The organism is Kitasatospora sp. Root107 (assembly GCF_001424875.1).
Taxonomy (GTDB): Bacteria; Actinomycetota; Actinomycetes; order Streptomycetales; family Streptomycetaceae; genus Kitasatospora.
On the sequence record NZ_LMCT01000020.1, the window covers coordinates 82250 to 139920 of the forward strand.

Here is a 57671-nt window from a genome sequence, read left to right on the forward strand (position 1 = left end):
TACACGGGAGGCGACATCCTCTTCGGCCGGCAGCTGGTCCGGCATCTCCTCGCGGCCCGCTACCGACGGGGCGCCCGCTTCCTGCTGCAGTCCGGCTCCGTACCGGTCCCGCCGGACCACGACGTCCTCTTCGTCCTCGGCCCCGACGGCCGGCTGGAGCCGGTCACCGAGACGAGCCCGGCCACCCCGAGGCCGGACGACACCGCCGTACTGCTGGGCCCCGCGTGATGTCCTGGGCCGCCCGCTTCCGGCTGCGGCAGTACACCAAGGCGAGCCTGTGGATCGTCCCGCTGTTCGGGCTCGTACTCGGCGTCGCCCTCGCCGAGTTGGCCACCGCCGCGGATGGCGCGTCCTGGCTGCCGAGGACCTGGGACTACTCCGCGACGACCGCGAGCAGCGTCCTCAGCTCGGTGGTCGGCTCGATGGTCGCGCTGCTCGGGTTCGTCGTGACCATCGGTGTCCTGGTCATCCAGCAGGCCACCGGCACGCTCTCCCCGCGCTACATGCGGCTCTGGTACCGCGACAGGCTGCAGAAGGCCGTACTGGCCACCTTCACCGGCACCTTCGCGTTCGCCTACACGCTGCTGCGGAGCATCGAGACCGACTCCGTGCCCAACCTCGGCGTGACCCTGGCCGGTGTCGCCGTCTCCGTGAGCCTCCTGCTCCTGCTGATCTACCTCAACCGCTTCACCCACAACCTGCGGCCGGTGGCCATCGCCGACATCGTCGGACGCCTGGGCGAACACGTCCTCGGACAGGCGGCGGCGCACCTCCGAAGCACGGCGGCGCCCGACGGGGCTCCGCCGGCAGGCGGCCCGGTGACCTCGGTACGGTCCGAACGCGGTGGTGTGGTCCAGGCGTTGGACGCGCCCGGCCTGGTCCTGCTCGGGGCCCGGCACGACTGCGTGCTGGTGCTGGCCGCCTCCGTCGGCGATTTCGTGGAGCCCGGCGGCAGCCTGGTCGAGGTGCACGGCGGCGCGCCCGCACCTGACCCGCACCGGGTGGCCGACCTGCTCGCCCTCGGCGCCGAGCGGACCATCGAGCAGGACCCGGCCTTCGCCCTGCGCATCCTCGTGGACATCGCCATCCGGGCCCTGTCCCCTGCCGTCAACGACCCCACCACCGCCGTCCAGGTACTGAACCACATCGAGGCGTTCCTCCACACCGTCGGCCGCGTCGGACTGCGCAGCCACTACGTGCTCGCCGACGACCGCGGCCTACCGCGCCTCGTGCTGCCCGGCCGGGCCTGGGAGGAGTACCTCGAACTCGCCGTCACCGAGATTCGCGATTACGGCGCGAGCTCCGTCCAGGTCTGCCGGCGCCTGCGGGCCCTACTCGAAGGCCTCCTCGCGGCGCTGCCCGACTCCTGCCGGCCCGCTCTGCGGGCCGAACTGGTCCTCCTCGACGAGGCCGTCGAAAGGGAGTTCGGCGACGCCTCCCGCCGCGCCCGCGCACGGACGGCCGACCTCCAGGGCATCGGGGGACGCCATACCGGGGACGCGACCCCCGGCGATCCCGGCGTCGGTCACACCCGCATGCCCTTGGCGTGATGCGGCTCGGCCAGCAGTCCGTAGATCACCAGTACGGACATCAGCATGGTGAACAGCGACCAGTAGGGGAAGGCCGAGATAAACATCATCTGACCCACCAGGCACAGAGACGCCAGCACGATGCCGGTGATACGTGCCGCCCTGACCCCGAGCAGCACACCGAGGCTGGCCAGCACCTGCGTGATCCCTACGGCGACCCAGATCCAGCCCCAGGCTGTGTAGTTGAAGATGAGCAGGCGGTTGCCGTGATTGGCGGKCGTCTCGTAGTAGCCGTGGTCCAGGATCGCGACGAACCCGTTGATGATGTCGAACAGTCCGCTCAGCATCAGGAGGATTCCGGCGAAGGCCACCCAGTGCGAACGCTCCAGCGGTGGCACATTGGTTTTCGTAGTCGAGGGCGACGGCTGCATGGGATCCATCAGAGGCCGCTCGCCCAGCGACGTGCAAGCAGCGTGAGCCGTTGGTGTCACGCACCCGGGCCCCTGCGCCACCCCGTGGGTCGGCCACAGCTGCGCCCCGCCGTCGCCTCAGTCCCGCGCACGCTGCTTGTCGACGGCCTCGTCCAGCGTGGATGCCGCCATGATGAGCGACAGGTGCGTGAACGCCTGTGGGAAGTTGCCGAGTTGCTCGCCGCTCGGGCCGATCTCCTCGGCGAAGAGCCCGACGTGGTTGGCGTAGGTGTGCATCTTCTCGAAGGTGTAGCGCGCCGGCCGGATGCGCCCGGCGCGGGCCAGGGCGTCGACGTAGAGGTAGGTGCAGAGGCTGAACGTGCCCTCCGAGCCGCGCAGGCCGTCCGGCGACGCCGCCGGGTCGTAGCGGTAGACGAGGCTGTCCGAGACCAGCTTGCGCTCGATCGCGTCCAGCGTGGAGAGCCAGCCCGGGCTCTTCCCGGCGAGGAACCCCAGGCGCGGGATCAGCAGCAGGGAGGCGTCTAGGACGTCGCCACCATAGTGCTGCACAAGGGCCTGCTCGGACGAGCTCCAGCCCTTGTCCATCACCTGTTCGAGGATGCTGTCACGGGCGGCGCGCCAACGCGGGATGTCAGCGGGCCGGCTGAGCTCGGTCGCCATCCGCATGCCCCGGTCGAAGGCGACCCAGCACATCACCCGGCTGAAGGTGAAGTCCTTCCGGCCGCCACGCGTCTCCCACACGCCCTCGTCGGGCCGGTCCCAGTTGTCGGACAGCCAGTCCAAGGTCCGCGCGAGGCCCTTCCAGCCGTGGTAGCCGAGCTCCACGCCGACATCCATGCCCTCAGCCATCGCGTAGAGGGCCTCGCCGTAGATGTCGAGTTGCAGCTGGTCGGCGGCAGCGTTGCCCGCCCGCACCGGGCGCGATCCCCGGTAGCCCTCCAAGTGGTCGAGGATCTCCTCGGTCAGATGCGGTTCGCCGTCCACCCGGTACATGATCTGCAAGCGCTCACCGGGCAGGTCCGCGCGGTCGCGCATCCGGTCGCCCAGCCACTTGGTGAACGCCGACGCCTCCTCGGCGAACCCGAGGTCGAGCAGGGCCCGGACCGAGAGCGCGCCGTCCCTGACCCACGAATACCGGTAGTCCCAGTTACGTTCCCCGCCGACCTGCTCCGGCAGGCCCATGGTGGCGGCGGCGACCGGCGCACCCGTCGGATGGTACGTAAGGAGCTTGATCGTGATGGCGGAGCGATGCACCATCTCGGCCCACCGCCCCCGGTAGTGGGAGCTGTGCAGCCACTTCTGCCAGAAGTCCACCTCCTGCCACAGCCTCGCGGTGACGTCCTCGACCGCGAGGGGAGGGGGCGCCTCACCGGCGGCGGCGCACGTGGTGAACACGGCCGCGGCCGACTCACCGCTGGTGAGGACGACCGAGCCCCGCACGTCCCGGCCGTCCCGCTCAAGCGGGAAGCTGGTCTGCAGATGACCGGTGATCCCGGGCGCGCGGAAGACGGCCTCCTCGGTGCGCAGCTCCAGCTCGTGGTCGGCCCGGGCGTAGTCGAACCGCGGCCTGCACTCCAGGACGAACCGCACGGTGCCGCGCACGGCGCGGACGACCCGCATCAGACTGTGGCGGTCGGTCGGAGTGCGACTCGTGTTCGCCGGCATCCAGTCGACGACCTCACCGACCCCGTCCGGCGACATGAACCGCGTCACCAGCACACCGGTGTCCGGGTAGTAGAGCTGCTTGCACGACACGTCCGAGTGCTCCGGCGCCAGCCGGAAGTACCCGCCGCGGTCGTGGTCGAGCAGCGAAGCGAAGACGCTCGGCGAGTCGAACCTCGGTGAGCAGAACCAGTTCACCACGCCCTCCGAGGACACCAGGGCGGCGGTCTGCAGATCGCCCACCAGACCGTGGTCGGCGATCGGGGGGTAGCGGTCCATGAACGTCCAATCCCGGGAGTGCTACGGCGTGTCCACTATCCGGCACGTCACGTGAGGAGGTGCGGGCAACTCGCCGCAAACGGCGCAGATCGACGGGGCCACCTGCCGCTCCGCCGACGGCAGGACCGTCACCAACCTCCCGGGCACGGTCCTCCGTACGTAGCCGGACTGACGCTCCGTCAGCGGGTGCGCTGGGCGAAGAACCGCATGCCCGTTCGGGAGGTCTTCGCGTGCATCGGGTGGCGGCACTCGTCGCAGCTGATCGGGGCGAGCGGACGGGCCTTCCACACCTCCTCCCAGCCGTGGCTGCATCCGAGGTCGGGGAGGTGGGCGAAGACGGTTCCCCACTGCTGGTGTACGGCCCGGAACGCCATGCCGGCCCCCTGCTGATTGGCAAGGGGGCCAGCATGGCGTGGAGCCAGACGCGGATGACGCCGTAGTGGAGGTTGGTGTCGAAGAACGCTGAGGAGATGTAGACGCGGCCGTCCGGGAAGATCGCCAGGCGTTCCAGGTTGCGGGCGGTGCAGCCTCCGTACCCGGCCGCGCGGAGTTCGGGGAGCTGGCCAGAGATGGCGAAGGAGGCCGCTGCTGCGCACTGAGCGGGCCGGGGTTGTACTCGATCGGGTGAGGCGGCGGGTTCTCTCTGCTGGCGCGCCAGGGGAGGTGGGGTGCCGCTTCTGGTCAGCTGCCTGCGGTGGTGCGGAGGGTGGTGTCCCGTCCGTCGGTGAGCAGGTTGGTGGTGTTGGTGATGTGGGCGTGCCAGAGGGAAGCGAACCAGGCGCGCTGTTCGGGCTGGAGGTGCGGCAGCCACTGGTCGTAGGTGCGCCAGGCGTGGGCGTCGTGTTCGGAGCTGAGCTGTACGTGCTGGCCGTCGCGGACGGGTTCGGTGTCGAAGGCGAAGTCGATGACGGGGGGCCAGCCGTCGGCGGCCGAGCGGTAGTCGATGACGAGCGGGCGCAGGGTGCCGGCCGGGTTGATGCCAGTCTCTTCCGCGACTTCGCGCCGCGCGGTGCTCGCCGGCTCTTCGCCGAGGTCGCCGAGACCGCCGGGGATCTGCCACCAGGCGGGGTGACCGGGATAGGCGTGGGCCTGGTGGAGCATCAGGATGCGGCCTGAGTGGTCGGTGACCAGTACGGAGGCGGAGACGGCGTGCGGCGGGAGGGCGGCGGCGAAGTCTGCGGGGGCGATGGTCGGCGTCGGGCTGGTCAAGCGGCTCGCTCCTTCGGTGATCGGAGTGCGAGCCTATCGTGATCAACATGCTTGCACTGAAAGGAAGTTGATGGATCATCGGATCATTTCAATCGAAGTCGCGGGTTGGTCTGCAGTGCTGGGAAGTCCCTGAAGCCGCCGATGCCTTCGAGAACGGATCTGAGCTTGATCTTTAACTTCGCGCGGCGAGGTGGGCTTGGAGTGTGGGTTCGCGTTTGACGGTCTTGCCGACGTCGTGGTGGGGCGCCGGCCTGCGGTTCTTCGAGCCCGCCGGGCGTCCGGGGCCGGGCCGGGAGGGTTTCGGCACTCGGGCCGGGGTGAGGACCTTCGCGCGGATGTTGCGGAACCCGCGGCGGACCCGGGCTGGGGTCAACTTCGCTGTGGGCAGGGGGCGTTCCCAGGGGCGGCGTAGGTCGGCGGCCAGTGGTCGGGCCAGGCGGAGCTGGGTGTGGGCGACGATGATCAGCCAGGTCCACAGGTCGGCGGTGTCGGGTGCGCGGAATTGCGGCGCGGTCCAGCCCAGGGTGCCTTTGAGTAGGCGGAAGGTGTGTTCGAGGTCGAATCTGCGCAGGAAGGTGCGCCAGATGCGGTCCAGGTGCGCGGTGTTGATGCCGGTGGCCGAGGACCACAACCACAGCGGCTTCGCCTCGCGTTCGCCGGGCAGGTGCACGGTGAACCGCCGCCTCATCGACGCGGTCGCCGCCCATCTGCCACCGCTGCGCCGCTCGCCCCTGGCACCCCCGATCCCCGGCACGCCTGGTGGGACACCGAGCACGGCTACCTCCTGGACCACGCCGTCGAAAACCTCCTCGCCGCCGGTCGCACCAACGACGCCCACGCCCCGACCAGCGACCTGCGGTGGACCGAAACGCGACTGCACCAACGCGGACCCAACGCACCCATCACCGACCTTCTCCACGTCCCCGTCCCCGACGCCGCTGCGCGCGCCCGCGACCTGATCCAGGCCTCCCACCTCCTCCAGCGAACCGACCCCGGGTACGCCCGCACCAGCATCCTGCGCAGCCGTCTCCACGACCTGCCCCGCTGGCGCGACCAGACCACCGCCCGAACCGGACAGATCACGCACGCCGGCCTCAGCAACGCCTGGCCCCTGCCCGACCTCCCCCACCCCGCCCTCCTGCTCGCCCTCCCCAGCACAAGCCCGGTATCGGCGGTGGCGATCTCCCCCGACGGCACCTGGCTCGCCACCACCTCCGACGACGGGACCGTGCGCATCTGGCGCGTCGCCTTCCGGACCCCACTAAGGCCGTCGCAGGTCCCAACTACGTTTTCCGGTGGTCCTGCTGAGCGGCGATCAGGTCGCGGTACCAGGCGTAGGAGGCGCGAGGGGGGTGCGCTTCTGGCTCTCGAAATCAACGTGGACCAGTCCGAAGCGTTGGTGGTAGCCCTCGGCCCATCGAACACCCCGTCATCAAAGCCAGGGCTCGCAGATCAGTCCGGGACGATCCCCGAGTCGCCCTTCCAGCACGTCACGGTGCGGAACCGTGCTGTGGGACGTAGGGGTTGGCTGGCTGTGTGAGATATCCCTCTCCCGTCGTCGTGGCGCTGGTGGCCTGGGGAGGCTGACCATGAAGTGGTGACTTCCTCGCCCCGCCCGCCGCACGTTGGCGGCCGACCGGATCCGATTGACGGGACCACCGCGCTCGGTGGAGAGTCCGCTCCCGCCCGCGGGTACCTGCTGGACAACGCGCGCGCCGAGGCGGGCGAGCGATTCGTCTGGCTGGCCGAGCTGTTCGACGGTGTGACGCGCGGTCACTTCGATCGACTGGGAGTCAGGGCCGGCTCGCGCTGCTGGGAAGTGGGGGCCGGTGGCCCCAGTATCCCGGAGGCGCTCGCGGCAGCCGTCGGTCCGACCGGGCACGTGCTGGCCACGGACATCGACCCGTCGTGGCTGAAGACAAGCGACGGGTACGAGGTGCGCCAGCACGACGTCGCCGCTGACCCGCCCCCGGAGCCGGGGACGTTCGATCTGGTGCACGCCCGGCTCGTACTGGTCCATGTACCCGACCGGGCTCGGGCGTTGGCCACCATGGCGGCAGCGCTACGGCCCGGCGGCTGGCTGCTGGTCGAGGACGCCGACACCGCTCTGCAGCCACTGGCATGCCTGGACGACAGCGGCCCTGCGCAGCGGCGGGCCAACCGGCTGCGCGACGCGGTCCGGGAGCTGCTGACGCGCCGCGGCGCGGACCTGCGCTACGGCCGGACACTGCCGCGGGCATTGCGTGAGGCCGGCTTGGTAGATGTCGCCGCAGGGGGCTCTTTCCCGGTCGGCGGGCTGGCCTGCGACCGACTGGAGGCGGCGACCATCCGGCACGTGCGCGGCGAGCTGCTCGCGGCCGGCCTGGCCGACGACGCCGAGATCGACGCGCACCTGGCCGCCATCCACGCGGGCAAACTCGACCTGACACTCGCGCCGCTGATCTCGGCCTGGGGACGCCGTCCAGCCGAGCACCCTCCGGCACTCGGTTACTGACTTCGGCTTGCCCGGTGGGCTGCGATCAGGTCCCGGTACCAGGCGTACGACGCCTTCGGTGTGCGCCGCTGTGTCTCGAAGTCGACGAGGACCAGGCCGAATCGCTGGTGGTACCCCTCAGCCCGTTGAACAGGCTGTCATCATAGCCAGGCCGCGACCAGGGACTGCGGAGATCTTACAAGTAGGCATCCAGGCTGGTGAGTTAGACAATCGGCGGCGTCCTACGCCACGCCGGTCTCCGGTTGCGGCGACAGGGATCCCTCCGGCCCCGAACCGGCCCGGACCAGTAGGTGGGTGCCCGGGCCACGCGGCCAGGGATGCTGACCTCGAAGCCACCGTCAATACCTGCGGACCCCCGGCCGACCGGTCGGCGTGATCGTCCCCGCGAAACGCGTTCGGCGGGCCGGTGTCAGCGGCCGTGCCGACGGCGGCTACCGATGTGCCCACGCCTGCGCCGGATCCTGAGAGCAAGGAGGACGACACCGGCGGCGGCCGCCAGGGCCGCGCCGACCGCAACCAGCGTCTCCCAGACCGCACCGCCGGCCCGCGCCGCGGCCGTGTCGGCGGTGGATCCCGCCGAGGCCGAGTCGCTGGCTTGGCCGGCAGGCTCGTCCGTGGAGCTTGCCGACGGCGAGGCGGTCTCGGTGGCCGCCGTCACGGCCGTCAGCTCGATGCGACCCGCCGTGCGGGCGATCGAGAAGGACGCTCCTCCCATGCTGAGCGTGTCGCCGGAGAGCGCGGCGTCCTGGGAGCCCACGGTGAAGCTCTGGGCTGCGCCTGGCAGAATGATCTTCGCCCCCGTGACGACCTCCAGCTTGCGCAGCGACGTCGACGTCGACGCGCCGAGATCGAGGACTGCGGACGCATCGGTGAGGGCGACCCCGCTGGNCTTCGCCCCCGTGACGACCTCCAGCTTGCGCAGCGACGTCGACGTCGCCGCGCCGAGATCGAGGACTGCGGACGCATCGGTGAGGGCGACCCCGCTGGACGAGGAGAGCGACGCACCGGCCACCGCGAGCGTTCCCTTGGCCACGGTGGTGGCGCCGGTGTAGGAGGCGGCGGTCAGCGTCGTCGTCGCGGTGCCGTTCTGCGTGACCGATCCGGAGCCGGACACCGCCGGCAGGGTTACGGGCGTCCGGACGTTCTGAATGATCAGCGACCCGTTGTCGCTGATCGCGTCGAGAGTGCCCTTCGTGTAGAGACTGCCGTCCGCGCCTGCCGTCCCGGATCCGAGGCGCAGGGTGGCACCCCGCTGGATGGTCGTGGAACCGTCGTAGAACTGCGCCGCCGCGAAGGTAACATCGTTGCCGGATGTGCCGGCGATGACGATGTCGCCCGCCCCGGGAGCGGCGAGGGTGTCGTGGTACATCCCCCCGCCGATGGGCAGGCCGAGGGTGACCGGGCCGTTGTAGTTGAAGGTCAGCCGTGAGCGCTGCGACTTGGCGTGCAGGTTGATGTACGCCGTTTCGGCCGTGCCCGGCAGGAAGATCTGGTGGGTGGTGCCGTCTCCCCACTGCACGTCGGCACCCTCGATGTTGGTGCCGCGCTTGTTCAACCGGTGTGCGACCGTCACCCAGTTGAGGTTGCCGTTGCTCAGCGTCGGCGAGGCCGTGCCGGTGTTGTCGCTGTAGCTGTAGGTGCCCGCCAGGACCACCTTGCTGCCGGGCCGGGAGTGGACGTTGACGTCGTTGCCGTATTCACGGCTGTAGAAGTTCTGGCGTTGGACGACCGTCTGGTTCAGCGGGGTGTCGATGATCCATGAGCCGCGGTTGAGGACGGCCTTGGCGTTCGGCAGGTCGGCCGCGCAGGTGGTGCTGGCGTAATTGGCGCCGGTGCCGATGTCGAGTACCCCGGAGAAGGGGTTGCTTCCGCACAGTTGCAGTGTCCCCCACAGGTTGCGGGGTTGGACGATCGTCCCGGAACCGCTGATGGTGCCCAGATTGAACAGCCGGGTGAGCGACAGGTTCAGCGTGCCGTCCACCCGGATGTTGTCCTGGTTCTGCTGGTAGCCGGGCGAGTTGTAGGGGAAGGCGCCGATCAGGCCGGTGGTTCCGCCGTTGCCGTACTGCAGCGTGGCGCCGGCGTCGACGGTGATCGCCGGCCGGTCGGGGTTGCTGAGGACCACATAGGGGTGGTTCCCGCCGGGAATACTGACGGACTGGCCCTGCTGGGAGCCAGGCAGCGTGAAGGTGTTGTCCTTGGTGAGGATCAAGGTGCCCGTACCGGAGACCCGCAAGGACCCCTGGCCGCTGATCACCCCCGAGTAGGTGTGCGTCCCGGGCGGTACGTTCACGACGGCGTTTCCGCCGAGGATCACGTCCCTGTTGGCGAGGATCGACGAGGTGATGTCACCGTCGGCCGCGACGGCGCCGGTCGGCGCCAGGGCGACGGGCACGGTCGTCGCCGCCACGATCGCGGACGCCAGCAGCGCATGCCATGAGCTTTTCATCAGGTGTTTCCTGGGTGCGGGCAGAGAAAAAGGCGGTGCCGGCGCTCTCCTCGGAGGCGCCGGCACCCGGTCGGGTCAGCTGGTCACGCGGAAGGTGGCGTCACCGCGGGCCGTGGTGGTGGTGATCGGGTCGAGCCGCAACTCGTACGCGTAGTGCCGCATGTAGCGGTCCGGAAAGTTGTACGACTGGAACGACGACCAGGTCGGGTCGGCGAGCCCGGCGACCTGGCGGAAGGTCGCGTCCTCGGCGAACTGGGTGGTGCCGTCGTTGTAGGCGAGTTGGAAGTCGTAGTTGGAGTGCCGAAGGAAGTACCCGGGGAAGTTCACCGACTCGAAGGAGACGGTGCCGGAGCCTGCCAGGCCGGGCCGCAGCCGGAACCGGGAGTCGTCGAGCGGGCTGACGTTCGGGTCGATCCGCACGTCGAAGTTGGTCTGCCGGACGTACCGGTCCTGGAAGTTGAACGACTGGAGCCGCTGGGCCGGGGTGTTGGGCCAACCGGCGAGCACGCGGCTCTCCTCGGCGGCTGTCAGGTTCAGGATCCAGCCGTGGCGCTTCTTCGTGCCGCCCATGTTGTAGTCGCTCGACGTCAGCTTCTGGTAGGTGGCCGGGTTGGACGGGTCGGTCGTCAGGACGGGCATGTAGCCGCGGTTGGTGGCGTACTGGTCGAGGTAGAGGGCCCACTTGTTGGTGCCGTTGAACTTCATCCACATCGGGCCCTCGACCTGCGAGCCGGGGAGGCCGATGGCGGAGAGGTTGCCGAGGTCGGTCCACGTCCCGAAGATCGAGTTGCTGCCTTCGAGAGTGATCTGCCCGTCGCCGGAGGCCCGCACGTAGCGGTAGTTGCCAACGCCGGCCGGCATCTCGATGATCTGGGTGTCGATGATTTCCTGGGTGCCGGGGCGGTCGATGTACAGCTGCGGGGTGGTGATGGTACGGAAGTCGCTGGTGCGGGCGGCGTAGATGCGGTGCTTCGTTGCGCCGTTGAGGGGGGTGTTCGTCGCCCAGTACAGGACGTAGTCGTTGGTTTCGGGGCTCCAGATCGCCTCCGGCGCCCAGGCGTTGCGCCCGTCGGGGATCGCGCCGGCGACGTTGAGCAGCCACGGCTGCGACCAGGTGACCAGGTCCGTCGACTCCCACACCACCAGGTTGCGGCTGGCGTTGTTCACGGCCTGGTCCCAGTTCTGCCCGCAGCCGATGCACAGGTCGGTCGCGATGATCCAGTACCGGCTTCCATCGGGAGAGCGCACCAGTGCGGGGTCGCGGACTCCGCGCGTGCCCACCGTGGAGCGCAGGACCATCCCGCCGCCGTTGAGGTCGTTCCAGTGCAGCCCGTCCGTGCTGTGCGAGAGATACATCTGCTGACTGGTCGCCCCCTCCCCGGTGAAGTGCACCATCAGGTAACCGGGATCGGCGGCGGCGGCGCGCTGGGGTGCGGCCACCGCCAGGCCGGTGAAGAGGAGGCAGACGGCGAGCACCATCGCCGACAGCCGTGCGCGAAGCGCGGACATGGACATCTCCTGTCATTCTGCAGTGCCACCAGGTGGCGGGTCCGGGCAACGGTGGAACTGCGTCTGCACCGCATGTCGCCGGGGTGGCGGCGGCCCGGGCGCGGTCCGGCGGCACCACTCCCAGGCCATTCATGTGAACCGGAGGTGTCGCCGTTTCGTTCTTGGGGAGATTGTTAACGCTCACAACTCGGGCGACAAGAAGCTGGGTGGCAGTTACCCAATCTTGATCCGTCGCGCCTGGTCTGGTGAATCCGCGGGCAGGGCCCAGGTCGACCCCACCTCGACGGCCGATCGCGCTCAGGTCGCCGGGCCGGCGGCTCGGAGTTGTTGGGTCAGGAAGAGGGCCGCGCGATCGAGTGCCTGGTCCGCCTCGTCGAGGACGCCGGCGAACGACTGGAACACCTGGGGCGCGTCGGCGGTGATGTCGAGGACGACATCCACTCCGGCAGTTCTGGCGCGGGCGGCCGTGCGGGTGGAGTCGTCCAGCAGCACTTCGTTGGTGCCCGCCTGAAGGAGCATCGGCGGGAAGCCGGTTGGGTCGGCGAGGACGGCCGGGATTTCGAAGTGTCTGCTTGAGCAGCCGCTCGGGGGACCCCGGGGTGCGCGCAGCGGCGCCGGGGGTAACGCGAAGTCCCGCCGAATCTGCATCGAGCCGGACGGGGTGCCATCTCCGACCCAGAGCCCAGCTACCTTCCGTACCGCGCCCGGTGGGCGGCGATCAGGTCGCGGTACCAGGCGTACGAAGCCTTCGGGGTGCGCCGCTGCGTCTCGAAGTCGACGTGGATCAGGCCGAATCTCTGATGGAACCCTTCGGCCCGTCGAACACCCTGTCATCCTATTGGCCTGCCAGACCCAGGCCACCTAGTGCCGCAGGCCCCCAGACGAGTGCCCCCTTGGCTCCACGGCTCGTGGCCGAAGTTGCCCGGCGGCCACCGTGCGACCAGCAGCTGACGAGATGCCACGAGGATCCCCCGTCAGCGCGCCGGGTTCAGGAGTCATCACACCCGGGTCGAGGTCGCCCAGCTCCACCCGCGACTCCTGGCCCGTCGGCCTGCTCCCGTTCAGGAAACGTCAGTTGGCCCGGGAACCGACGGGCTCAGCGTCATGGGGCGGGCCTGGCGTTGCTCCGAGATGCGGGTGAGCGTCTCCAGCGGTCGGGAGAGCACCTCGGAGAACGCCAGTTCGGCGGCGCCGATCAGGACGGTGTCAGCGCCGAGTTCGCTGACCCGCAGCCGCAGGTTCTCCCGCACCGCGGCCAGGGCATTGGTGTTGATCTGGCTGCGCACCTGTGCGGCGGATCCGAGGAAGACGTCCCGGAGGGTGCCACCGAGGATGACCAGGTCCGGGTCGAAGAGGTTGGCGACGTTCGCGATGCCGATGCCGAGCCAGTCTCCGACGCGGTGCAGAGCATCCCGCGCGGTGACGTCTCCGCGGTCGGCGGCGGTGACGACCGACCGCACGGCGTCGGCCCCGGTGACGCGGCCGTCCCGGCCGGCGGCTTCCAGGAGGGCGCGCTCACCTGCCTCGGCTTCCAGGCAGCCTCGGGCGCCGCAGCCGCACTGCCGTCCCCGGTGCGGGTTGACGGTCATGTGGCCGACCTCGCCGGCGTATCCGCGCTGGCCGCGCAGGAGTTCACCGTCGATGATCACTCCGGCGCCGATGCCGATCTCGCCGTGGAGGTAGACGAGGTTCTGGCTTCCGCGGCCGATGCCGCGTCGGTGCTCGGCGAGCGCGCCGAGATTGGCTTCGTTCGCGACGAGGACCGGGACGTCCAGGCGGAGCCGGTCGGCGAATGCACCGGCGAAGTCGATGCCCTTCCAGCCCATGTTGGGGGTGAGACTGACCAGCCCGTCGGGGTGGCGGACGATTCCGCGTACCGCCACGGCGACTCCGACGCACGAGCTGTCGGCCGCTGCGCGGGCCAGCATCTCGTGGGCGAATTCCGCGAGGATGGCGGCCACGCGCGCGGGGTCATGCGGGTGCCCGTCGGGCCATGGGCACTCGCGCCGGTCCAGGAACACGCCGCCGAGTCCGATGAGGGCCGCCGCTAGGCGCTCCACGCCCAGGTCCACCGCCAGGACGTGCACGCGGGTGGACTCCGGCTTGACGACCAGCGAGGGCCGCCCGGCCCGGCCGGTTTCCTGCGGCAACTCCTCGCGGACCAGGCCTGCGGCCGTCAGATCGCCGACCAGGCCGAGGATGGTACTGCGGTTGAGGCAGAGCCGGGTCGCCAGGACGGCTCGCGAGGTGGGCCCGTCGAAGTGGACGTGGCGCAGCAGGGCACCCAGGTTGTGCTGGCGGACCTCTTCCTGGGAAGGACCGGCTTTCATGGCTGGCGACCCTCATCGTTGGGCTGAGCGGCGGCGGGACATGGCGTCCACGCCGGCGGCCACCAGCAGAACCGATCCCGTGACAGCGTACTTGACGCCCGAGGAGTAACCCATCAGGCCCATACCGTTCTGGATCACCGCGACGACCAGGCCGCCCAGCACCGCGTCGACGACGCGGCCGCGACCGCCGAACAGGCTCGTGCCGCCGATGACGGCGCTGCCGACGGCGAGCAGCAGGACGTTGCTCCCGCCGGTGTTGGGGTCCACGGAGTTGCCCCGGGAGGCGGCGATGATGCCGCCGACGGCTGCCAGGCAGGAGCAGATGACAAAGGCGGCGGTGCGGATGTAGGCGACGTTGATCCCGGCCCGGCGGGCGGCTTCGGCGCTGCCGCCCACGGCGTAGATGTGCAGGCCGAAGCCGGTCCGCTGCAGAGTGAACGTCCCGAGCAGGAGGAGGGCCCCGATCACGGGCACGACGATGGGCACGCCCTTGAGGGAGCTGACGATGACGTTGCGGCTGCGCTCCTGGTTGAGCAGGTACACGGCTGCGCCCCCGAGCACGACGACGGCACCGGTCCGGATGGCGAGGAGCGCCACCGGGGTTCCGGCCAGGCCCCGGCCGAGCCGGTCGCGGCTGCGGCGCAGTTGCAGGGCTGCGTAGCCGGCTGCGCAGCCGGCCAGCAGGACCCAGCCGAGGACGGGGCTGAGGTTGTCGTTCGCGATGGCCAGGATGGTCGGGTCCTTGACCGAGACGTTCGTGCCTTCCTTCAGCAGGATCAGTACGACGCCCTGGAAGCCGAGGAACGCGGCCAGCGTCACCACGAAGGAGGGGATGCCGACCTTGGCGACGAGTGTGCCGAGGAGCAGGCCGATGACCGCGCCGGTCAGCATGGCGGCGGCCACCGCGGTGTACCAGGGCCAGCCGTGGTTGGTCAGCAGGATGGCCAGCACCGCGGCGCAGACGCCGCTGGCGTATCCGGCCGACAGGTCGATCTCGCCGAGGAGCAGGACGAAGACCAGCCCCATGGCGATGGCGATGCTGCCCGCGCTCTGGGTGAGCAGGTTGGCGAAGTTCAGGTTGGACAGGAAGACCGGGCGCAGGAGGGAGAAGAACAGGCACAGGACGACCAGGCCGGCGACGGCGGGGAGGGCACCGAACTCGCCCGCGCGCACCTGCGCGAGGTAGCCGCGGCCGACGTCCGCCAGACCGGCGGCCGGGGGCCGGCCTTCCTCGGAGTCGGTGGGCCTGTTCGGCCGCTCGGGCTTCTGGGGGGCGAGGGCGGCGGTCATACGGCGGCTCCGTTGGGGGTGGTCTGCGGGCCGAGGTTGCCGCTGCGGCCCGAGGTGATCAGTTCGACGACCTGAGCGTGTGTCACATCGGAGGCCTTGACCTGGGCGGCCATCCGCCCGAGGTAGAGCGCGGCTATCCGGTCGGAGACCGCGAAGACGTCGTTCATGTTGTGTGAGATGAGCACGACGGCCAGGCCGTTGTCGGCCAGCCGGCGCACGAGTTCCAGGACCTGCGCGGTCTGGGCGACGCCCAGCGCCGCCGTGGGCTCGTCGAGGACGACGAGCTTGCTGTTCCACAGCACCGCCTTGGCGATGGCGACAGTCTGACGCTGGCCGCCGGAGAGGCTGGAGACCTTCTGGCGAAGGGACTTGACGGTGCGCACCGAGAGTCCCCTGAGCGTCGCGGCGGCCATCTCCTCCATGGTCGAGTCGTCGAGCACCATGCCGCGGCGCTTCTCGCGCCCCAGGAACATGTTCTGCACGATGTCGAGGTTGTCGCACAGTGCGAGGTCCTGGTAGACGATCTCCACACCGAGCGCGGCGGCGTCGCGCGGGCTGTGCACCTGGACCGGCCGGCCGTCGAAGAGGTAGTCCCCCGCGTCGACGGAGTGGATGCCGCCGATGCACTTGACGAGCGTCGACTTGCCCGCGCCGTTGTCGCCGACGAGTGCGGTGACCTCCCCCGCATAGGCGCTCAGCGCGATGTCGTGCAGGACCTGGACGGGGCCGAAGCTCTTGTCGATCCCGCGCAACTCGAGAGTCGGTGTCACTGTCATGGGTGGGGCTCCTGGGGATTGGCGGGGTGGGCCCCGCGCCACCGACGGCCGGGGCCCACTGGTACGGCCGAGCGCGTGCGCGCTACTTGATGCCGGCCTTCGTGCACAGCGCGTCGTAGTCACCGGTGCACAGCTGCGCCTTGGTGACGAAGCCGTCGGTGATGACGTCCTGGATGTTGTTCTTGAAGACGGACTGGGGGGTCAGCAGCGCCGCCGGGACGTCGCGGTTGCCGGTCGGGTCGTGGACGGTGGCGCTGGTCTGGCCCTTCTTGCCACCGGCCAGCTCGACCGCGAGGGCTGACACCGCGTCGGCCTCCTTCTTCACGGCCTTGTAGACCGTCATGCACTGATCGCCCGCCAGGATGTTCTGCAGGCCCTGGACCGTGGCGTCCTGACCGGTGATCGGCACCTGCCCGTTGCGGTGGTTCTTGCGCAGCACGGCGATGGCCGCGTTGGCCAGACCGTCGTTGGCCGCGAGCACCCCGCCGACGTTCGGCCGGCTGGTGTACATCTGCTCGAAGATGGTCTGCGCCTGGGCGCTGTCCCAGTCGGGCACCGACTGGTTGGGGCCCTTGGTCAACTCCCCGGAGGCGTACAGCGGGTCCAGCACGCCGTTGTAGCCGTTGGCGAACAGGGTGGCGTTGTTGTCCGTCGGGGAGCCGTTGAGTTCGGCGACGACGGGGTTCTTGGCGCCCATCTCGCCCAGACACTTCGTCAGGCCCTCTCCTTGGAGCTTGCCGACCTGGGTGTTGTCGAAGCTGACGTAGTACTGGGCGGAGCCGCCGAGGGTGAGCCGGTCGTAGTCGATGGTGGCCACGCCCTGGGTCTTGGCCTTGTCGAGGACGGCCTTGCCGGTGCCGCTGTCGAGATTGACGATGATCAGCACGTTCACGCCGTTGGTGATCATCTGGTCGGCGATCGTCTGGAACGCCTGCTTGTCGCCCTCGGCGTTCTGGATGTCGTAGTCCACACCGGCGGCCTTGAAGGCCGCCGCGAGGTACGGCCGGTCCGCGGTTTCCCAGCGAACGGACGATTTGCTGTCCGGCAGGATCACGCCGATCTTCGGCTTCTTGGCACCCGCCGAGTCGGCACCGGAGCCCGAGGAACCGCAGGCGGTGACCGTGGAGAGCAGGGCCGCTGACACGGCAGCGGTGGCGAACAGGAATCCCTTGCGCATGGCAGGGTCCTTTCGAGGCGTGTCCGACCTGTGCCGGACGTGCGTTGGCTGATGAAGGGTGGGGATGGGCATGAGCACGAAGCGGGGAAGCGACCGAGCCCCCGTTTGTTGCCTGCGACAACATATGGCCTGCGATGGGGCCCGCCAAGCCCTCGCACCGACCCGCGTGCGTAACGATCGAGTTACCGGAATTTGGCCAGGGCGTTGGCCGGGCCTGCCACGGGCCTTCGGTTCCGTGATCCTTGATCAGTCACGTTCCTCACGGGCTCGTCCGACCCATGTCAGGCGCCTGGTACCGGGCCACCAGCGGTGCCGCGCTGGCCTGGTGCCGACTGGCCCGCGGGTCGTGATCCTCGCCGGGACCGTCCACGGGGTGCTCACCGCGCTGGACTTCGTCCTGTCCTGGCTGCTGCCACCGACCGGGCGGCGGAACTGTGCGGGCCGGCCGACTCGTCCTCGTAAGTGCCGGAGTCTCTGATGGCCGGGTGCGCGGAGGTGAGCTCGGATGAAAACCTTCGAGCGTGCGCTGGGCCGGTGGATGTCCCTGCCTCTCGCCCGGCGGATCGCCGCCCTCGCGGTCAGCAGCGGCGCCCTGCTGCTCGCGGCGCTGCTGGCGATCGTGCTCACCATCGGCGACGGAGGCTCTCCGGCTCGTACGGGGGCCGGCCCGCCGCCCGCCCCGGCCGGTCCCGGCAGCACGGACACCGTGTCGCCGCTCACCGGGCTCCCGGGGGAGGCGGGCAGGATCATCGCCGTCAAGGTCGACAACGCCGCCGCTGCCCGGCCGCAGACGGGCGTGAACGCGGCCGACGTGGTCTACGCGATCGAGGTCGAGGGCGGCATCTCACGGTTCCTGGCGATCTACGACTCGAACCACCTTCCCGCCGGCGACCGGATCGGCCCGGTGCGCAGCGCTCGGGAGAGCGATCTGCCGATCCTGCAGCAGTACGGGCGCGTGGACTTCGCCTACTCCGGGGCGCAGACCCGGTTCCTGTCGGTGCTCGCCCAGGCCGATGTTTTCAACTGCTCGCCGCAGCAGGACAATTCGTTCTTCCGCGGGCAGTGGAACGTGCCGCCGTTCAACCAGTACGTGGTGCCGTCCGGGATTCTGCGCCACTTCCCGGACGCGGCGGCGGGCCGCGATGTCGGCTTCCGCTTCGGCGACGCGCCGACCGGGGGTGTGCCGAAGGCCTCGTTCACCGCGCGGATGCCCGCGGCCTCGTTCACATTCACCTGGTCCGCCGCGGAAGGAAGGTACCTGGTGGCGCTCGACGGCAGACCGGCCATGACGACGGACGCCGGGCAGATGGGTGCGCCGACGATCGTGGTGCAGAAGGTCGCCGAGACCACCTCGCCCCGCAGGCTCGTCGACTCCTCCGGTGAGCTCCTGCCCTTCGCGCCGACGGTCGGCAGCGGCGAGGCGGTGTTCCTGCGGGACGGCATGGCGTACCGGGGCAGCTGGTCGCGGCCCGGCGCCGCCGGCGGCACGGAGTTCAGCTACGCGGGGCAGCGGATGGCGTTCCACCCCGGGCAGGTCTGGGTCGTCCTCGAACCCGCGTGACACCGGCCGTCGGGCCAGGTCGAGACGTACCGAACCACTGGCGACGGCCTCTGTAACTGTCGAACACCCTGTCTTCAAGCCCTGACAGCACTCCACAGCCATGGGCACCCTGCTCCACGATGCCCATCGTCCTGGGTCGACGCTGACGAACACCACCGCCGTGGAATATCCCAACTACGCCTTCCGATGGGCCCGCTGAGTGGCGATCAGCTCGCGATACCAGGCGTAGGACGACTTCGGGGTGCGCCGCTGGGTCTCGAAGTCGACGTGGACCAGGCCGAATCTTTGAGTGAATCCTTCAGGCCGTCGAACACCCTGTCCTCGTAGACGCAACCATCGGCCACCCAGTCGGCTCCCACGCGCGCCAGACCCGAGGGGCCGCCACTGACACGCCGCAGGAAAAGCCGTCTACCAAATCGTGGAGACTGTCGGGCCGGTACCCCGACCGGCTTTCCGATGCCGCTGCGCATGGGATTGCACCCCTTGACCCGGTCACCGCGTCAGCGCACCGTCGGGTAGTGGCGTCGCCCGCAGGAGGAACGTCGCGATGTCGTCGGCGCGTTGGGCGGACTGCTGGGCTCCGGCCACGAGATCGGTCGCCGCCGTTTCCAGGTCAAGAACTGCATGGTCGAGCTGCCGGGCGAGGGCGGCGATCGCCTCGTCGAGGTCCGCCCCGGGCGACTCCACCAGACCGTCGGTGTACAGCAGCATCAGCGCTCCGATGTCGAACGCCACCTCGGTGATCGGGTAGACAGCGGTGGTGTCGACGCCCAACGGCAGGCCGGGCGGGATGTCCAGGACCCTGGTGGTCGACCGGCCGGGCGGGCGCAGCAACGGCGGCGGGTGTCCGGCGTTGACCAGGAAGGCACGGTGCGCGGCAAGGTCCAGGTGCGCGTACAGGCACGTCGTGAAGAGATCCGGATCGAGGTCGCACAGCAGCCGGTTCGCCCGGATGAGGACCTGGTCGGGGGCGGCGCCTGCGGTGGCGTGGACGGCAGTGCGGACCTGGCCCATCAGGGCGGCGGCCGGGACGTTGTGGCCCTGGACGTCGCCGATCACGGCGGCTGCGGTGGTCGGGCCGAGCCGGATGAGGTCGTAGAAGTCCCCCCCGATGTCCATGCCCCGGGTTGCGGGCAGGTAGCGGGCGGCGACCCGAAGGCCGTCGATCGTCGGCAGGGCGTGGGGAAGCAGGACCTGCTGGAGACCGTGGGCGAGCCGGTTCTTCGTGTCGTACAGGTGCGCGCGATCCAGGGCCTGAGCGATCAGTCCGGCCAATGAGGTCAGGACGGTGCGCTCGTCGCCCGCGAAGCGGTGTGGCTGGTCGTACGCGAGCAGGCAGCAGCCCACCGGTCGGCCGGAGGTAACGAGCGGCAGCACGGCCCACGCCTTCTTGCCGGTGACCTGCGGAACCTCCGGAAAGGCGCGGGCCAGCTCCTCGGGGCCGTCAAAGAACCCTGGCACCCCTGCGGTGAGGGCCCGCATCATCGGCGCGGTGCGCTCGTCCAGGGGGATCTCGTGGAAGCGTGCCATCTCCTCTGCGCTGTACCCCCGGTAGCCGGTCACCTGCAGGCGGCCTTCCTCGGCGCTCATCATGGCGAGCCCCTGGGCGTCGAAGGCCGGCAGGATCTGTTCGGCCACCAGGGCGATCACGTCGTCGACCGTGACGGCCTCGGTGAGGGCCGCCGCCAGGTGCATGATCTGGTACAGCTGACCGGCGCGGGACACCGGAGTCGGCCGGTGAGGGCCGGGGGCGGGGGAGGTCACGGGGCCGGCGCTGGCCGGGGTGATGCGCACGCTGATCCCGTTGCCGTCCGTGTAGAGCCGGAAATCCAGCCACTGGTCCGGTGGCCGCATCGCGGTGAACGCCACCGGCTGCCGACTGATGACCGCCGCCCGGTACCGGTCCTCGTATTCGGGGTCGTCCAGCCAGGGCAGGGCCTGCCAAGGGATCGCGCCCAGCAGCTGCTCCTGCTCGGCTCCGAGCAGGGCACATGCCGTCTCGGTGAGGAAGGTGATCCGCCCGTTGAGATCGAGTGCGCAGCTGCCGCCCGGGAGCCGTTCCGCGAACGCGGTCGCGGCTGCCTCGGGCAACTTGGCGGCTGCCAGCCGACGGGGCAGGACGCGGGGCCGGAGGGGTGCCGTGATGGGCTGCTGGGCGGATTCGGCACCGGCCAGCAGCTCGGCGAACCGGTCGCAACCGGCAACGATCAGATCCCGGTCGGCTGCGGCGAGGTGCGACGGGCGGGAGCCGGGCCACAGCAACAGCAACGCGCCCCACTGCCGCCCTCCGGTGCAGATGGGGGCGGCCGCCAGCGCGAAGTGGTAGGGCATCGCGACGGCGATACGCGGGTACAGGCGGGCGAAGTCCTCCTGGCTGCCGGACCACACCATCCTGCGGTCCCGCAGGGCGTCACTGCTGGGGGCCGGGGCTGTGAGCGCAACCCTGGTCCACGGCGCGATGAACTCGGCGGGCAGGCCCTGGACGACTGCCAGGTGCAGCACGCCTTCATCGGCTCGCAAGAGATACACGCCGCCCGAGGACGCGCCGCACTGCTCCACCGTCGCGGTCAGCACTTCGTCCAGCCGCTCGTCCCACCCGGCCGCCTCACCGGCGGCCGACACGAGATTCTCCCGCACGCCGTATCGCTCTCCGCCGCTGGTTCGACGGCCCAAACCGCAGTGCGTTCCGGACAACGCCCATACCAGTGACGCTACGCCCGCTGCGGTCGCCGGGCACACGGACCACCCCGGTGCGCCGGGGTGGTCCGGAGTCAGGCAATCGCCGGTCAGGTCGCCCACCGCTGAGGTGGGGGCCATCCGGACCGGCCGCACCAGGGGGGGTGGAGCCGGGGGCCGAGCAGACCCGAGCTGAGCTTGCCGCGGCGCGCAGCTGCGAACGCCCTCTTCCGCCCAAGCCCACCAACCGGTGTCGGGCCTGACGCGTTCTACCCCTACCTCGTAGCCCAACTACCGTTTGCACCAGGCACGATGATCAGCAATCATGTCGCGACACCACGCGTACGACGCCTTCGGCGTGCGCCGCTGCGTCGCGAAGTCGCCATGGACCAGGCCGAAGCGCTGACTGAACCCCTCAGCCCGTCGAACACCCTGTCATCGTATCCGGCCTGCGGACAGCCAGCCGCGTCCCCAACCTCACGGGTCAGAACAGCTAGGGCGCGTATCGAGTCGTGATCATCGGGTGGTCCTGGTGAGGTCTTTGATCCAGATCATCGAGGCGTGCGGGTGGAGACTGGGGCACGTGGAGCCGACGTGAGCCGACCGGTGCACTGATGTCCGGGCGGGGACTCATGGGACATGGCCCTGCACCCGGCTCAGGTTCCGGGGAGGATACGGCGCGTTTCGTAGGCCCACATCGCGATCTCGACCCGGTTGCGGGCGCCGAGTTTGGCCATCAGGCTGGCCAGATGCGTCTTCACCGTGCTGAGGCTGATGTGCAGTGCATCGGCGATCTCGGTGTTGGTCAGCCCGCGAGCGACGGCGAGGAGCACCTGCTCCTCGCGGGCGGTGACGGGTGAGACCGGCTGGGCCGCGGGCCGGCCGGCGGGCAGGTCCGCGAATGCCTGGAGCAGACGGACGGTGACGCTGGGCGCGATGAGCGCCTCCCCGTCGGACGCCGACCGCACGGCCTGGGCCAGAAGGTCTGGTCCCGTGTCCTTGAGGAGGAATCCGCGGGCGCCGGCACGCAGCGAGCCGTAGACGTACTCGTCGAGGTCGAACGTGGTGATGACGACCACGGCCAGCGGGTCGGCGACGCCCGGGCCGGCGACCAGCCGGGTGGCCTCGAGCCCGTCGAGTACGGGCATGCGGATGTCGAACAGGCAGACGTCGGGGCGCAGTTCGCGGGCCAGACCTACCGCTTCCTGTCCGTCGGCGGCCTCGCCGACCACCTCGATGCCGGGCTGGGCGTTCAGCATGATCCGCAGCCCGGTGCGGATGATCGTCTGGTCGTCAGCGACGAGGACGCGTATGGACACCGCTCTCGTTCCTCGCTCTCGGCAGCTCGGCTTCGACATGCCAGCCCCGGTCGGTGCCCGGGCCGGCTCGTAGTGTGCCGCCGATCAGGGTCGCGCGCTCGCGCAGTCCGGTAAGTCCGTATCCGTCGCGACCCCGGCCGGTGCGCCGGCCGTTGTCCCGCACGCTCACCCGTACCGTGTGCCGTTCCGCGGCGACCCGGACGACGACCTCGGTCGCGTCGACCGCGTGGCGCAGCGCGTTGGTCACCGACTCCTGCACGATCCGGTAGATGGCGGCGTCCACGGCCGGGGGCAGCGTGTCCAACTCGCCGTCGAGCCCCAGGTCGACCCTGATGCGACCGCCGGGGGTGCGCACCAGGCGCTCCAGATCCGCGACGCCGGCAGGGGGCGCCAGCTCGGCGCCGACCCCGCGGTCGCGCAGCGCGGCGACCATGGCGCGCATTTCCTCCAGCGTGCGCGCCCCTTCCTCCTCGATCCCCTCCAGCGCCTCGACTGCGGCGGACGGGTCGGTGCCAGCGAGCACCCGGCCTGCCTGGGCGATGATCACCATGGCCGACACGTGGTGGGCCACCGTGTCGTGCAGTTCCCGGGCGAGCTGCTCGCGCTCGCGGGAGCGCACCTGATCCAACTGCCGCTCGCGAGCGGTCACCCGGAACCGCACCGCAGCCCCGACCACGCCGGGCAGCAGCAGGAAGACGAAGCCCCCGACCTCTTCGACGACCGGGGTCTCGTACGTGACGGTCGCCAGGGTGCAGGCCGCGAGGATCACCGCGCCACCGAGCACGATCTCCCGTCCCGATCCCCACCGGGGCAGCGCGTACACCAGCACGAGCACGACCGCGTCGATGTCCAGGCCGACCGGCTCGCGCGGTGCAGCGACGAGCGAGGCCACTTGAAGCAGGATCACCGAGCCGAACGCCAGCTTGACCATCGCCAGTGGGCGGGTCCGGCGCCACAAGGGCAGCAGGCACAGCCATACGGCGAACACCACCGCCACCGGCCGCCACACGACGTTCTCGCGCAGGGTGGCCTCCAGCACCACACCGCCCAGGCCCACGGCGAGCAGCGCCCAGTCCCGCCACACCCGGGCGGGCGCGTCGGGCGGCCGGGGTTCGGTCCACAGGGTTCGCAGGTCGTCTCGGAGCACGGTTCTCAGCCTAGGGACCGCGGCGTGCCGCGCATCGGCCGAAAGGACGGGTCGTCACTCCGCCCCGGGGCCGACGGATCCGCGGCCCGCGGGCCGATGCCGCGGAGCGCCGTTGCGACGAGCCTCGGTATCGGCGGCCGTACAAGGACGGCCGCCGAGGTGGTTGGAGGAACCGATGCTCTCGAAAGCCCTGTTGCGCCTGGGCGCAAGCGCCGCCCGCCATCCCTGGCGGGTGATCACGGCATGGCTGATCGTCGCCACGCTTGCCGTCCTCGCCGCGATCGCCATCGGCGGGCGGACCGCGGACTCGATGACCGCACCGGGGCTGGACTCCCAACGGGCCGCGCAATTGATCGAGCGGGCCGGCACCGGCCAGGAGGGGATGACCGCCCAAGTGGTCGTCACCCCCCTCGACGGCGGTGCGACGTTCTTCGACCACGGCAGCGCGCGCACCGCTCTCACGCGGCTGCAGACCGAGGTGCAGCGGCTGCCGCACGTGCTCGGCACGAGCGACCCGGCGGGGGCACTCGACGCAGGCGGGGACACCGCCGTGCGCGGCGGCCTCGTCTCGGCCGACGGGCGGATCGCGGTCGTCCGGGTGCAGTACCCCGACCAGAGCCGACTGTCGGCCGAAGACCTCGACGCCCTCGTCGGTCTCGGCGACCGGCTGCGCGCCGAACTGCCCCTGCGCATCGAGATGGGCGGGAGCCTCTTCTACGCCTTCTCCGACCCCGACGGCGGCGCGAGCGAGTTGATCGGCCTCCTCGCCGCGGCCGCGATCCTGTTCCTGGCGTTCGGTTCGCTCGTCGCCGCCGCGCTGCCGATCGGCATGGCGGTCTTCGGGCTGACCGTCGGGGTTGCCACGATGACAGTGCTGGCGGGGGTGACGGACGTCCCGACCTTCGCACCGGTCCTGGGCAGCATGGTCGGGCTCGGAGTGGGCATCGACTACGCGCTGTTCGTGCTCGCCAGGCACCGGGAGTACCTCGCGCGCGGGCTCGATCCCCGCGAGGCGGCGGGGCGAGCGGTGGCCACGGCGGGGAGGCCCGTGGTCTTCGCCGGCGGCACCGTCGTCGTATCGATCCTCGGCCTGGCGGTCGCGAACGTACCGTTCATGACCATGGGCGGGCTCGCCGTCTCGATCGTCGTTCTGATCATGGTGGTCGCGTCGGTGACGCTGCTGCCGGCCTTCCTCGGCGCCGCCGGCCCACGCCTGGCCCGGGCCGGCCGGATCGGCCGGGCTCTGCAGACCAGGCAGCCGGGCCGACTCGCACGTCGCTGGATCGGGCACGTCAGCCGGCACCCGGTGCCGTACGCGGTCGGCGCGGCGGGGCTGCTGCTGACCGCGACGCTGCCCGTGCTCGGCCTGCGCGTCGGCCTGCCCGACGACGGCTCACTGCCCCACAGCCGTACCGAGCGCCGGGCCTACGACCTCGTCGCCGAGGGATTCGGCCCGGGCACCAACGGTCCCCTCGTCATCGCCGCGGACCCCACCGGTGATCCGGGAGTGCTGGACCGACTCGTCGCAACGGTCGCGGCGGATCCGGGCATCGCATCCGTCGCGCCGACGCACATCGACCGGGCCACCGGAATCGCGACCTTCGTGGTGTTCCCGACCACCAGCCCTCAGGACAAGGCCACGGCCGACACCATCGCCCGGCTGCGCACCGACGTGCTGCCCACGGCGATCGGGCACGGCCCGGCCAGGGCCCACGTCGGCGGCGCCGCCGCGAGCCTGTCCGATGTGGGCCAACGCACCAGCCAACGCCTGCCGGCGTTCGTCGCCGCCGTGCTGGCGATGTCGTTCCTGCTGCTGATGCTGGTCTTCCGCTCGATACTCGTACCGCTCAAGGCGGTACTGCTGAATCTGCTGAGCATCGGCGCGGCCTACGGCATCATGGTCGCGGTCTTCCAGTGGGGCTGGGGAGGCGCACTCATCGGGCTGGAAGCGACGGTTCCGATCGTGTCGTTCATCCCGATGTTCCTCTTCGCCATCCTGTTCGGCCTGTCGATGGACTACGAGGTGTTCCTCCTCTCCCGCGTACGCGAGGAGTACCTGCGCACCGGCGACAACGGCACGGCGATCGTTGAGGGCGTCTCGAGCACCGCCCGGATCATCACCTCGGCCGCCCTCATCATGGTGGCGGTCTTCCTGTCCTTCGCCGTCGCCGACGACCCCTCCGCCAAAATGTTCGGGCTCGGCCTGGCCGCCGCGATCTTCATCGACGCCACGGTCGTACGCATGGTGCTGGTACCGGCGACCATGACACTCCTCGGCCGGACCAACTGGTGGCTGCCGAAGTGGCTGGACCGGATGCTTCCCCGCGGCCCGGTCGGCACCGACGACACCGACGCTGAATCCACGGGTGAGGCCCCGCGTCCACGGCTGGCTGACCGTTGACTCAACTCCTGCCCGCCCTTGGCGTCCGGCACCTCAGCGCGTCACCCAGGGTATATCGAGTCGTGATCATCGGGTGGTCCTGGTGAGGTCCTTGATCCAGATCATCGAGGCGCGCAGGCGGAGACCGGCGAGGTAGCTGTCGGGAGTCTCGTCGTAGCGGGTGGGTGCGCCACGAGGCGCTCTGGAGTCGAGCGAGGTGAGAGACCTTCACCGCTGGGTTGTCGCAGCAACCTGGTTGAAGCTGGGGGAAGTTCGTCTCGGGGGATGCAGAGGCGGGCGGTAAGCAGCCCTGACAACGCCGGGACGGACCGACACTGCCAGACGGTTCGGGTCCGGCAAGCGAGACGGGAAGGTGTACGCGAGGAACCAGTGCTCGACGCCCCGTAATGACAACACCGGCTCCAACCTGGCGGATCTGGGCCGGCCGCAGTGCACGACCGTCGGCGATCTGGCGGTCGACTCCGAAGCCGACTCTACTCATCGGTGGGGGGGGCCACGCTGAAAGCCTGCGGCGTAGGTGTGGCGATGCTGCCGGAGTAGAGCTGGGCACCTCACCCGCCGCACCCGGTGGGCGGCGATCACGTCGCGGTACCAGGTGTAGGAGTCCTTCGGGGTCCGCACCTGCGTGTCGAAGTCGACGTGGACCAGGCCGAATCTTTGACTCATCCCCTCAGCCCGTCGAACAGACTGTCATCTTAGCCAGACCGCCACTTCGACACGCAGGCTCAGCCCAACTTGGCGACTTCAAGGACGAGTTACCCGCGAGTGCCGCACTCCCTAGCTGACAGATCGCTCCCGGTGGGCGGCGATCAGGTCGCGGTACCAGGCGTACGACGCCTTTGGCGTGCGCACCTGTGTCTCGAAGTCGACATGGACCAAGCCGAAGCGCTGTCCGAATCCCTCCGCCCATTCATAGTTATCAAGGAGGGACCACGTGTAGTAGCCGCGTACGTCGACGGCTTCCGCGACGGCCGCAGCGAGAGCATCGAGGTGGCCGGCCAGGTAGGCGATCCGGTCTGGGTCTAGGACCGTGCCGTCGGAGGCGGGTTCGTCGGCCACGGAGCAGCCGTTCTCGGTGATGGTGATCGGCGGCAGGGCGGCGCCGTAGCGGGAGCGCAGCCCGGTGAGGAGTTCGCGCAGGCCGTCGGGGACGACAGGCCAGCCGAAGGCGGTGCGGGGGACGCCCTCGATCGGGGCTTCGGCGAAGGGGAGGCCGGGGTCGGTCGGGGCGGCGATCCGGGTGGGGTTGTAGTAGTTGACGCCCAGTCCGTCGAGGCCGGGGCCGGCAATGAGCTCGAGGTCGCCGTCGCGCACCGCGCCGCCGAGGTCCTCGCCGATGCCGAACGCCGACAGATCGGGGTAGCGCCCGAGCAGCAGCGGGTCGGTGAACAGCCGGTTGTGCAGGGCGTCATAGGCCTCGGCAGCCGCCACGTCGGCGGGGTCGTCGCTGGCCGGGCGGACCGGGGTGAGGTTGTTGGCGATCAGCACCTCCCGCCCGTGCTCGCGCAGCACAGCGGCCGCCAGGCCGTGGCCCAGCAGTTGGTGGTGGGCGGCCGGCAGGGCGTCGAGCATCAGCGCGTGCCCGGGGGCGTGGATGCCCAGGGCGTAGCCGTAGACCATGTGCACGAAAGGCTCGTTGAGCGTGATCCAGGCGGGCACCCGGTCGCCGAGCCGGTCCACGACCTCCGACGTGTACTCGGCGAACCGGTACGCGGTGTCACGGTCGAGCCAGCCGCCGGTCTCCTCCAGCGCCTGCGGGAGGTCCCAGTGGAAGAGGGTCGGCAGCGGGGTGATCCCGGCCGTCAGCAGAGCGTCCACCAGCCGGTCGTAGAAGGCGAGCCCTTCGGGGTTGACCGGGCCTGCGCCGGTCGGTTGGATGCGCGGCCAGGCGATCGAGAACCGGTAGCCGTCCAGGCCGAGGCCGCGCATCAGCGCGACGTCCTCGGGCCAGCGGTGGTAGTGGTCGCAGGCCACCGCCCCGGTGTGCCCGTCCCGGACGGCGCCGGGGCGGGCGGCGAAGACGTCCCAGACGGACGGGCCGCGTCCGCCCTCCTCGACGGCACCTTCGATCTGGTAGGCGGCGGTGGAGGCTCCCCAGCGGAAACCCGCCGGAAGGTCGAGTCGGTTCGGCACAGCCTGACTCCTTGCTCACGATGGCGCTGGACGCAGAAAACATGAGGATCACTCATATTAGTGCGCTGCCACCGAAACGCCAGCACCACGGGCACTCCCAAGAGAGCGCCAGCAAACTCCCAGGTACCGCTCATCCGTGCATGGCAGGCTGCCTGGGCGCGTGTGAGCCCCATGCTCACCGCAGTTCCCGGAGATTGTTCGTGCGTACTCGCTCCATGTCACCAGCAGATGCCACCGCGCCACCGTCCTCCGCCAACCGGTGGCGCTTCGTTCGCCGGGCGGCCTGGCCGCTCTACTTCCTCCTGCTCGCCCGGTGGACGTACGTGAACGGCCTGCCCTACACCGAGGACCTGGTGTTCCTGTGGCTGATCGGCGCCCTGCTGGCAGCCGCCGCCCACGGCGGTGAGGGCTGGCGCCGCGCCCTGCTGGTGCTGCGGGACTGGCTGCCGGTCATGGCGGTGGTGTGGACGTACTCACTGCTGCGCGGCTACGGCGCCCACACCCCCTGGGCGCCGCACCTTCGCCCCCAGTTGGCCTTCGACACGGCGCTCGGGTTCGGTGAGACCTGGACGGTCCGCCTGCAGCACGCCTTCTACTCCCCGGGCACCGCCCACTGGTACGACTACGCCGCCGTCACGGTCTACATGTCGCACTTCTTCGTGGTCTTCGTACTGCTCGCGGTGCTCTGGCGACGGAACCACGCCAGGTTCCGGCACCTGCTCGGCTGCTACCTCGGCCTCACCTACGCGGGATTCGTCACCTACGTCCTCTACCCAGCGGTGCCGCCGTGGATGGCGGCGGAGCGGGGCGCCACTCCCGCCGTGACCAGGATCGTCGCCGACGTGCTGGCCCAGGCCGAACTGCCCCGCGCCGCATCCGTGTTCGAGGACGGTAGCCGGTTCGCCAACGACGTGGCCGCGATGCCCTCGCTGCACGCCGCCTACCCGATGCTCATCGCGCTGTTCTTCTGGCCGACCGCCACCCGCCGAACCCGCGTGCTGCTGGCCGCGTACCCGCTCGCGATGGCCTGCACCCTGGTCTACGGCGGGGAGCACTTCATCATCGACATCCTCGTCGGCTGGACCTACGCCGTCCTGATCGTCCGCGGAGTCACCCGCCTCGTGGAACGCCGGGCAGCCCGGCGCACGCTGCGGGCGGTGCCGCCCGCCCGGGACCACCGGGCCGACCGGCCTGTTCCGACCTGACCTCAGAACTGCAGCGTCCAGCGGTCGAGGTAGCCCTCGAAGTACTCCGAACCACCCGCCACCCGCAGCCGCCACACCCCGTTGGCCGTCCGGGCCGAGGCGTCCACGCCGGAGATCGTGTGGACACCGGCGTCGAACGATCCGAGGAAGCGCTCGTCGACGCTGCCGTTGCCCGCCGCGACGGTGTGGGTCAGGCCGGCGGCGATCGAGTTGCGTACGGCGGTGTCCTGGCCGTCGAAGTCCCCGTCGACGGCGTCGAATCCGTAGGAGGCCCGACCGCCGAAGCCCTCGTGGCTGATCCGCACGCCGCTGTCGATGACACCTCGTCAGCCTGTTCCCCTTCGGCGGGATGACCGCTCATCAGGCCTGTCACGAGACCGCCGCCGAGTGGGCCAACTGGCTGCCAGCGATCGGCTGCGGACTCCTACCGCCCACCCGGCTGATGCTGACGGAGGAGCAGATCAGTCGAGCGCGGTGGTGACCAGGACCACGCGGACACTGCCAACACCCCTACGCGGTAGCAACTTCCGCGCGTCGGCCTGCTGCGGGCCGGCCTCGGGAGGCCCAGGCCCCCTTCGCCGCCCAGTCTTGGCGTGGGACCTGCGGCATGGTGAACAGACCAGGCAGGACCACCGGACCCAATCGCTCCGCCACCCGCGCGATACCTTGCCGCAAGCATCTCGGAGGGGAGAAGGCCATGGGCCCAGAGCGCAAGTCCCGCGACTCGGTAGAAGCAAAATGGGACGTTCAGGCACGTGCCGCAGCAGACTGGGACGACCGGTCCAGGGGTTCCACGACAACATGGGTACCGCCGATCATGGGAGCCCTCGTGGACGCGGCCCGGAACAGCACGCTGAGCCGGTTCTATCCCTTCACGAGCCATGCCCGCCTCTGCTTCAGCACTGGTCAGCCGCACCGGCTGGGGGAAGGTGAGGTCCTTCCCGTGTGCATCGCCCTTCTCGCGGGAGGCAGCTATTCGGTGGCTGACAAGCACAACCCCGCCAAGGTACTGCTCGAAACGACCAGTGCCGAGATGGCTGTGGCGATGGCCGTCGGAGAACTCCAGGAGTACCTCCAGCCGTAGACGACGGTGGAAGTCACGGCACTGTGCCCGCCGCACAGTTCTGGTCGGTCGCTGAGATGACCTGCGCCCACCGCGGGCCGCGTGCTGCCAGGGTGACGTCGGCTGGGGAAGGCGGTGGCTTGCCCGCCCGTGTCGTCTGCGCAGCAGGACTCTCGGAGCGATAGCGTGGTTGCCAGGAGCAGTCGTGGTCCGAGCCTCTACTCGCCCGTGATCGCGGTTATCGGCACATCACTGTCCGGGACTGCGACCGGACGGGCCCGGTCGGATGCGGCGCTCGCGCACAGCGGGCGTCGGCGGCTGCGCATGTCGAGGAGAACAGCATGGCTACGGGCATCGTGAAGTGGTTCAACGCCGAGAAGGGCTTCGGTTTCATCGAGCAGGACGGTGGAGGCGCTGACGTCTTCGCGCACTACTCCAACATCGCCGCCCAGGGTTTCCGTGAGTTGCAGGAGGGCCAGAAGGTCGAGTTCGACGTCACGCAGGGCCAGAAGGGCCCGCAGGCGGAGAACATCCGCCCGATCTGATCAGTCCACGTCCCGCGACACCCCGCAGGCTGCCCTCGGCTTCCGCGGGGCGTCGCCCCTTTCGCCCGCGACGGATCCGGCACTCGTACAGCTTGCCGCCTACGAAACCAGCAGTTCGTCCCCGGCAGGGAGCCTTCGAGGAGCAGTGCCCGCACGCCTGGCCGCGCCGGGCCGGCGCCCGTGCTGTGAGTCGCTGACGGTCGCACTGACCCACCCGCCCGAGGCGACCTCTAGCGCCGACGGTCCCCTAGGACACCGGAGGGCACGGTGTCACCGGGCTCCGCTCGGCGAGGTGGGCGTCCATGGTGGCGTTCAGATCGGTCATGAACTGCTCGAACTGTTCCAGGAGCTGTGGCGGGTAGGGGGACATCGCGGCATCGAGGCGGCCGGCGAGCGGGCCGAAGAACTCGTCCGCCCGCTGCTGGATGTGCGGGCCGCCGCGCAGGGTGACGATGCGCCGGTCGGAGTGCTCGCGGGTGCGAGTGATGTGCCCGGCCGCTTCGAGGCGGTTCAGAAGCGCGGTGGTGGCGCCCGTGGACAGGGAGATGCGCTCGCTCAGCCGGGCCGGTGACAGCGGGGTCCCGCGTTCTTCGGCGGCGGCGATCTCCAGCACCGCGGTCGCGTCGGTGGAATGCAGGCCCAGCCATGCCGCGAAGCGCCGGCTGAGCTCGGCGTAGTGGCCGCCGTAGATCCGCAGCCCTTCCATCAGCCGCTCGCGCCGCGCCGCGACACCGTCGCCCATCGCTTCCTCCACCGGGGCTGCCACCTCTTCTCTCCTGCCGGGTGTCCAGGTGGGCGCCCCGCTTTTGACAACCTACCTTCACCACTTTACCTTCATCATGGAATTACTTCACCATGGAGGTATCTGGCGTGCGTGACCCGTCCCCCGCCCCTGACGAGACGACCGAGCCCTACCGGTGGCGATGGCTGATCCTGGCGGTGATGATCGTCGCGGAGATCATGGATCTCCTGGACGCCTCGATCGTCAACGTCGCCGGGCCGGCCCTGGAGGACTCCCTCGGTGCCGGTTCCGTCGGACTGCAGTGGGTGATCGGCGGATACGCCCTCACCCTGGGCGCCGGGCTCGTGCTCGGCGGCCGGCTCGGCGACCGCTACGGCCGGCGCCGGATGTTCCTGATCGGCCTGGCGGCCTTCACCGCGAGCTCGCTGCTGTGCGCGATCGCGCCGAGCATCGAGTTGCTGATCGCCTTCCGCCTGCTGCAGGGCACCGCCGGAGCGATGCTGCTGCCCCAGGGTCTGGGTCTGCTGCGGGAGAACTTCTCCGGCCCCGAGCTCACCAAGGTTTTCGCGATCTTCGGACCCGTCCTGGGCCTGGGCGGCATCATCGGCCCGGTCCTGGGCGGCTTCCTCATCGAGGGCGACTTCTTCGGCCTGGGCTGGCGGTCGGTGTTCCTGATCAACCTGCCCATCGGAATCGCGGCGCTGATCGTCGCCTCGAAGTTCGTGCCCAAGAAGGCGGGCGACCACACGGTACGGGTCGACATGACCGGCGCCGCCCTGGTCGTGGCTTCCTGCGCCCTGCTGGTACTGCCGCTCAACCAGGGCCAGGAGAACGGCTGGCCACTGTGGACATGGCTGTCCATGGCCGCCTCGGCGATCGGATTCGCCCTCTTCGCCCTCCAGCAGCGCCGCACGGCCGCTGCTGGCCGCGAACCGCTGGTGACCCCGGGCCTGCTCCGCAAGCCGGCCTTCACCGTCGGCCTCGGCGGCATCGCCCTGTTCTTCGGCGGACTGATCGGCACCCAGCTCGTACTGACCCTGTTCCTCCAGATCGGCCGGCACTTCACCGCCGGGGACGCGGGACTGGGCAACCTGCCCCTCGCCGTGGGAACGGCGATCGGCGGCGCCATCAGCGGCGCGTTCCTCGCCGACAAGATCGGCCGCAAAGTGCTGCAGATCGGACCGCTCGTCCAGCTGGCCGGCGCGGCCGTGCTGTGGTTCGAGCTCGACGGCCTCGACGCCGCCTCGTTCTCGATCTGGGACATCGTTCCCGGCACAGCGGTGGCGGGCATCGGCGCCGGCATGGTGATCGCCGCCCTGTTCAGCTTCATCCTCGCCGCCGTCGACGACGACGAGATCGGTTCCGCCTCCGGCGTCCTGTCGGCCGTGCAGGCCATCGGCGGCTCCGTCGGCGTCGCGATCTTCGGCTCGGTGTTCTTCGCCCAGGCCAAGACCGGTGACTTCACCGGCGGATTCCACCGCGCGCTGATCGTCCAGGCATGCCTGCTGACGGCGTTCCTCGCGATCACCTTCCTGCTGCCCAAGAAGGGCCGCCCCGACGACGAGCAGCACGGCATCGCCACCGAGCCCGCCACCGGCTCCGACGCGAAGCAGCACCTCACCGTGTGAAACAGAGCTGGGGAGAGCGCCCACGCAAGCGGTCTCCCCAGCACCGACGTGGGCCGGCCGGGCAACCTGACCGACCGCACGCCACGGGAAGAGCCCGGGGCGAAGGCCGCCACGCCGCAGGTCACTCACACGGCCAACGCCCTGGCCCGCACGGGCCGCCCCCGGTGCTACTGGTTGAGCAGGAAGTCGTAGTAGTCGGTGGGGCCGGTGAGGACGGCCTGGAAGTACTTGGGCTCGCCGTCGGTGTCGAGGGGTACTTCGTGGCCGGCGGTGCGGGTGAGACCGAGGGAGAGCTTGGGGACGGTCCAGTGGTTGGGTTCGACCTGAAGGAGTGTCAGGCCCAGGCCTTCCAGCTGTTCGAGGAGCTGGAGAGCGGGAGTACGGAAGACGTCGATCCCGCGGAAGCTGACCGTGATCTGCTCCGGCCCGGGCTGGGGGATCCACACCTCGGCCGCTCGCAATGTCTTGCCGCGCTCGATGTGGAAGACGATCTCGAACTGCGGGTGCAGGGCGAGGACCTTCATCGGGCGGAAGGCACTGGTGGAGCCCTCGTTGGTGACCTTGACCTGGCCCAGCTGAGCGGCAGCCGCCTTGACCTCCTCCGCCGGCATGCCGAGCGGGAAGCCGGTGATGCCGTTCGGGGGATCCAGTTCGATATCCATGACCGTCATTTTAGGAGGCACGTCCGCATCTTCCAGCCGTTGTCGGAGAGGTACTTCTGGAAGTTCTTGTTGTTGGGCAGGTGGTCGACCATCTCCTTGATGGCGGCGTCGTACTTGTTGCCATGGATCTTGCGGATCATGCCGATGTCCATCTTCATCGCGACGTCGAACTTGCCCTGGGCAATGAGGCTTCGCTGCTTGGCGCGCCAGGCGATGGACTCGGCGCCGGAGCCGGTGCTGATGAACGCGCGGTGGTCGTCGTAGTCCATCCGGATGGCCGGGCCGGCGCCGTATCCGAGCTGGGAGGTGCCGACACCGAGATAGGAGTCGCGGGCCGGCATGTGGTTGCGCTCGTAGGCGTTGGTGTCGCTGCCGTCGGTCCAGTTGCTGGGCCGCAGGCTGTAGTGGGAGCCTCCCCAGCCCACCGGTTGACGGCGGGCGGCCAGACCGAGCGGGTCACTCCAGAACAGGGGGTTGGGGACGTAGGAGTGGGGGTTGGGTCCGCCGTCGAGGCCGATGGGGTCGCTGTTGAGGTAGCGGCCGGTGGAAGGGTCGTAGTACCGGAAATAGTTGTACTCCAGGCCCGACTCGCTGTCGTAGTACTGGCCAGGCCGGCCGAGCGGGCATGAGGGGCGGCCGTCGGCACCGGCGTGGTTCCGGCGGCCCCACAGGTCACTGTCGCCCGTCCAGACGACCTGGCCGTCGGGGGTGACCAGTTCACTGGGGGTGTCGGCCAGGTCGGTGACGATGGCGTAGAAGCGCTCCTCCAGGGCCTGCCCCTGGAGGTCCCAGTGACGCTCCGTCTGGGACAGCGGCGCCCACGCCCCGGGAGCCCAGTCCCAGGTGACGTTTCGTCGGCTCCCGTCCGGCAGGGTCTGGTACTGCTCGATGAGCTGGACGCCGTCCCACACGAAGTGGACCGTCTCGGCGGCCTGCCCGTCATCGGTCACGCGCCACTTCGCCGCGCGCCGGCCGACCGGGTCGTAGGCGTAGGCCCAGCTTCCGCGCTCCGGGGTGTCGACCTTGACCAGCTGGTCCTCGGCGTTCCAGGAGTAGCGCCACTCACGTCGCTGGCCGGACAGGGTACGGACGATCCGGCGGGTCAGGCGGCCCTGCTCGTCGTACTGGTAGGCGGTGCGGCCGGCGGACCGCAGCAGCGATCCGTTGTAGGTGCGCTCCCCCGCTGCCGCGCTGTCGGGACGGCGGCTGTCCTGGGCGTGGGTGATGTTGCCCAGGACGTCGTAGGCGTAGCTCTCGCTCCAGGTCTCGGCGCGCACCCGGGTGACACGTCCCGCCGGTGTGAGGTCGAAGTCCCGGCGGCCGCGCAGCCGGTCGGTGACGGCGGCGGGCATGCCGTCGGCGCGGTAACTGTAGGTGCGTTCCTGCAGGTTGGTGTAGGCCGTGGTGCTGTCCGGTGTGGGGTCGGTGGCCCAGATGGACTGGGCGCTGAGCCGGTCGCTGGTGTCCCAGGTCTGGGTCAGGGCCGCTCGGGTGCCGAGGTAGCGGGTGGTTTCGCGGCCGGCGGCATCGTAGGCGAAGGTGAGGGCGGCCAGGGGGTTGCTGAGCTTGGCGGGCTGACTGTTGGCGTCGTAGGTCCAGGTGGAGACGATGCCGCTGGGCGTGGTGCGGCTGGTGCGCCGGCCGAGCGGGTCGTAGGTGAACGCGGTGGTGTGGCCGTCGACGCTTTCGCTGAGGACGCGGCCGGCTGCATCGTGGGTGTACTCGATGGCGCCCCTGGCGTCCTGAACCCTCGTCAGCAGGCCGCGCTCGTCATAGGAGAGGGTGGTTGCGGTGCCGTCGTGGTGCCGGCGCTGCGTGATCCGGCCCTGCGGGTCGTAGGAGAACGTGGTGCTCTGCCCGGCGGAGTCGGTGATCTCCAGCAGCTGGTCGGCGCCGTCGAGCCGGTACTGAAGGACCCGCCCGTTGAAGTCGCTCTCCCCCGTGAGGTGCCCGGCCCGGTCGTAGCTGTAACGCCAGGCGGCGCCGTTCATCGAGACGGCCAGGAGCTGCAGTTCGGTGTCGTACTCGAAGCGGTGCACTTCCCCGTCGGGCAGCGTACGGGCGGCGAGCCGGCCGAACGGGCCGGTCTCGAAGCGGGTGACCGCGCCGTCGAGTTCGTGCTGGACGAGGTTGCCCTCCGGGTCGTAGCCCCAGCTCTCGCGGGTTCCGTCGGGGTGCACCCGCTCGGTGACCTGACCCTCCGTACTGAGGGTGAGGGCAGTGACGGCACCGAGGGTGTCCGTGAACGTCACCGCCCGGCCGAACGCGTCATAGGTGGCCCGAGTGGTGTTGCCCAGCGGGTCGGTGATCGCGGTGACCAGCCCGGCCGCGTTGTTCTCCATCCGCCGGACCTGGCCGAGCGGATCCGTGACCTGGACCAGGCGGCCCTGACCGTCGTACTGACGGCTGGTCAGGGCACCTGCCGCGTCCGTGCTCGCCAGCAGGTTGCCCTGCGGATCGTAGGAGAACGTCGCCACCGTCGCGCCGCCCTGGGATACGGATGCCAGCTGCCGCAGCCCGGTGTACGCGAGCTCGATGACCGCACCCCCGGGCTCGGTGATCCGCACCGGATCCCCCTGCCCGTCCAGCTCCAGGCGCGTCACCCTGCCGATCTCATCGATGCGGGCGGTCACCCGGCCGGCCTCGTCGTACTCCGTCACCGCCGCGTTCCCCAGCGGATCCACCACCCGCACCACACGCAACTGATCGTCGTAGTGGTACTCCGTGGCCTGACCCAGACTGTCCGTGCTGACGGTCACCCGCTGCGCGACGTCGTAGTGGAAGGCCGCGGACAGGAATCCGTTCTGCCCGACGCCACGGACGACCCGGCCGGTGTTGTCGTACTCGTACTCGTAGGCCTGCCCGTTGCGATCGATCCAGGCGGTCATGCGGCCGTCGTCGTCGTACTCGTAGATGTACGGCAGTCCGGTGGAGTTGACGATGCCCGCGAGCTGACCGTCCGGGTAGTACTGGTACTCAGCGACCTGGGTGTCCTGCCCGGCGGGGCCGAGCACCCACGTGGTGTCCACAGCGACCCGGTACCCGCCGCTGTGCCCGACCTCGGTGAGCGTGCCGGTTTCGTCGCGCAGGAAGGTCACCTGGTGGCCGTTGCGGTCGGTGTGGGAGCTGATCGGCCGGACCTCACCGACGCGGTAACCGCCGCCGCCGCCGGAGCCGACGAAGTGGCGGGTCCAGCCCCGGTCCGGGTCCTCGATCCGCACCGTGTCCGTCGCCTGATCCCATGTCAGGGGCCACTGCGCACCAGTGGTGGGGACGACGGGTACGCCCGGCTGGGAGGGCAGGGGGTAGTGGAGGATCTGGGCGTCGTCACCGGCGAAGTGGATGCCGTCGGCGTCGATCTCGATGCGCTGGTCGAGGGTGGAGGACCAGCCCTGGCCGAACAGGCGGCCGCCGAGGTAGTTCGACGCGTACGCGCGCCGCAGCACCATCGGCAGCAGCCCCGGCAGCGCCAGGTCCGTTTCGGAGGTGATCATCTGCCCCGAGACCACATCGACCGGGTCACCAGCCGTGCGGCACCCGTTGTTGCCGTCGACGGCCTGCCCGTTGCGGTCACCCCGGCCAAGAGGCCGCTCGCCCTTGCCGCGCGGCCCGTTGCCGCCACCGCCCCGCGGCCGGCCACCGGGCCCGCTCCCGCCCGGGGACTTCGGACCGTCGCCCTTGCCCGGTCCCTTCTTCAACGCGTCGGCAATCCGCTGCTCGGTGGCCTTGTGGTTGCGGCTGCTCATCTCCAGGCCGCGGCCGACGTCCTTGAGGTGCTTCTGCAGGGCCTTCTGGCCCTGCTCCATCGCTCCGAGCAGTTGGCTGATGCCCTGCTCGGCCGCGGCTGCGAGGCCGCCCTTGCCGCGGGTGCGGCCGAACGCGGACTTCGCCCGTCCGTGGTGGCGGCTGCTGGAGTTGCCCAGGTCGTCGGAGAAGCGGTCGAACCGCTTGCCGAGATTGTCCATCGAGTCCGGGTCGAACTTGAATCCGTCGCTCATGCCGCACTCCCCCGTGCGCCGGTGCCGGACTCGGCAGCGTCTTCCAGCAGATTGATGACCAGACTGCCGGCCATGTTCCCCACCGCTTCGATCACCGGCCCCGTGGCCATGGACACGAGCTCGGAAATGATCTGCTGCTCGGCTTCCTTGAGCAGCCGTTTGATGATGAGCCTGGTCGCCTGCGTCGCGCCGAGCGCACCGAGTTCGGACAGGCCGAAGGTGAACGGGGCCGCGGCCTGGGCGGCGATCACCTCGGCCGCCATGATGCCCAGCTGGATGATCGCGGCGATCTTCGCGCCTTCGATGACCAGCGCCGTGCCGTCCAGGACCACGGCGACGATGCGGCCGCCTTCGGCGAGTTGGTTGAGGTGAGTGCCCGACAGCGTGCCCCAGTGCGCCTCGAACGCCTGGACCGCCAGTCCGGCGTTGGCGCCCATCATGTCCTGCACCGCCGAGTGCGCGTCCGCGACACCGCTCTCCAGCTCGTCAGCGAACGACCGCATGGCGTCCGCCATCTCGCGGTAGTCGTCCTCATCCACGTTCGGCCAATTCACGCCGATCAGATCCAGCACCCACGCCAGCTCATCTGGCAGTACGACACCCATGCCCACCCCCCGGACGGCACCAACAGACCTGCGAAGCACCCTACGCGATAGCTCGTACACCGTCAGGAGGGTCCCCCGGCCAAGAGGCCGCTCGCCCTTGCCGCCCTGTGCCTCGCTGAGCGAGGCTCTCCGAGATGGCGGTCTGGGGTGGGCAGTTCGGTTGCTCGGTCACTGGTCACCGTCGGCGGCGCCAAGTCGCCGATCGTCGAGGGTGGCCTGCAGGCTGGCTCGAAGCCGGCGCGGTCGCTGGACAGTCCGCGCAGGCCGGCCCGCCGGAGTGCGGCCGGATTCCGGTGGTTGAAGGCACCAGCCTGTCGGCCCGGTGTGCCAGGCTTACCGCCATGAGTGACAGTGGGCGCAGCCAGAGTGCGTATTCCGTTCCGGCTGGTCGGCCGTTTCACCTGGCCGAGTTGCGCGCGAAGCTCGCCGCCACCGACGACGTGGTGCGCAATCTCTGGAACGGGGCGCACCCCACGGAGTTCGAACTCGTCGCGGACGGGCTGTGGGTCGCGTTCACCGCTGCCCGCAGCCTCGCCCCGGCCAAGACCTACACCGGCTGCGACCGGCACCCCAACGGGGCGATCGACCCGGAGCCCCCGCGCGGCTGGACCCGGTGCCTGATCTGCAACGAAGCCCGGCGCTTGAGCACCACCGGCTCCCTCGTGCCGCCCGTAGCCAAGACGAACCCCCTCGGCTACCTGGTCCCTGACGGCCCGTTCACTCTCGAGCTGCTCCAGGACTTCCTGCGCCGGACCAGCGAACTCGGCTACGGCATGTCGCTGCGCTCCACCGACGCCGAGTTCATGGAGATGGCCGACACCGTCCACCAAGCTTTCTGCGTCGCGCGTGAGCTCGCCCGGCCCCGCAACACGTCCGGGTGCGAACGCCACCCCGGCGCGCCGACCGATCCGGCGGCCGGCAATGCCTGCCTGTTCTGTGTCGCGGATGAGCGTCGCCGTCGTGATGAGAAGGACGGTGTCCCCGTGATGATCCCGCGAGCGAGCCGAGGGCCGGTGTCTCGCCGGCCGCTGCGGCCCGCCGGCCCTGGACAGGAGCATCGGGCCTGAGCTGCCGGCAGTCCCCATTTGGTGGCTGTTCGTCAGGCCGCCCCGGTCAGTGCGTGGCGCCGGTCAGGGGTGCGAGGGTCGCACGCGGGGGGGGTGTCCCGCGGGCACCGGCCGCCTGACCCCTGCTGGGAGGGTCGGCGGCTGAGCAGTAGCTGCGGGCTCTCCGCATGTCCCCCGCACTCCGACCTCGGGCACCCCAACCACGCACTCCTCAACGACGGGCACCGGCACATGGCCCGGCAGTGGCTGGACGCCATCACCCCCTGGCTTCCCAGCAACTGACCAACGATCACGGTCTCCACCGCCGTTGCCCCCTCGCCCCCGGCCACAGTGCGGCAGGATGGCGCCGCTACACCACCGTCCGAGGAGGCCACCGTGGAACCCTGGCACTACGTCGTCATCGCCCTCGCACTGCTCGCCCCCGCCGCCGTCTGCATCGTCAAGAGAATTCGCCGCAGGTAGCTGTCCCACCCAGCCGCCGGCGGTCGGCTGCGGATCTGACCGACCGCTCGACCTGCCCGCCCGTGTCCAAGGACCTTGGAGACCCCGCCACCGGAACGGACACCTGGCACCTACTGAGGTTTTCGGGGTGGGGTCGGTGAGCCAGTCGTGCTCGGCCGCGTACCGCTTCATGCCGACGGCCAGGTGCGTGTTCAGATTGTCCCAGACCAGGACGATCGGACAGGCCCGTTCGCCGCAGAATCGACCACGTTCTGCACTGGTCCCACTGGCGCCGTCGACGTCAACAACAGGCCCGGACCAGCCACTACAAGAGACGAGGCCACAGCCCAAGGACTGAAGCCTCGTCACCATAAGCACCGTTGCAGTACTAGTGACGTGCGGCTGCCGACCACGCAGACAGGCGCGCGCCGGCCTGGCCGCTTGGCCGAGCGCGCTCTTCCACAACTGGCGGCACGATCCTAACGTTGGGTCATGAGCAGGGTGCGGGTGGACCGTTCGAGTCCCGACGTGGTCGACGTGGTGCTTCGCGAGGGAGTCGGGCCGCTCGTGTTCGCTGCCAAGCGCTGGCCCGGGGAGGTGCTCGGGTCGCTCGCGGCCGGCGCCGTCTGCGGTATCCCGGTCTATGTGGTCATGGCGCTGATCTTCAGTCTCGAACCCGGCCGGATCTGGGCTCTGGTCGGGATCGCCGCCGTGCTGGGACTCGTCGTCAACACGTTCGTGATCCTGTACGGGGCCTTCCGAGACGTGAACCGCTTGCGGTTCTCCCCCGCCGCCTCCCCCGACACCATGACCGTCGTCCGGGGCTCCCGCACGGACCGGCCGAGGCCGCTCACCGACGTCCGGCAGATCTGGATCGACCACGCCATCACGGAGTCGCACCAGGAGGATCGGAAGCCCGTCAACGCCAAGATCACCCTGTACGTGCTGCTGAAGAACGGCCACCTGATCCGGCCCACGTCACTGCCCCGGTGGACGACCGATACCACGGCCCTGTGCCAGGAGCTGCAACAGATACTCGCCCCCTCCGCCGTCCAGGTGGACCTGGTCGTCCGACGCCGGGTGCAGTACCCGTCGATGGGCGGCCATGGCGGCTCCACCGGCGGAGGCTCCTGAGATCCGTCTGCTCGGCTCCCTCCGTTACCTCATGGGGACCGAAGCCGGTGTATACCCGTTGCCGACGCGGCCCTCGAGATCGTCCGATGCGCTCTCCGGTCGGAGCAGCGGATCGGGCCGAGGGCCACGTCGGTGTCCGGCGGACGCCCCGGTGGGTGACCGCGTACGGGGCTCCTTGGTCACCGCCGGGGTCCGATGGACAGGATCAGAGCATGTTCGTGTAGATGTTCCAGCCCCTGCCGAACATCACCCGGGCGGCGAAGGTCGCAGTGCCGGCGTTGCCCGTCGAGGTGTACAGGTACATGTCGCCGTTCTTGGCGCGGACGAGCACATCGCCCTTGCTGTCCCCGTCGATGTCACCCGGCACGACGAGCATGTCGTAGACGTCCCAACCGGTGGCGATCTGTTCCCGGGCGGCGAACGGCGCGGTGGACGTCCCCGTGCCCTTGAAGAGGAACAGCCGGCCGGAGGTGTCCCGGGCGAGCAGGTCGGGCCGTCCGTCGCCGGAGTAGTCGCCCGCGCCGACCAGCGCGTTGTAGGCGTTCCAGCCGCTGCTGACCTTGATGGGTGTGCCGAGCTTGGTGTCCACCGCCCCGTCGCCGGGGTGCAGCCACAGAACTCCCGCTGAGTCGCGGCTGAGCAGGTCGCCCTTGCCGTCGCCGGTGAGGTCGCCGGGGCCGACCATCGCGTTGTAGTTCCACGTCGAGCTGACCTTCTTGCTGCGGATGTACAGGTCGCTGCCGGTGTTCTCCACATAGCTGGCGTGGTTGTGGCTGTTGAGTGCGGTGGCGTACGTGTTGCGGGACCCCGGCTTCTCCTTGCCGACTCCGGTCGGCGGCGTCAGGTAGGCGCCGTTGGCCAGGGCGTAGTACTTGGCCAGGGTGCCGTCGGTCTGGGTCATGAGATTCTGGGCCTTGCCGTAGAGCTGCGTGGTGCCCGCACCGACGATGAACTTGTTGCGTTCGTAGCCGCTGCCGAAGTACGCCGGTGCGGCGAAGCGCCCGCCGCCGATCGACTTGAACCAGTACTCCACGCCGTCGCGGTCGCGGGCGAGCAGGTCGCTCAGGCCGTCGCCGTCGCCGTCGTCCGAGCCACTGATCACGTTGTACGCGTTCCAGCCGGTGCCGACCTTGACGCGGGCCTTGAGCGGGGCGGTGGCGCTGCCGGCCCCCTTGTGGAACCACAGCTCGCCGGTCAGGGTGCGGGTGAGAACATCGCCGAGGCCGTCGCCGTCGACGTCACTGGCACCGACGATCTGGTCGTAGATCCCCCAGCCGGTGCCGACCTTGACCCGCGCGTTGAAGGGCTTGGTGACAGTGCCCGTCCCCGTGTAGAGCCACAGGTCACCGGCGAAGTCGCGGGCCAGCAGGTCGGGGTGGCGGTCTCCGGTGACGTCCCCGACGGCGATGAGGCGGTTGTACTTCTGCCAGCCGCCGCCCGACCACAGGGGCGCCGACGTGGCGTTCAAGCCGGCCTCGTAGAGCGTCAGGACGCCGTCGAAGGAGAGGGAGAGCAGTTCCGGCTTGGTCGTGCCGCCGACATCGCCCACCGGCAGCAGGTCCTTGAACGAGGCGTCGGGGTCGGTCTTGGCGATCGTGTAGTCGCTCCAGGCCTGGATCGACGACAGGTAGACGGCCGTGGCCTGGTCGTACTGCATGACGATCATGTCACTGCGGCCGTCGCCGTCGACGTCGTGCCGCGGCTTGGCGGCGGCAGTCACCTGCTCGGACGGTCCGGACAGAGCGGGCATGACGACGGTCGGGTACTCGCCGACGCCGCGCGGCGCGGCGTCGGGGTCCGACACCGGTGCGGAGTCGGTCACGGACTGCGCGACGACCGAGTCGGGCGCGCGGTGCTGCGGGGCGGCCGTGCTCGGGTTGGTGGTGAGAGCGCCGACAGCCAGGGCAAGGACGCCCCCGACGGCCAGGGCCCTCAGGCGTCCGCGGTACGTTGCGGTCAAGATCCCCCCTCGGGATCGAACGTGTGGACCCACCCGGGCGCCTCGTGCCCCACGACCGGGTCACGCGTCGGCGCGTGAACGGTCCCCACTTCCTGCCCGCAGCGTACGGATCGATCCTGTGGATTCCTTGTGAAGCTGCTCCCCCTCCGCCTCTCCGACGATGCGCCGTGATCGCCGCCACCCGTGCCGGCGGCGCGGCGCGGTCGCACAGGTGGGCCTCGGCAACGTGTCAGCCGCTTCTCATGGTTCGAACCTCCGTGGGCGACTGTGCGCCTACGCTGTGGGAACGCCGTACGAGCTCAACGCCATCACTAGGCGGAGGCTGCCGGTGGCTGGCTCCCGCTGGTGCTCCCGGGCGTGCGCCCACGTGAGCACCAGGGGCGTGAGATGCGGGCAGCGCTCCGCGCCGGACAGTCGGCCACGGCCAGCTGACGACCCGACAGGCTGAGCCCGGTCTGTGTCACGCCTGTCCCGCCTCCCCCGGCAGGAAGGCGGGCATGACGAATTTTCACATACCCGGCGACGACTGCCTGAACCTTACGGTCGGAGCGGCCGGCAGGTTCTCGATCGAGCTGACCGGAGCGTGTCCTTGAAATCATCTGATCGTTGATCCGGCTACCACTGGCCGATGCCCGCGGGCACAAGTCGGCGGCACCTGGCGGAGCAGCCGATGGCGGGGCCGCTCCGTACTCGGCAGGCCGCCTTGTTCCGCCCCGCCGGTGCCGCCGGGGCATGCGAACGGAGATTTCATGCGAGTGACCGACATCCAGCGGTGCGAGGTCCGGCCCGGCCATCTCGTGGAGTGGACGCTGCGCCAGGAGGCCGTGGAGGCAGCCACCGCCCTGCCGGACGACTGCCGCCCGCCCGCCTACATTCAGGAAGCCCACGTCCGCACCGCCAAGGCGGTGCGCCAAGGCGGCCTGTTCGTACCCACCTGGCTCGGCACCGCCTTCGACATCCCCGGAAGGGTCGACCTCGATGTTCTCCACGAGGCGCTGCGAGCGTGGACTCTGAGGCACGAGACGCTACGCAGCGGGCTGCGCTGGGTGGGTGAGGAGATGCGGCGCTTCACGCTGGACGCCGACGCGGTCGTACTGCACCGCGAGGAGGTCGGCGATTTCGCGGACGCAGAGGTGCTGGCACGGTACCTGCAGAATCGTTTCGATCGGGCGGCGGACGCACTCGCGTGGCCAAACTTCATCTTCGCCACCGCCGTCCGCGAGGGAGGCGCGAGTGTCTACATGGCGTTCGACCACACCAACGTCGACGCGTACTCGCTTCAGCGGATCGCTGCAGAGATCCATGAGCTCTACGCGGCCGGGCTCGAGGGCCGTGTCGTGGAGAGTACGCCGGTAGCAAGTTATGTCGACTTCTGTGCAGCGGAGCGCGCGAGCGCCGACCGGATCGATGACACGGATGCCATCGTCGCCCGCTGGCGAGAGTTCATCAACCGCTGTGACGGGAAGCTGCCGAACTTCCCCCTCGACCTCGGCCTCGACGATGCCGGCCGGCTGCCAGAGCAGAAGTTCATGCAGGAGATGCTGGTGGACGCCTCGGTGGCGGCGGACTTCGAGGCGTACTGCCGCCCTTGGGGCGGGAGTTTGGCCGGCATCCTCGCGGCCACTGCCCTCATCGTGCACCAGTACGGCGGGCAGCAGGTGTACCGGACGGTCGTCCCGTTTCACACCCGCGCGCACTCCCAATGGGCGGACTCGGTGGGCTGGTACGTGGGCGGTGCGCCGATCGAGATCCCTGTCGCGCAAGCGCCCGACTTCGACAGCGTGCTGGCGACGGTCCGCGCCGCCCTGCGGGAGAGCAGGCCGCTGTCGAGGATGCCGATCGCCCGTGTCCTCCAGCTGGTGGGATCCGCTTTCCGTCCGACGTCCCCGGACCTGTACTCGATCGTCTCGTTTGTCGATGCTCGCAGCATCCCCGGCGCGGAACGCTGGCAGGAGCTGAAGGCGTACGCGCTGCTGCGGGTCTCCTACGGTGACCAGGTATGCGCCTGGACCACCAGGCTCCACGAGGGCCTGCAGTTCGCGAGCCGCTACCCCGACAACGCCGTTGCTCACAAGAGCATGGAGGCGTATGTCGAGCGACTGCGGGAACTGATCGTCTCGGTGGCGCGGGAAGGTACGGTCGCCCGGCCGGCTGCCGTGCGTATTCCAGCGCCCAGTACACCGCTGGCCACACCACCGAGGCCGTCGACATCCCCGGCAGCATCCACAACCGCACGCCCGTGACCCTGCCCCCGGACGGTTTGCCGCAGCACCGATGGCACGCTGTGGCCGCTCGGTGCACGCGTCTGCGCGCACGTGCTCTGGCACCCCGGGCCGGGCCATGAGCACACCCTCGACGGGCCATTGTCAGCCGCTGCCGAGACGCACTGGCAGGACGGCGTCGCCCAAGTGCAGGCCGATGTCGCGGCGGTCGGCTTCCAGAGCTGGGCGAGACCGGCGGCAGCTGAGCCGTGAGCAGGCCCAGGAGCAGTCGGCCTCCGGCAAGGTCTACGGGGCGCTGGTGATCCCCGCCGACTTCACCTCCACGGTGGCCCAGCTGACCACCAGTCAGGCGACCACCCGGCTCCTGCTGACCGACCCGCTCGCCGTGCAGACCCAGGTGGGGCTCCCGATCAGGGAGCACAGCAGGCGGCGCCCCGGCTTTCCGGCGGGGCGCCCGGAAGCCGGCGTGCCTGAAAGCGGCCCGAGCGGAGGCCACGCGAAGTCGCATGACAGCTGCGGCCGGCTCCGCGATCCTTGGCCAGTGACCATGGGACCAGACCTTCTCAGTCTGAACATCATCTGCCCACCGCCGGAAGAGGGCGGCGTGGAGGTCCGCCCGGTCGTCAATGGCCGAGATCTTCTGGCCGACGTGTTCCCCGGTGGTGTGGGAGGCTCCCGGTACCTGGGAGTAGGCCCCCGGTATCTGTTGGACCGGGACGGGCCGTTGCATGCCACCGCGGTGCCCCACGCGGTTCGTCTCGCTTGGTCCGGGTGTGGCGTGGAGGAGTGCTGTGGCGCCCTGTACATGACGGTCAGGCGTGACGGGGAGCATGTCGTCTGGGCGGGCTGGCGCGACCTGGCCAATCAGGACTTCGACCTGCCGGAGTTCCGGTTCACCGCCAGTCAGTACGAGGCCGAGGTCCTGCGAGCCGAAGAGGACCGCAGTTGGGAGTGGCCGGCAGGAGCAGTTGCGCGGCTGCTCGAGGCGGGGCTGAGAGGACGCGAGGACTGGCTCGTCAGGTGGGAGTGCGAGTTGGAAGCCATCTGGGCCTCCCGCAAGCAACCCGATCGAATCCACGTCCTCCTGAGGTATCCCCCCGACCGGGCCGATACAGATCTGCCCTGGATCCAGTTCGGAATGACCCTACCGATCTCCGTGGACGAACCGTCGGACCAGGCCGAGCATCTCGAAGCGCGGCTGACCGCAGGCGATCCCCGTGCCACCGCCGAGGTCTGGGGAGGTTCGCATGATGCCGAACTACTGGGCTATCCATGGCCGCCGGTCGACCCGCTGTTCACGTGAACGGCAGGGCGAGGCGGGGCCAGCCTTTCTCCAGCAGCTGGGGGTCAAGGGGTCGCAGGTTCAAATCCTGTCGCCCGACTGTGAAGTCGGTTGTGAGAGGCGGTACTTGGGAAACCAGGTGCCGGCTCTTTCTGTTGCTGCGTCAGCCTGGTGGTCGCATGGTGGTCACCGGGCCACATCGGCCATGGCGTTGATTCTTCTGTTCCGGGGCGCTGGTATGCGGGCAGTTGCCGGTGCGGGCGTGGGTGTTGGCGCCAGGGGCGCTGGGCGTGGCAGACGGGTCGGCCGAGGATGGCGCGGTCGGCGTTGTCGAGGGTCCAGGCTACGGCGTCGACGGCGGCTCGGGCGGCGAGGCGGGTGAGGTCGGCGTCGATGTTGGCGCTGGTCGACAGGGTTCGGTGGCGCAGGGTCTTGGAGATGACGGGCAGGGGGACGCTTGCGGCCAGGGCGAAGCTGGCGGTGAGGTGGCGCAGGTCGTGGAGGGCGATGCGGGGGACGCCGGCTCTGTCGCAGAGCAGGTGGAAGTGGTCGAGGACGTTCTTGGGGTGGAGGGGGCGGCCGTGGCGGTGGAAGACGTAGCCGCCGTTGTCGGTGATGTTGCCGAAGGCTTTGGTGCCGGCGCGGTCGTCGAGGGCTGAGGCGACGCGGTCGGAGAGGGCGACCCACGTTCTGCTGTGCTTGGTTTTCGGTGCGGTCAGCAGGAGTTGGTTGTTGTCGATGGCGGAGAGGATGGCGCGGACGAAGAAGACGCGGTCCTGCACGCCCAAGAGCACGACAGGCTGGCCCGGGCCCGGCTGTTCAGCGTCGATGACGAGATGACCGCCGCCGCGGTCCGCCGCGCTCTGCGAGGCCGACGCGACCACCTCTCACAGAGCCGGGCCCCGGCCCGACGCGGCGTCCTCCCCGCTTGAGCGGGGGTCAGCCGCTCACCACTGACGGCCGGTCCGTCATTGGCCGCCCAACTCCCCATCGCCATCTGAGTGCCACCGGGGTCAGGCGGCCAATCGGGTCACCGTGGCCCCGTCCACCGCCGCGTTTTCACAGTCGGCGTCGGCTTTGTCGAGGGCGTCGGCGAGGGCGAGGACGGCTTGGTCGGCGGACTGCTTGAAGAGGTGTCCGTAGAGGTTGATGGTGGTGGCGAGGGTGGCGTGGCGCAGGGTCTTGGAGACGATGGCGAGCGGCACGTCCATGGCGATCATGATGCTGGCGGCGGTGTGACGCAGGGCGTGAAGGCCAATGCGGGGCAGGTCGATCTCGGTGGTGCGCTTGCGGAGTTGGTCGAGGACCCACTGCGGCCGAAGGGGTGTGCCGTCGGTGTGGGAGAAGACGAGTCCTTCGAGGCGGCCCTCCGGGTGGGCGGCCATCTGGATGCCGGCTTGGTGGTGGAGGGCTGCCATGACGCCGGGCGAGAGGCTGACCCAGGCCCGACTGGCCGGCGTCTTGGGCTCGCCGAGGGTCAGGCCGCTGTTGTTGACCGCGGCCAGGGTGTAGCGGACGAACAGGGCACGGTCCATGAGGTGGACGTCTTCCCAGTGCAGGCCCAAGACTTCGCCGCGGCGCATGCCGGTGCCGAGCATGACCTCGAACAGGTCAGTCAGCTGGTCCGCGTAGTGGTCGGCGTTGTGCCGCAGGAACGCCGACGCCTGCTCCGGGGTCCAGCACACGCGCTCCTCCGCGCGGGGCCTGGGCGGTACGGAGTGCTTGGCCGGGTTGTAGCGCAGCCGCCAGGAGCGCACCGCGGCGTTCAGCGCGTTGCGCAGGGTCGAGACGGCCCGGTAGACGGTCACGCGCCCTCGGCCGGCTGCGAGTTGGGCGGTGATCCAGTCGTCGATGTGCCTGGGGCGAAGGTCCGGGAGCCGCCGGTGGCCGAAGGCGGGGATGAGGTCGCGCTCCACGCAGGCCTGGTAGCCGGCGTAAGTGTTCGGGGCGAGGTTCGGCTCCCTGATGGTGAGCCACTCGCGCAGGAAGGCGGCCACGGTGGTGCGGCGGTCCTCGTAGACACCACGCAGCTCACCGTCCAACACCCGGGCCATCTCGCGGGCCGCGGCGGCATGGCTGGCGAAGCCACCCCGACGGCGGGTACGGCGCCGGCCGTCCTCAGGCGCCAGGTCGACGGCGTAGGTCCACATCCCGTGCCCCGCGTCCTCCAACAGCCGCACGCACCACGCACCGAGCTGCTTCCCGTGCGCGCCCTTGCAGCCGCACCGCCGGTAGACCCTGCCCCGCTTCATACCCTGCCCCATGACGTCCCTTTCTCCGCGCTGGTGATTGCGGGTCCAAGATTCGCCCGCCGGCTGGGTGCGGCGGCAGAGCGTGCGGGGCGGTGCGCGAGGCACACCGGGGCTGATCAGCGATGACACGCTCAGAACGACACGCCGCCTGGATGATCACCGTGCGCGACCGATGGGTAGTCGGCTCCTGATCTGCGGTCCTGACGGCCCTGGTGCCGTAGTCCTTCGGGTCGCCTTCTGGGACCACGAACACCGGAGGTCATCAGTCAGCGTATGAGTTCAAAGCGCAGCGAGAATCCAGCCCTGCCCGTACTTGACGATGCATTTCGGCTCGCGTCGGTCAAGGATGCCGAAGAGTCCACCCGTGACTTGGTCGCGCGGTTGGCCACCACCGAGCTGCGCCGCGTTTCCCACCCGGGCCGGGTCACCTAGGAGCCCACCGATCAGGCCGAGCCYGTACCGGTCCCGCCGACTGTGGTCGACGGTGACGGGGACCTGTGGCTGCGGGACCGGGGCACTGGCACCTGGACCATGCCCGAGTTCAACCCGGAGGANGTACCGGTCCCGCCGACTGTGGTCGACGGTGACGGGGACCTGTGGCTGCGGGACCGGGGCACTGGCACCTGGACCATGCCCGAGTTCAACCCGGAGGATTTCCCGGCCCGCTGTGGCGAGATTCTGACGTGGAACCAGCTTGCCTGCGAGTACGGCCCGCTGACCGCACTGGCCGACGACCGCCGCATCGGCGGCGGCCGGCGCTGACCGCGCAGCCCTCTGGGAYGACCGCGCCCCTTGAAGCGCCCGTTGCGGGTAGCTGGGAGCTCCAGCTCACCGCCGAGCCCGACGATGGCGGCGAGCAGGTGAGCGTGGTGGTGGCGTCCGACGGCCTCGAGCAGCGCGGTGCGGGCCTGGCGCCACCCGACGTCCTCGGTACGGCCGACGTCGGTGGCCCAGCCGGGTAGCGGTCGGCCTTCGGTTCGGCGAGGACGTCTTCGTCCAGAACCGCGCCTCGGCCGAGCCACCTCGAAACCGGTCACGAATCTATAAGACCCCCGTTGTGGCCTGTGCTTCTACCAGCCGCCCATCGCGCGCGGGTCGCCGCTGATCGGGTAGCGGCGGCAGGTGTCTGGGCGGGCGCAATGCGGGGTGGGGGACGGAGCCCCGTGTCGCACCCCGTACAGCCCGCTCCGGCCCCGGCCCGTGTCCGGTACCGGTCTATTCCCAGCAGATGCCGAGTTGGGTGAGGCGTGCGGCGCGGGCGGTGGGGACGTTGGCACGCCTGCTGCGGCTGTTGGTGATGAACAGGCCGAGGCTGATCTCGGTGGTGGTGCCGTCGGCCAGCAGCAGCGTCTCCTTGTGCTTGCGCGGCACGTTCAGTGACCCTCCCGCTCCCGGAACTGCGCGGCGGCTGCGAGGTTCCGCTGCTCCTTCTCGGCGTGGCTCACCTTCGGGGCCGGCCGTTGCTCGGCGGGCAGCGGTTCCAGCCCGAGGACGTGCTCGCACAGCCACTGCTGGGCCGGGCTGAGCTTGTCCCAGCCGATCTGCTGCGCGCGGCCCCACCCGGCGAGGTCCTCGCCCTGGACGACGATGCTGCCCGCTCGGACCCGGCCGCCCGCCCGGCTCGAAGAATCGCCGCCCCGCGAACCGCTACGACGTGGGCCTGCTCCTAGCCACCGGCGAGTCCTACCGCCGACCAACCCACCACAAGGTCGGCACCAAACCACGCCGCACCGGATAAATCACAAGCTCAGCGGTCCTTGAACTCCTCGATGGCGTCGCGGACCACCCGCATCATGCTCTCGCTGCCCACATGGCCGGAGTCGTCGGAGATGTGCAGCCGCGCGTCCGGCCAGGCCTTCGCCAGTTCCCACGCGGTGTGCGGCGGGCACCCCATGTCGTGCCGGCCGGTGGCCACCAGCCCTGGAATACCAGCCAACTTTCCCGCATCGCGGACCAGTTGGTCCTCCTCCAGCCAGGCGCCGTGGCTGAAGAAGTGGGCGCAGATCCGGACGAACGCGATCTGCTCGTCGACGTCCCGGTCGCTGTACATGCCGGGCACACCGTTGGGCTCACCCGTGATCACTGCGTCCTCCCAGCCCAGCCAGTCGGCGGCGGCCCGCGCCCGGACCGCCCGGTCCGGGCTCTCCATCAGCCGCACGTACGCCGCCAGCAGGTCACCGTCCCGCTCGTCCTCGGGGACACCCGCTCGAAACCGCTCCCACGCCTCCGGGTGGAACCGTCCGGCACCCCGGTACAACCAGTCGATCTCCGAGCGGCTGGACGTCATCACGGCTTGGAGCAGCAGCTCACTGACCCGGTCCGGATGCCGCTGCGCGTACGCCAGCGCCAGCGTGACGCCCCAGGAGGCGCCGCTCACCAGCCACCTCTCGACGCCGAGGTGCTCGCGCAGCCGCTCCATGTCGTCGACCAGGTGCCACGTGGTGTTCAGACGCATGTCCGCCGCAGGATCACTGCCATGAGGAGTGCTGCGCCCGCAGTTGCGCTGGTCGAAGCGGATCACCCGGTAGCGTGTCGGGTCCCATGCCCGCAGCGGCCTCCGCGGCGATCCCGCGCCCGGGCCGCCGTGGACACTCACCACCGGCTTGCCGGCAGGACTGCCGATCTGCTCGTAGTAGACGCGGTTGCCGTCTCCGGTGTCGAGAAACCCGGTCTCGTACGGACCGGCCGGAGGATAGATAGGGGTTGCCATGAGCGCAGATTCTACGAGAACGATCGAACCCTGGTTACGCCAACTGTTGTTTCCCTCAGCACACTTGACGGATTGTGGCAGACTCGCCGGGAACGGCCACCGGTGACGGCGGGACTGCGGCGCTCCAGCGAAGCAGGCACAGCGCGGCCACCAAGGCTGATGCCGGCACGCTCACGTCCCGACAGTCCCCCTCCAGCCCCGACTGCGAAATGCCGGTCTGGTGTCAGTAAGCGCGCTGTCAGTGACGGTGTGTCAGTCTGCCGGTCGTTATAGCTGTTCAGATGACATGAGAGGGATTGGTGCCTGCTGTCGTCGGGGTGGCATGGTTGGCGGCTTTCGCTGTCATGGGGCGGCATTTCGGCGCGTTCAGTCCTGTCATCAGCGTGGTGCTTCCTATGGCAGGGGCATCTTCGAGTGGTCGCTTCGCTGCTGGTGGTAGTTATGTCTTCTGCGAGTCGCGGGGAAGGGGAGTCAGCCGCTGGGGCTGGGCTTCCACAGGGACCGGGTTCCGGGCAGGATCTGGGCTGTCATGCGTGAGGGTTCTTGGCCGAAGCCGAAGTTGATGGTCATGCCCGTCAGAAGGCATGTGTCGTCGACGAGCGGGTCGTCGATCTGAACGAGTTCGCCTGTTTCTAGCCATAGATCGTTTTCGGGGGTGAAGTGAGCGCGGCGTGGCGTTCCGGGTTCGAGGTCGATGTTGGTGACTTTCCCGAGCTGGATGGGGAGACCGTAGATGGCTAGTTGGCCAAAGACGTCGCTGGCAGCGGTTTCGATGAGCATGTCCGCGCGGTGGAAGGCGTCAGCGAAGTGTTGGGCTGGGCCGGTGAGGGTTTCGAGTTCTTCGGCCAGGACGGTACAGCGGTAGTTGTGCCGTGCCAGGGCGAGTTTGGGTTCGTGAGCGTCGATTGCTTCTGGCGCCAGGCGCTCCTTGAGCCGCCCCCGTGCTTGCCTGAGTGCGATGAGCGCCTCTTCGTCCAGCTGAGCCCGCGTCGCTTCGAGCTGCTGCCATTCCTCGCTTGTCTGGAAAGCCGCCGCCAGTGCGCGGGCGCTTTCGGCCAGTGTGCAAGCTTGGGCAGGTGTTGCCTGGAGCAGGCGGCCTACTGGGGGCACGTCCTGGCGTTGAAGGCCGGCGGCGCGTTCTCCGGGCTGCCATACAAGCCGGTAGGTGTATTCCGTCGTGGTCAGCGCAGTCCCTGGCGTGAGTTGGGGGGCGGGCAGTTGCGGGTAGCTGGGCATACGTGACCGCAACCAGGCGATGGTCGAGCGGTGCGCGGCCTCGACCGCTCCTGCCGCTTGAAGCCACGTCTGCCATTCGGCTTCGTCGGAGGGTGCGTCGTTGAAGGTGGAGGGCAGTTGGCCGAACAGGTGGACGCTCTGCGTGAGACGCAGCGGGATCCCGGCGATGTCGGCGCCCGAGGTCTGCATCCTCTGCAGCCGCCCTGGTACGCCGCTACTGCAGGTGGCGGCGTTGCGAGGCAGTTGGTGGGCGAACCCCTGGACGGTCGGTAGGGGCGCCCAAGCTTCGGCTTGTTGAGATACTGCCTGCCAGACGGCTGTGTCGTTCATGCCGATCATCCTTCTGTGCTGCGCAGTTCTTCGGGAGCCTGATGGCTACGGTGTGAGCCAGGAGTGGAGGGTGAGGGCTTCGAGGGCCTTGCGGACGCGTTGGACGGCTGTTGCGGTGGGCGAGCTGTCCAGCAGGTGTTCGAGGGTGGTGGAGTGGGCCCCGTCGGCGGCATCGCGGTCGATGGTTGCCCCGGCGGATTCCTCACGGATAGCCGTGTGGTCGCTGTACCGATAGCTCACGGGGATGTGCGTCCCCAGGGCGTCTTGTTCCGGGGGGCTGATGGCGGCGCGCAGTCCGAGCGGGCCGATCTGCGCGGTCAGGCGGTCGGCGTGCCCCGGCGGAGCTACCAGGCCGATGAGCTGTCGGATCTTCAGCGCAGTCTTTTCAGTGTGTGCTGAGAGCGCGTCGGCGGTTGTCTGCCCGGTGGACGGGCGCTTGGGGGAGACTGTTGCAGGCTGTCGAAGCTCGGCGAGCAGGCACTGGCGCCAGAGCCGTGTCGCGACGGCCAATGGTCCGCAGCCTTCATCAAGTACCACCGCAGGGATGGTCTGGGACAGTCTGAGAGCGGCTGCGTTGTCGATCCAGTCGGATGCCTGCCCGTGGTACCGCAGGGCCAGGACCCTGCGGTCCTTGAGCCTGCTCAGTACTACGGTCTGATCCTTCTTGGGGATGAGGCAGCTGAGGAGGGAAGCCACGATCTCGGGGGCTTGCTCATCCAGCGACCGGTGGTCGTAGGCCGCCATCGCCACCGTGGTGAACGGGAGGTCCCTGGCGGTCAGCGCGGCCACGGCATTGTCGGCGCCACCGATTTCCGCGCAGAACAGGATTCGCTGGTCATCGCCAGTGGCGAGTCGGCGGGGCAGGGGTGCGGCGCCGCTGGCATGTGCGGCGCCTGCGAGGAAGTCGGCGAATGAGTCGTGCAGGGGAACTACGGTCTGATCCCAGCCCAGGGAGGTGATCAGACCGCAGCGTCGGGCGGCGTCATTCATGGCCTGAACGTCAGCTGGCATGCCAATGGCAGACAGCGAGGAGGCAGCGTCGGCGAGGAGCTGGTGCCATTCGTAGGTGTCCGCGTACCGGCGTCCCTCGTTCAACAGCCGCGCGTAGACGATCCCGAGTGCGGGGCGGACGGCGGGCAGTGCCGGTGCGCCGTTTCGGGCGGCCATCTGGTCCAGGAACGCACGGTAGAGCTCTGCCTTGCCGGCCAGCTTGGTTCCTTCGTCCAGGAGCGCCAGCGCCATGGAGAAGAGCATTGGGTTTCCTGCAGCATCACCGAGCGCTTTCTCGATGTTCGCCACTGCAGCGTGGGCGGGGCTTGATCCGTAACCGCCTCCTCCTAGGAGGGTCATGGCTCTCTGCGCCAATTCCAGTTGCTGGGCGTACTGCAATGACTTCATCCGGTACGTTGCCGGAGAGACGCTGGTCGGGAGCATGCTCCGAAGAGTTGCGTCATCTCGCCCCACCAGCACGATACGTGCCCCGTACCCGGCTGAGACGGGTGCCAGAAGCTCTTCGCCCAAGGCCTGCCGGGTGGGCTCTGAGACCTCGGAGGCACCGTCGACGATCAGCGTCACCCTGCCGTCCGATAGTGCCTGGGCACCGGTGGACGTGGGGCATTGCTCCTGCAGGACGCTCGCGAGTCCGTCGGCGGTAAGCGCAGCAAGCCGCCCGGGTAGGTAGGTCTCGGCATGCGCCAGGATCACGACCTCGCCCTCAGCCGCAGCCTGCTGACGCAGCATACGAACTGCAGTCGTTTTCCCCGTTCCGGTCCGGCCGGCCAACATCACCGGACCGCTTCCGCCCAGCAGCTCACCTACCTCTGCCCCCTCGCCGCCTCCGGGCTCTTCTTGGCGGATCACCATGGGGGGCTCCGCCTGCGCATCGGTGACCTGGATGACGACCAGTCCCTCCTCGGACCCGGAACTGGCCGCTGCGAGATATCGCTCTCGTACGGCTTCCCACCGCTGGGCTGGTGCTTGTTCGGGTGGAACCCCCAGCAGCGCGGCGATGTCCTGACGATCCATGACGCGGAGGCGTGGGTCTGAATTGCTCGTGTATTCGAACAGGGCGCGAAAGAGGAGGTCGATGGCCTTGGTTGCCTGTTCGCGTGTGTCCTCCTCCGTCCTGGATTGCGGCAGCATGGCAGCCACTTGGCGTTCGGCTCGCACCAGAAGAGCGCCTGTGTTGTACGGATCCTGGCGGATGCTGGCCTTCCCGAGTGCCAGGTAGACCGGGTCATCGACGTTCACGCCTAGCAGCGTCGCGAGAGCCTTCGAACGGCCCGTGGCAGCTTCTTCGAGGGCGCGTTGGACGGCTTGGCCGCTCGGGCCAAGGCGTCCGTCGGTCAAGAACTCGAAGGATGCATGCGCGGCATCCGGAAGCGCAGCCCAGCGTCGCAGAATGGCTAGGAGGGCCGTTTCACCCCAGGTGTATTCAGAGGCGCGCACCTTGACCTGGATGGCGTGACGCAGGGTTCCGTCTCGAGCGAGTAGTTCGATATCGACGGCGTCGTCGGTTCCTTCGACGCGTACGCTCCCGAGGTCAAGGTTTGCGACTACCTCGACCGCTGCCAGTACGCCTTGAGCCTGTTGGTAGGCGATACCCCGAACCGTGTCTACGCCGCTCACGCCTCGTATGGTTCCACGTCCCTCCGACAGAGAAGGGATATCGGGGGCGACGCTGACAGGCGCCGGTTGCTTCGGGGTTGGCCTGCTGACGCCTGCTGATACACCCTCCTCGCCCTCACTGTCACAGGAACGGCATTTCCTGTCGTGCGGCCTGCGGCTGCTGTGACCTGCACGGATAGGAACATCCCCCCGTAGTTGGTCCGGGCGCGACAGCTCCGCGCGACAACCCCCAGACGCAAACGGGGTGCGGCCCGGCCGTTGGGGCCTTGATCGATCTGACTGTCCGTTCAGGTGCTGAGTGCCGTTGCCAGCCCGGCTGGGTCTTCACTGGGTGACGCGCAGCCCTGGAAGGTGACCTGCGGGTCGTATCTCCTCTCCGTTACACGACTTCGCGGATCGCGTGGCGGATCAGATCCGGCACGACGGTGACGGCCTCGTCCAACAGGACTTCGATCGCGACGGCCACCTTGCTGGTGTCGACGGCGATGTGCTCGGACCAGCGGACGGGCTGGTATCGGGCGAGGTTGGACAGGGCATGCAGAATCGCCCACCAGGCGAGGAGAGGATGTAGAACAGTCTGGTTCCCGCCGACGCAGGGGAAGATCAAGGGGTGATGACCCGCCCCGTACACGGGCTGGGTGACGAGGACATATCGCTCTCGCCGGGTGGTGAGCGACCCGTCGCTTGCCGCCCAAGTCACCATCGCCCAGGTCCGCCCTTCCTCGTCGGCCTGGATGTTCGGCCGTCCGTCTAGGAGGGGCACCAGCTCGTAGTCCCCCATGCTGGGGTAGCGCGAGAGGAAGGCCCGCAGCGAGCCCTCAGGGTCGTCCTCCGTCACTGTCCCGGCGGGGATGCCCCGCACGATGCCGCGGGGGCGGCTGCTGATTACGTACGGGTCGAGATCGAGGGCCTCGAGCGTCAGGATCGGATACGAGGTCGAGGCCAGTGGGTGTTCGGTCGCTTCAGGGATCGTCGCCCAGATGTCGCCCAGCGCGGTCGGCCCGGGCAGGGAGGACGAGCCAAGGATCTCCGCGACCTGGCCGAAGGCGCCGTTGCCCTTCGCCGTCTCAACGACCTGGGTGAGGTCTGCGGCCGTCATGTCCGTGGTGGCGATGCCGTGGGATCTCAGCGCGTAGTCGTTCTGGCTGGCCTTTACCGCGGCGGCCGCGACCGCCCGCCCGGCCTGGCTGATGCCGTAGAACAGCAGCAGCGGGCGCGTGGCGTACCCGACCGTCGCCGCTGCCCTGAACATCTGCTCCGCCTGTTCGAGCGACGAGGTGAACGTCGCCCTGCGGTCTCCCGAGGAAGCCCGGCCCGGTGGCCTGTGCCGCATCTGCCGCAACTCGCGCCAGATCTCCTCCGGTCGGGGCTTGAGCAGGTCGTTCCAGGTCGGCATCGCCTCAGCATCCCAGGTGCTGCTTGAAACGGTCCAGCGTTTTGGCGCGGGCTTCCCGTTGGAGCTCACGGAGGCGGCTTGTCGCCCCGGCCGCTCGCAGGTTGGGCGTCAACTGGCTTGCCCGCTTGCTGGCCAGTCGTGTCTCGAGCGGTGCGTTACCCCATGTCAGCGGGGCAGCTGCTGTTCGAACCAG

At 69.5% G+C, this 57671-nt stretch carries 41 protein-coding genes and 12 pseudogenes (1 of these 53 cut by a window edge); 15 read left to right on the forward strand and 38 right to left on the reverse strand.

Annotated elements, in window-relative coordinates; genetic code table 11:
- Together ASC99_RS40715 and ASC99_RS19270 are read left to right on the forward strand one after the other, a co-directional pair.
- Window positions 1-228: pseudogene (locus tag ASC99_RS40715) on the forward strand (sodium:proton exchanger); the annotation flags it as partial.
- Window positions 228-1550, forward strand: a complete 1323-nt coding sequence (locus tag ASC99_RS19270) for a DUF2254 domain-containing protein (protein WP_057233672.1) — start codon at window positions 228-230, stop codon at window positions 1548-1550. The pseudogene ASC99_RS40715 and the gene ASC99_RS19270, both read left to right, overlap by 1 nt.
- Here the strand turns inward: ASC99_RS19270 and ASC99_RS19275 are convergent.
- The 5 genes and pseudogenes from ASC99_RS19275 to ASC99_RS41935 form a co-directional block, all read right to left on the reverse strand.
- Entirely contained in the window at window positions 1526-1927 is a 402-nt protein-coding gene (locus tag ASC99_RS19275; RefSeq protein ID WP_057233675.1) for a hypothetical protein, read from the reverse strand. The genes ASC99_RS19270 and ASC99_RS19275 overlap by 25 nt on opposite strands.
- A gap of 150 nt (window positions 1928-2077) precedes the next feature.
- Window positions 2078-3907: pseudogene (locus ASC99_RS19280) on the reverse strand (glycoside hydrolase family 15 protein); the annotation flags it as partial.
- A 173-nt stretch (window positions 3908-4080) separates the two neighbouring features.
- Entirely contained in the window at window positions 4081-4275 is a 195-nt protein-coding gene (locus ASC99_RS19285) for a hypothetical protein (RefSeq protein WP_057233679.1), read from the reverse strand.
- 307 nt (window positions 4276-4582) lie between these two features.
- The gene (locus ASC99_RS19290) at window positions 4583-5110 is read right to left on the reverse strand and encodes an NUDIX domain-containing protein (protein WP_057233681.1); all 528 of its coding nucleotides are present in this window, start codon (window positions 5108-5110) and stop codon (window positions 4583-4585) included.
- A 172-nt stretch (window positions 5111-5282) separates the two neighbouring features.
- Window positions 5283-5777, reverse strand: a pseudogene (locus ASC99_RS41935) (transposase); the annotation flags it as partial.
- On the opposite strand from ASC99_RS41935, the pseudogene ASC99_RS41940 reads away from it, so the two are divergent.
- A pseudogene (locus ASC99_RS41940) lies at window positions 5775-6338 on the forward strand (hypothetical protein); the annotation flags it as partial. The pseudogenes ASC99_RS41935 and ASC99_RS41940 overlap by 3 nt on opposite strands.
- 55 nt (window positions 6339-6393) lie before the next feature.
- Here ASC99_RS41940 and ASC99_RS42150 read toward each other — a convergent pair.
- Window positions 6394-6527 (reverse strand): annotated as a pseudogene (locus ASC99_RS42150) (family 1 glycosylhydrolase); the annotation flags it as partial.
- Between the two features lie 228 nt (window positions 6528-6755).
- Between ASC99_RS42150 and ASC99_RS19305 the strand changes: the two are divergent.
- Window positions 6756-7604, forward strand: a complete 849-nt coding sequence (locus ASC99_RS19305) for a methyltransferase domain-containing protein (protein ID WP_063857129.1) — start codon at window positions 6756-6758, stop codon at window positions 7602-7604.
- Here the strand turns inward: ASC99_RS19305 and ASC99_RS38660 are convergent.
- The 9 genes and pseudogenes from ASC99_RS38660 to ASC99_RS19340 all read right to left on the reverse strand — a co-directional run.
- Window positions 7598-7726, reverse strand: a pseudogene (locus tag ASC99_RS38660) (family 1 glycosylhydrolase); the annotation flags it as partial. The gene ASC99_RS19305 and the pseudogene ASC99_RS38660 sit on opposite strands and share 7 nt — an antisense overlap.
- A gap of 767 nt (window positions 7727-8493) precedes the next feature.
- Window positions 8494-10053, reverse strand: a pseudogene (locus ASC99_RS19310) (autotransporter-associated beta strand repeat-containing protein); the annotation flags it as partial.
- Between the two features lie 75 nt (window positions 10054-10128).
- Entirely contained in the window at window positions 10129-11562 is a 1434-nt protein-coding gene (locus ASC99_RS19315) for a glycoside hydrolase family 43 protein (protein ID WP_057233691.1), read from the reverse strand.
- Window positions 11563-11859: 297 nt separating this feature from the next.
- Window positions 11860-12081 (reverse strand): hypothetical protein, encoded by a 222-nt coding sequence (locus tag ASC99_RS19320; RefSeq protein WP_235583076.1) that lies wholly within the window; start codon window positions 12079-12081, stop codon window positions 11860-11862.
- A gap of 167 nt (window positions 12082-12248) precedes the next feature.
- A pseudogene (locus tag ASC99_RS38665) lies at window positions 12249-12377 on the reverse strand (family 1 glycosylhydrolase); the annotation flags it as partial.
- Between the two features lie 246 nt (window positions 12378-12623).
- Window positions 12624-13892: an ROK family protein gene (locus tag ASC99_RS19325; RefSeq protein WP_057233696.1), complete on the reverse strand. Its 1269-nt coding sequence runs from the start codon at window positions 13890-13892 to the stop codon at window positions 12624-12626.
- Between the two features lie 12 nt (window positions 13893-13904).
- Complete coding sequence (locus ASC99_RS19330) at window positions 13905-15182, reverse strand: sugar ABC transporter permease (RefSeq protein ID WP_082598450.1); 1278 nt, start codon at window positions 15180-15182, stop codon at window positions 13905-13907.
- Complete coding sequence (locus ASC99_RS19335; RefSeq protein WP_057233698.1) at window positions 15179-15958, reverse strand: ATP-binding cassette domain-containing protein; 780 nt, start codon at window positions 15956-15958, stop codon at window positions 15179-15181. The genes ASC99_RS19330 and ASC99_RS19335 overlap by 4 nt, the downstream gene beginning before the upstream one ends.
- An 82-nt stretch (window positions 15959-16040) precedes the next feature.
- Window positions 16041-17135: a sugar ABC transporter substrate-binding protein gene (locus ASC99_RS19340; protein WP_057233701.1), complete on the reverse strand. Its 1095-nt coding sequence runs from the start codon at window positions 17133-17135 to the stop codon at window positions 16041-16043.
- 505 nt (window positions 17136-17640) lie between these two features.
- Between ASC99_RS19340 and ASC99_RS19345 the strand changes: the two genes are divergently transcribed.
- Window positions 17641-18696 carry a DUF3048 domain-containing protein gene (locus ASC99_RS19345; protein ID WP_057233704.1) on the forward strand — a complete coding sequence of 352 codons (1056 nt, stop codon included), beginning with the start codon at window positions 17641-17643 and terminating at the stop codon, window positions 18694-18696.
- Window positions 18697-18870: 174 nt separating this feature from the next.
- On the opposite strand, the pseudogene ASC99_RS38670 reads toward ASC99_RS19345, so the two are convergent.
- The 5 genes and pseudogenes from ASC99_RS38670 to ASC99_RS19360 all read right to left on the reverse strand — a co-directional run.
- Window positions 18871-18996: pseudogene (locus ASC99_RS38670) on the reverse strand (family 1 glycosylhydrolase); the annotation flags it as partial.
- 192 nt (window positions 18997-19188) lie between these two features.
- On the reverse strand, window positions 19189-21333 hold the full coding sequence (locus ASC99_RS19350) for a SpoIIE family protein phosphatase (RefSeq protein ID WP_235583078.1): 2145 nt from the start codon (window positions 21331-21333) through the stop codon (window positions 19189-19191).
- 330 nt (window positions 21334-21663) lie between these two features.
- A pseudogene (locus ASC99_RS38675) lies at window positions 21664-21783 on the reverse strand (family 1 glycosylhydrolase); the annotation flags it as partial.
- Between the two features lie 245 nt (window positions 21784-22028).
- Window positions 22029-22691 carry a response regulator transcription factor gene (locus tag ASC99_RS19355; RefSeq protein WP_057233708.1) on the reverse strand — a complete coding sequence of 221 codons (663 nt, stop codon included), beginning with the start codon at window positions 22689-22691 and terminating at the stop codon, window positions 22029-22031.
- Window positions 22666-23838 carry a sensor histidine kinase gene (locus ASC99_RS19360; protein ID WP_057233711.1) on the reverse strand — a complete coding sequence of 391 codons (1173 nt, stop codon included), beginning with the start codon at window positions 23836-23838 and terminating at the stop codon, window positions 22666-22668. Before ASC99_RS19360 ends, ASC99_RS19355 begins: the two co-directional genes overlap by 26 nt.
- 175 nt (window positions 23839-24013) lie before the next feature.
- On the opposite strand from ASC99_RS19360, the gene ASC99_RS19365 reads away from it, so the two are divergent.
- Window positions 24014-26239 (forward strand): MMPL family transporter, encoded by a 2226-nt coding sequence (locus ASC99_RS19365; RefSeq protein WP_057233713.1) that lies wholly within the window; start codon window positions 24014-24016, stop codon window positions 26237-26239.
- 477 nt (window positions 26240-26716) lie between these two features.
- Here ASC99_RS19365 and ASC99_RS38685 read toward each other — a convergent pair.
- Window positions 26717-26914, reverse strand: a pseudogene (locus tag ASC99_RS38685) (family 1 glycosylhydrolase); the annotation flags it as partial.
- Window positions 26915-27016: 102 nt separating this feature from the next.
- On the reverse strand, window positions 27017-28372 hold the full coding sequence (locus tag ASC99_RS19370) for a GH1 family beta-glucosidase (RefSeq protein ID WP_057233715.1): 1356 nt from the start codon (window positions 28370-28372) through the stop codon (window positions 27017-27019).
- A 215-nt stretch (window positions 28373-28587) separates the two neighbouring features.
- Here ASC99_RS19370 and ASC99_RS19375 point away from each other — a divergent pair, with 215 nt between their 5' ends.
- Window positions 28588-29577 (forward strand): phosphatase PAP2 family protein, encoded by a 990-nt coding sequence (locus ASC99_RS19375; protein WP_057233717.1) that lies wholly within the window; start codon window positions 28588-28590, stop codon window positions 29575-29577.
- Window positions 29578-29579: 2 nt separating this feature from the next.
- On the opposite strand, the gene ASC99_RS19380 is transcribed toward ASC99_RS19375, so the two are convergent.
- The gene (locus ASC99_RS19380; RefSeq protein ID WP_057233719.1) at window positions 29580-29882 is read right to left on the reverse strand and encodes a hypothetical protein; all 303 of its coding nucleotides are present in this window, start codon (window positions 29880-29882) and stop codon (window positions 29580-29582) included.
- A 44-nt stretch (window positions 29883-29926) separates the two neighbouring features.
- Between ASC99_RS19380 and ASC99_RS41740 the strand changes: the two genes are divergently transcribed.
- The 3 genes from ASC99_RS41740 to ASC99_RS19390 all read left to right on the forward strand — a co-directional run bounded on the left by ASC99_RS41740 (window position 29927) and on the right by ASC99_RS19390 (window position 31185).
- Window positions 29927-30058 carry a hypothetical protein gene (locus tag ASC99_RS41740; RefSeq protein WP_255359256.1) on the forward strand — a complete coding sequence of 44 codons (132 nt, stop codon included), beginning with the start codon at window positions 29927-29929 and terminating at the stop codon, window positions 30056-30058.
- 216 nt (window positions 30059-30274) lie between these two features.
- Window positions 30275-30661, forward strand: a complete 387-nt coding sequence (locus tag ASC99_RS40730) for a DUF6193 family natural product biosynthesis protein (RefSeq protein ID WP_235583079.1) — start codon at window positions 30275-30277, stop codon at window positions 30659-30661.
- 320 nt (window positions 30662-30981) lie between these two features.
- Entirely contained in the window at window positions 30982-31185 is a 204-nt protein-coding gene (locus tag ASC99_RS19390; protein ID WP_057233722.1) for a cold-shock protein, read from the forward strand.
- A gap of 247 nt (window positions 31186-31432) precedes the next feature.
- Here ASC99_RS19390 and ASC99_RS19395 read toward each other — a convergent pair whose 3' ends face one another.
- Window positions 31433-31927 carry a MarR family winged helix-turn-helix transcriptional regulator gene (locus tag ASC99_RS19395; protein WP_200948364.1) on the reverse strand — a complete coding sequence of 165 codons (495 nt, stop codon included), beginning with the start codon at window positions 31925-31927 and terminating at the stop codon, window positions 31433-31435.
- Between the two features lie 128 nt (window positions 31928-32055).
- On the opposite strand from ASC99_RS19395, the gene ASC99_RS19400 reads away from it, so the two are divergent.
- Window positions 32056-33555, forward strand: coding sequence for an MFS transporter (locus tag ASC99_RS19400; protein ID WP_057233724.1), 1500 nt, complete (start codon window positions 32056-32058; stop codon window positions 33553-33555).
- A gap of 167 nt (window positions 33556-33722) precedes the next feature.
- On the opposite strand, the gene ASC99_RS19405 is transcribed toward ASC99_RS19400, so the two are convergent.
- The 3 genes from ASC99_RS19405 to ASC99_RS19415 are packed head-to-tail and all read right to left on the reverse strand — an operon-like array spanning window position 33723 to window position 38787.
- On the reverse strand, window positions 33723-34217 hold the full coding sequence (locus ASC99_RS19405) for a hypothetical protein (protein WP_057233786.1): 495 nt from the start codon (window positions 34215-34217) through the stop codon (window positions 33723-33725).
- A gap of 5 nt (window positions 34218-34222) precedes the next feature.
- On the reverse strand, window positions 34223-38215 hold the full coding sequence (locus tag ASC99_RS19410; RefSeq protein ID WP_057233726.1) for a DUF6531 domain-containing protein: 3993 nt from the start codon (window positions 38213-38215) through the stop codon (window positions 34223-34225).
- On the reverse strand, window positions 38212-38787 hold the full coding sequence (locus ASC99_RS19415) for a hypothetical protein (protein ID WP_057233728.1): 576 nt from the start codon (window positions 38785-38787) through the stop codon (window positions 38212-38214). The genes ASC99_RS19410 and ASC99_RS19415 overlap by 4 nt, the downstream gene beginning before the upstream one ends.
- Before the next feature lie 167 nt (window positions 38788-38954).
- Between ASC99_RS19415 and ASC99_RS19420 the strand changes: the two genes are divergently transcribed.
- The gene (locus ASC99_RS19420; protein ID WP_157531619.1) at window positions 38955-39887 is read left to right on the forward strand and encodes a hypothetical protein; all 933 of its coding nucleotides are present in this window, start codon (window positions 38955-38957) and stop codon (window positions 39885-39887) included.
- 597 nt (window positions 39888-40484) lie between these two features.
- Here the strand turns inward: ASC99_RS19420 and ASC99_RS40735 are convergent.
- Window positions 40485-40568: pseudogene (locus ASC99_RS40735) on the reverse strand (DDE endonuclease); the annotation flags it as partial.
- Window positions 40569-40820: 252 nt separating this feature from the next.
- On the opposite strand from ASC99_RS40735, the gene ASC99_RS19425 reads away from it, so the two are divergent.
- A complete protein-coding gene (locus ASC99_RS19425) occupies window positions 40821-41462 on the forward strand; it encodes a hypothetical protein (RefSeq protein ID WP_157531620.1) in 642 nt (213 codons plus the stop codon).
- Window positions 41463-41667: 205 nt separating this feature from the next.
- On the opposite strand, the gene ASC99_RS19430 is transcribed toward ASC99_RS19425, so the two are convergent.
- The gene (locus ASC99_RS19430) at window positions 41668-43422 is read right to left on the reverse strand and encodes a VCBS repeat-containing protein (RefSeq protein WP_057233736.1); all 1755 of its coding nucleotides are present in this window, start codon (window positions 43420-43422) and stop codon (window positions 41668-41670) included.
- 749 nt (window positions 43423-44171) lie between these two features.
- Between ASC99_RS19430 and ASC99_RS19435 the strand changes: the two genes are divergently transcribed.
- Together ASC99_RS19435 and ASC99_RS19440 are read left to right on the forward strand one after the other, a co-directional pair.
- On the forward strand, window positions 44172-45665 hold the full coding sequence (locus ASC99_RS19435) for a condensation domain-containing protein (RefSeq protein ID WP_157531621.1): 1494 nt from the start codon (window positions 44172-44174) through the stop codon (window positions 45663-45665).
- Between the two features lie 277 nt (window positions 45666-45942).
- Window positions 45943-46947: a hypothetical protein gene (locus ASC99_RS19440; RefSeq protein ID WP_369825127.1), complete on the forward strand. Its 1005-nt coding sequence runs from the start codon at window positions 45943-45945 to the stop codon at window positions 46945-46947.
- 44 nt (window positions 46948-46991) lie between these two features.
- Here the strand turns inward: ASC99_RS19440 and ASC99_RS19445 are convergent, their stop codons facing one another.
- The 9 genes from ASC99_RS19445 to ASC99_RS19485 form a co-directional block, all read right to left on the reverse strand.
- Window positions 46992-47810, reverse strand: a complete 819-nt coding sequence (locus tag ASC99_RS19445) for a tyrosine-type recombinase/integrase (RefSeq protein ID WP_057233738.1) — start codon at window positions 47808-47810, stop codon at window positions 46992-46994.
- A 129-nt stretch (window positions 47811-47939) separates the two neighbouring features.
- Window positions 47940-49178, reverse strand: coding sequence for a site-specific integrase (locus tag ASC99_RS19450; RefSeq protein ID WP_057233740.1), 1239 nt, complete (start codon window positions 49176-49178; stop codon window positions 47940-47942).
- A 1215-nt stretch (window positions 49179-50393) separates the two neighbouring features.
- Window positions 50394-50549, reverse strand: coding sequence for a helicase (locus ASC99_RS38690; protein ID WP_157531622.1), 156 nt, complete (start codon window positions 50547-50549; stop codon window positions 50394-50396).
- Between the two features lie 2 nt (window positions 50550-50551).
- Window positions 50552-50875, reverse strand: a complete 324-nt coding sequence (locus ASC99_RS38695) for a hypothetical protein (protein WP_057233742.1) — start codon at window positions 50873-50875, stop codon at window positions 50552-50554.
- Between the two features lie 50 nt (window positions 50876-50925).
- Window positions 50926-51888 carry a prolyl aminopeptidase gene (pip, locus tag ASC99_RS19465; protein WP_057233744.1) on the reverse strand — a complete coding sequence of 321 codons (963 nt, stop codon included), beginning with the start codon at window positions 51886-51888 and terminating at the stop codon, window positions 50926-50928.
- 471 nt (window positions 51889-52359) lie between these two features.
- Complete coding sequence (locus tag ASC99_RS19470; RefSeq protein ID WP_057241168.1) at window positions 52360-53454, reverse strand: hypothetical protein; 1095 nt, start codon at window positions 53452-53454, stop codon at window positions 52360-52362.
- A gap of 45 nt (window positions 53455-53499) precedes the next feature.
- The gene (locus tag ASC99_RS19475; RefSeq protein ID WP_057233749.1) at window positions 53500-56082 is read right to left on the reverse strand and encodes an AAA family ATPase; all 2583 of its coding nucleotides are present in this window, start codon (window positions 56080-56082) and stop codon (window positions 53500-53502) included.
- 379 nt (window positions 56083-56461) lie between these two features.
- Window positions 56462-57478: a hypothetical protein gene (locus tag ASC99_RS19480; protein ID WP_057233751.1), complete on the reverse strand. Its 1017-nt coding sequence runs from the start codon at window positions 57476-57478 to the stop codon at window positions 56462-56464.
- Window positions 57479-57643: 165 nt separating this feature from the next.
- Window positions 57644-57671, reverse strand: partial view of a SpoIIE family protein phosphatase gene (locus ASC99_RS19485; protein ID WP_235502814.1) — the 3' end only. Its footprint extends 2345 nt past the window's final position; only the last 28 of its 2373 coding nucleotides appear in the window; its start codon lies beyond the right edge, outside the window; it ends in the stop codon at window positions 57644-57646.

Coding starts and splice junctions, on each gene's coding strand:
- ASC99_RS19270 (WP_057233672.1), top strand. CDS start 228: ATGTCCTGGGCCGCCCGCTTCCGGCTGCGGCAGTACACCAAGGCGAGC.
- ASC99_RS19285 (WP_057233679.1), bottom strand. CDS start 4,275: ATGGCGTTCCGGGCCGTACACCAGCAGTGGGGAACCGTCTTCGCCCAC.
- ASC99_RS19315 (WP_057233691.1), bottom strand. CDS start 11,562: ATGTCCGCGCTTCGCGCACGGCTGTCGGCGATGGTGCTCGCCGTCTGC.
- ASC99_RS19320 (WP_235583076.1), bottom strand. CDS start 12,081: ATGCTCCTTCAGGCGGGCACCAACGAAGTGCTGCTGGACGACTCCACC.
- ASC99_RS19325 (WP_057233696.1), bottom strand. CDS start 13,892: ATGAAAGCCGGTCCTTCCCAGGAAGAGGTCCGCCAGCACAACCTGGGT.
- ASC99_RS19330 (WP_082598450.1), bottom strand. CDS start 15,182: ATGACCGCCGCCCTCGCCCCCCAGAAGCCCGAGCGGCCGAACAGGCCC.
- ASC99_RS19335 (WP_057233698.1), bottom strand. CDS start 15,958: ATGACAGTGACACCGACTCTCGAGTTGCGCGGGATCGACAAGAGCTTC.
- ASC99_RS19340 (WP_057233701.1), bottom strand. CDS start 17,135: ATGCGCAAGGGATTCCTGTTCGCCACCGCTGCCGTGTCAGCGGCCCTG.
- ASC99_RS19345 (WP_057233704.1), top strand. CDS start 17,641: ATGAAAACCTTCGAGCGTGCGCTGGGCCGGTGGATGTCCCTGCCTCTC.
- ASC99_RS19365 (WP_057233713.1), top strand. CDS start 24,014: ATGCTCTCGAAAGCCCTGTTGCGCCTGGGCGCAAGCGCCGCCCGCCAT.
- ASC99_RS19375 (WP_057233717.1), top strand. CDS start 28,588: ATGTCACCAGCAGATGCCACCGCGCCACCGTCCTCCGCCAACCGGTGG.
- ASC99_RS41740 (WP_255359256.1), top strand. CDS start 29,927: ATGACCGCTCATCAGGCCTGTCACGAGACCGCCGCCGAGTGGGCCAAC.
- ASC99_RS40730 (WP_235583079.1), top strand. CDS start 30,275: ATGGGCCCAGAGCGCAAGTCCCGCGACTCGGTAGAAGCAAAATGGGAC.
- ASC99_RS19390 (WP_057233722.1), top strand. CDS start 30,982: ATGGCTACGGGCATCGTGAAGTGGTTCAACGCCGAGAAGGGCTTCGGT.
- ASC99_RS19395 (WP_200948364.1), bottom strand. CDS start 31,927: ATGGGCGACGGTGTCGCGGCGCGGCGCGAGCGGCTGATGGAAGGGCTG.
- ASC99_RS19405 (WP_057233786.1), bottom strand. CDS start 34,217: ATGGATATCGAACTGGATCCCCCGAACGGCATCACCGGCTTCCCGCTC.
- ASC99_RS19410 (WP_057233726.1), bottom strand. CDS start 38,215: ATGAGCGACGGATTCAAGTTCGACCCGGACTCGATGGACAATCTCGGC.
- ASC99_RS19420 (WP_157531619.1), top strand. CDS start 38,955: ATGGCGGTCTGGGGTGGGCAGTTCGGTTGCTCGGTCACTGGTCACCGT.
- ASC99_RS19425 (WP_157531620.1), top strand. CDS start 40,821: ATGAGCAGGGTGCGGGTGGACCGTTCGAGTCCCGACGTGGTCGACGTG.
- ASC99_RS19435 (WP_157531621.1), top strand. CDS start 44,172: ATGCGAGTGACCGACATCCAGCGGTGCGAGGTCCGGCCCGGCCATCTC.
- ASC99_RS19450 (WP_057233740.1), bottom strand. CDS start 49,178: ATGAAGCGGGGCAGGGTCTACCGGCGGTGCGGCTGCAAGGGCGCGCAC.
- pip (WP_057233744.1), bottom strand. CDS start 51,888: ATGGCAACCCCTATCTATCCTCCGGCCGGTCCGTACGAGACCGGGTTT.
- ASC99_RS19470 (WP_057241168.1), bottom strand. CDS start 53,454: ATGAACGACACAGCCGTCTGGCAGGCAGTATCTCAACAAGCCGAAGCT.
- ASC99_RS19480 (WP_057233751.1), bottom strand. CDS start 57,478: ATGCCGACCTGGAACGACCTGCTCAAGCCCCGACCGGAGGAGATCTGG.